At 34.4% G+C, this 55,854-nt stretch carries 54 protein-coding genes; 18 read left to right on the forward strand and 36 right to left on the reverse strand.

All coding sequences use genetic code 11. From position 1 onward, the window contains the following. The first annotated feature begins 77 nt into the window (after positions 1-77). Entirely contained in the window at positions 78-998 is a 921-nt protein-coding gene (locus ACODST_RS24600; RefSeq protein ID WP_488934794.1) for a M20/M25/M40 family metallo-hydrolase, read from the forward strand. Between the two features lie 221 nt (positions 999-1,219). On the opposite strand, the gene ACODST_RS24605 is transcribed toward ACODST_RS24600, so the two are convergent. From ACODST_RS24605 to ACODST_RS24755, 31 genes are all read right to left on the reverse strand, one after another. Beyond that, entirely contained in the window at positions 1,220-1,405 is a 186-nt protein-coding gene (locus tag ACODST_RS24605; protein ID WP_488934741.1) for a hypothetical protein, read from the reverse strand. A gap of 64 nt (positions 1,406-1,469) precedes the next feature. After that, positions 1,470-1,886, reverse strand: a complete 417-nt coding sequence (locus ACODST_RS24610; protein WP_488934742.1) for a hypothetical protein — start codon at positions 1,884-1,886, stop codon at positions 1,470-1,472. Between the two features lie 171 nt (positions 1,887-2,057). Then, positions 2,058-3,194 carry a type II secretion system F family protein gene (locus ACODST_RS24615; RefSeq protein WP_488934743.1) on the reverse strand — a complete coding sequence of 379 codons (1,137 nt, stop codon included), beginning with the start codon at positions 3,192-3,194 and terminating at the stop codon, positions 2,058-2,060. After that, positions 3,184-3,660 (reverse strand): PulJ/GspJ family protein, encoded by a 477-nt coding sequence (locus tag ACODST_RS24620; protein WP_488934744.1) that lies wholly within the window; start codon positions 3,658-3,660, stop codon positions 3,184-3,186. Before ACODST_RS24620 ends, ACODST_RS24615 begins: the two co-directional genes overlap by 11 nt. Next, positions 3,642-3,986, reverse strand: coding sequence for a hypothetical protein (locus tag ACODST_RS24625; RefSeq protein WP_488934745.1), 345 nt, complete (start codon positions 3,984-3,986; stop codon positions 3,642-3,644). The genes ACODST_RS24620 and ACODST_RS24625 overlap by 19 nt, the downstream gene beginning before the upstream one ends. Continuing rightward, positions 3,974-5,263 carry a hypothetical protein gene (locus ACODST_RS24630; protein WP_488934746.1) on the reverse strand — a complete coding sequence of 430 codons (1,290 nt, stop codon included), beginning with the start codon at positions 5,261-5,263 and terminating at the stop codon, positions 3,974-3,976. Before ACODST_RS24630 ends, ACODST_RS24625 begins: the two co-directional genes overlap by 13 nt. Further along, positions 5,260-5,745, reverse strand: a complete 486-nt coding sequence (locus tag ACODST_RS24635) for a hypothetical protein (RefSeq protein WP_488934747.1) — start codon at positions 5,743-5,745, stop codon at positions 5,260-5,262. The genes ACODST_RS24630 and ACODST_RS24635 overlap by 4 nt, the downstream gene beginning before the upstream one ends. Positions 5,746-5,752: 7 nt before the next feature. Continuing rightward, positions 5,753-6,691: a hypothetical protein gene (locus ACODST_RS24640; RefSeq protein ID WP_488934748.1), complete on the reverse strand. Its 939-nt coding sequence runs from the start codon at positions 6,689-6,691 to the stop codon at positions 5,753-5,755. Further along, entirely contained in the window at positions 6,688-7,635 is a 948-nt protein-coding gene (locus ACODST_RS24645; protein ID WP_488934749.1) for a hypothetical protein, read from the reverse strand. Before ACODST_RS24645 ends, ACODST_RS24640 begins: the two co-directional genes overlap by 4 nt. Before the next feature lie 2 nt (positions 7,636-7,637). After that, on the reverse strand, positions 7,638-8,570 hold the full coding sequence (locus ACODST_RS24650; RefSeq protein WP_488934750.1) for a hypothetical protein: 933 nt from the start codon (positions 8,568-8,570) through the stop codon (positions 7,638-7,640). Continuing rightward, positions 8,567-9,499, reverse strand: a complete 933-nt coding sequence (locus tag ACODST_RS24655; protein WP_488934751.1) for a hypothetical protein — start codon at positions 9,497-9,499, stop codon at positions 8,567-8,569. Before ACODST_RS24655 ends, ACODST_RS24650 begins: the two co-directional genes overlap by 4 nt. A gap of 32 nt (positions 9,500-9,531) precedes the next feature. Further along, positions 9,532-10,536 carry a hypothetical protein gene (locus ACODST_RS24660; RefSeq protein WP_488934752.1) on the reverse strand — a complete coding sequence of 335 codons (1,005 nt, stop codon included), beginning with the start codon at positions 10,534-10,536 and terminating at the stop codon, positions 9,532-9,534. 6 nt (positions 10,537-10,542) lie between these two features. Continuing rightward, complete coding sequence (locus tag ACODST_RS24665) at positions 10,543-11,568, reverse strand: hypothetical protein (protein WP_488934753.1); 1,026 nt, start codon at positions 11,566-11,568, stop codon at positions 10,543-10,545. Next, positions 11,565-12,497, reverse strand: coding sequence for a hypothetical protein (locus tag ACODST_RS24670; protein WP_488934754.1), 933 nt, complete (start codon positions 12,495-12,497; stop codon positions 11,565-11,567). The genes ACODST_RS24665 and ACODST_RS24670 overlap by 4 nt, the downstream gene beginning before the upstream one ends. Positions 12,498-12,499: 2 nt before the next feature. Then, the gene (locus tag ACODST_RS24675; RefSeq protein ID WP_488934755.1) at positions 12,500-13,375 is read right to left on the reverse strand and encodes a hypothetical protein; all 876 of its coding nucleotides are present in this window, start codon (positions 13,373-13,375) and stop codon (positions 12,500-12,502) included. Between the two features lie 2 nt (positions 13,376-13,377). After that, on the reverse strand, positions 13,378-14,391 hold the full coding sequence (locus ACODST_RS24680) for a hypothetical protein (RefSeq protein ID WP_488934756.1): 1,014 nt from the start codon (positions 14,389-14,391) through the stop codon (positions 13,378-13,380). A 3-nt stretch (positions 14,392-14,394) separates the two neighbouring features. Next, positions 14,395-15,243, reverse strand: a complete 849-nt coding sequence (locus ACODST_RS24685; protein ID WP_488934757.1) for a hypothetical protein — start codon at positions 15,241-15,243, stop codon at positions 14,395-14,397. After that, positions 15,240-16,265 (reverse strand): hypothetical protein, encoded by a 1,026-nt coding sequence (locus ACODST_RS24690; RefSeq protein ID WP_488934758.1) that lies wholly within the window; start codon positions 16,263-16,265, stop codon positions 15,240-15,242. The genes ACODST_RS24685 and ACODST_RS24690 overlap by 4 nt, the downstream gene beginning before the upstream one ends. A gap of 6 nt (positions 16,266-16,271) precedes the next feature. Continuing rightward, a complete protein-coding gene (locus ACODST_RS24695) occupies positions 16,272-17,162 on the reverse strand; it encodes a hypothetical protein (protein ID WP_488934759.1) in 891 nt (296 codons plus the stop codon). Positions 17,163-17,170: 8 nt separating this feature from the next. Then, positions 17,171-18,091 (reverse strand): hypothetical protein, encoded by a 921-nt coding sequence (locus ACODST_RS24700; RefSeq protein WP_488934760.1) that lies wholly within the window; start codon positions 18,089-18,091, stop codon positions 17,171-17,173. 2 nt (positions 18,092-18,093) lie between these two features. Then, entirely contained in the window at positions 18,094-19,062 is a 969-nt protein-coding gene (locus ACODST_RS24705; RefSeq protein WP_488934761.1) for a hypothetical protein, read from the reverse strand. Then, positions 19,062-20,000 carry a hypothetical protein gene (locus ACODST_RS24710; protein WP_488934762.1) on the reverse strand — a complete coding sequence of 313 codons (939 nt, stop codon included), beginning with the start codon at positions 19,998-20,000 and terminating at the stop codon, positions 19,062-19,064. Before ACODST_RS24710 ends, ACODST_RS24705 begins: the two co-directional genes overlap by 1 nt. Before the next feature lie 3 nt (positions 20,001-20,003). Continuing rightward, the gene (locus ACODST_RS24715) at positions 20,004-20,912 is read right to left on the reverse strand and encodes a hypothetical protein (protein ID WP_488934763.1); all 909 of its coding nucleotides are present in this window, start codon (positions 20,910-20,912) and stop codon (positions 20,004-20,006) included. Between the two features lie 3 nt (positions 20,913-20,915). After that, positions 20,916-21,896, reverse strand: coding sequence for a hypothetical protein (locus ACODST_RS24720; RefSeq protein ID WP_488934764.1), 981 nt, complete (start codon positions 21,894-21,896; stop codon positions 20,916-20,918). Positions 21,897-21,930: 34 nt separating this feature from the next. Continuing rightward, positions 21,931-22,869 (reverse strand): hypothetical protein, encoded by a 939-nt coding sequence (locus tag ACODST_RS24725; protein ID WP_488934765.1) that lies wholly within the window; start codon positions 22,867-22,869, stop codon positions 21,931-21,933. Then, positions 22,862-23,803: a hypothetical protein gene (locus ACODST_RS24730; protein ID WP_488934766.1), complete on the reverse strand. Its 942-nt coding sequence runs from the start codon at positions 23,801-23,803 to the stop codon at positions 22,862-22,864. The genes ACODST_RS24725 and ACODST_RS24730 overlap by 8 nt, the downstream gene beginning before the upstream one ends. Continuing rightward, positions 23,796-24,761: a hypothetical protein gene (locus tag ACODST_RS24735; RefSeq protein ID WP_488934767.1), complete on the reverse strand. Its 966-nt coding sequence runs from the start codon at positions 24,759-24,761 to the stop codon at positions 23,796-23,798. The genes ACODST_RS24730 and ACODST_RS24735 overlap by 8 nt, the downstream gene beginning before the upstream one ends. Next, positions 24,754-25,701 (reverse strand): DUF4200 domain-containing protein, encoded by a 948-nt coding sequence (locus tag ACODST_RS24740; RefSeq protein WP_488934768.1) that lies wholly within the window; start codon positions 25,699-25,701, stop codon positions 24,754-24,756. Before ACODST_RS24740 ends, ACODST_RS24735 begins: the two co-directional genes overlap by 8 nt. A 7-nt stretch (positions 25,702-25,708) precedes the next feature. Beyond that, positions 25,709-26,710, reverse strand: coding sequence for a hypothetical protein (locus ACODST_RS24745; protein ID WP_488934769.1), 1,002 nt, complete (start codon positions 26,708-26,710; stop codon positions 25,709-25,711). Positions 26,711-26,755: 45 nt separating this feature from the next. Beyond that, on the reverse strand, positions 26,756-27,688 hold the full coding sequence (locus ACODST_RS24750) for a hypothetical protein (RefSeq protein ID WP_488934770.1): 933 nt from the start codon (positions 27,686-27,688) through the stop codon (positions 26,756-26,758). Positions 27,689-27,738: 50 nt separating this feature from the next. Beyond that, the gene (locus ACODST_RS24755; RefSeq protein ID WP_488934771.1) at positions 27,739-28,467 is read right to left on the reverse strand and encodes a hypothetical protein; all 729 of its coding nucleotides are present in this window, start codon (positions 28,465-28,467) and stop codon (positions 27,739-27,741) included. A gap of 203 nt (positions 28,468-28,670) precedes the next feature. Between ACODST_RS24755 and ACODST_RS24760 the strand changes: the two genes are divergently transcribed. The 3 genes from ACODST_RS24760 to ACODST_RS24770 all read left to right on the forward strand — a co-directional run bounded on the left by ACODST_RS24760 (position 28,671) and on the right by ACODST_RS24770 (position 31,150). Next, complete coding sequence (locus tag ACODST_RS24760) at positions 28,671-29,696, forward strand: hypothetical protein (RefSeq protein WP_488934772.1); 1,026 nt, start codon at positions 28,671-28,673, stop codon at positions 29,694-29,696. Further along, on the forward strand, positions 29,674-30,585 hold the full coding sequence (locus ACODST_RS24765; protein WP_488934773.1) for a hypothetical protein: 912 nt from the start codon (positions 29,674-29,676) through the stop codon (positions 30,583-30,585). Before ACODST_RS24760 ends, ACODST_RS24765 begins: the two co-directional genes overlap by 23 nt. A 151-nt stretch (positions 30,586-30,736) precedes the next feature. Beyond that, a complete protein-coding gene (locus ACODST_RS24770; RefSeq protein ID WP_488934774.1) occupies positions 30,737-31,150 on the forward strand; it encodes a helix-turn-helix domain-containing protein in 414 nt (137 codons plus the stop codon). A gap of 130 nt (positions 31,151-31,280) precedes the next feature. Here the strand turns inward: ACODST_RS24770 and ACODST_RS24775 are convergent, their stop codons facing one another. From ACODST_RS24775 to ACODST_RS24795, 5 genes are all read right to left on the reverse strand, one after another. Beyond that, positions 31,281-32,057 carry a hypothetical protein gene (locus ACODST_RS24775; protein ID WP_488934775.1) on the reverse strand — a complete coding sequence of 259 codons (777 nt, stop codon included), beginning with the start codon at positions 32,055-32,057 and terminating at the stop codon, positions 31,281-31,283. Between the two features lie 155 nt (positions 32,058-32,212). Then, on the reverse strand, positions 32,213-33,361 hold the full coding sequence (locus ACODST_RS24780) for an IS4 family transposase (RefSeq protein ID WP_488934776.1): 1,149 nt from the start codon (positions 33,359-33,361) through the stop codon (positions 32,213-32,215). Positions 33,362-33,480: 119 nt separating this feature from the next. Beyond that, positions 33,481-33,960, reverse strand: a complete 480-nt coding sequence (locus tag ACODST_RS24785; protein ID WP_488934777.1) for a hypothetical protein — start codon at positions 33,958-33,960, stop codon at positions 33,481-33,483. Continuing rightward, a complete protein-coding gene (locus ACODST_RS24790) occupies positions 33,960-37,928 on the reverse strand; it encodes a DUF6443 domain-containing protein (RefSeq protein WP_488934778.1) in 3,969 nt (1,322 codons plus the stop codon). Before ACODST_RS24790 ends, ACODST_RS24785 begins: the two co-directional genes overlap by 1 nt. Before the next feature lie 7 nt (positions 37,929-37,935). Then, positions 37,936-40,959 carry an RHS repeat domain-containing protein gene (locus tag ACODST_RS24795; RefSeq protein ID WP_488934779.1) on the reverse strand — a complete coding sequence of 1,008 codons (3,024 nt, stop codon included), beginning with the start codon at positions 40,957-40,959 and terminating at the stop codon, positions 37,936-37,938. 188 nt (positions 40,960-41,147) lie between these two features. Between ACODST_RS24795 and ACODST_RS24800 the strand changes: the two genes are divergently transcribed. The 14 genes from ACODST_RS24800 to ACODST_RS24865 are packed head-to-tail and all read left to right on the forward strand — an operon-like array spanning position 41,148 to position 55,748. Continuing rightward, positions 41,148-41,558 carry a prepilin-type N-terminal cleavage/methylation domain-containing protein gene (locus ACODST_RS24800; protein ID WP_488934780.1) on the forward strand — a complete coding sequence of 137 codons (411 nt, stop codon included), beginning with the start codon at positions 41,148-41,150 and terminating at the stop codon, positions 41,556-41,558. Then, positions 41,558-42,034, forward strand: a complete 477-nt coding sequence (locus tag ACODST_RS24805; RefSeq protein WP_488934781.1) for a hypothetical protein — start codon at positions 41,558-41,560, stop codon at positions 42,032-42,034. The genes ACODST_RS24800 and ACODST_RS24805 overlap by 1 nt, the downstream gene beginning before the upstream one ends. Then, positions 42,035-43,435 carry a GspE/PulE family protein gene (locus ACODST_RS24810; RefSeq protein WP_488934782.1) on the forward strand — a complete coding sequence of 467 codons (1,401 nt, stop codon included), beginning with the start codon at positions 42,035-42,037 and terminating at the stop codon, positions 43,433-43,435. Between the two features lie 41 nt (positions 43,436-43,476). Further along, entirely contained in the window at positions 43,477-45,681 is a 2,205-nt protein-coding gene (locus ACODST_RS24815) for a type II secretion system protein GspD (protein ID WP_488934783.1), read from the forward strand. After that, positions 45,681-46,874 carry a hypothetical protein gene (locus ACODST_RS24820; protein WP_488934784.1) on the forward strand — a complete coding sequence of 398 codons (1,194 nt, stop codon included), beginning with the start codon at positions 45,681-45,683 and terminating at the stop codon, positions 46,872-46,874. The genes ACODST_RS24815 and ACODST_RS24820 overlap by 1 nt, the downstream gene beginning before the upstream one ends. 1 nt (position 46,875) lies before the next feature. Further along, positions 46,876-47,397 (forward strand): hypothetical protein, encoded by a 522-nt coding sequence (locus tag ACODST_RS24825; RefSeq protein WP_488934785.1) that lies wholly within the window; start codon positions 46,876-46,878, stop codon positions 47,395-47,397. Between the two features lie 37 nt (positions 47,398-47,434). Further along, the gene (locus tag ACODST_RS24830) at positions 47,435-48,655 is read left to right on the forward strand and encodes a hypothetical protein (RefSeq protein WP_488934786.1); all 1,221 of its coding nucleotides are present in this window, start codon (positions 47,435-47,437) and stop codon (positions 48,653-48,655) included. Continuing rightward, positions 48,642-49,799, forward strand: coding sequence for a hypothetical protein (locus tag ACODST_RS24835; protein WP_488934787.1), 1,158 nt, complete (start codon positions 48,642-48,644; stop codon positions 49,797-49,799). The genes ACODST_RS24830 and ACODST_RS24835 overlap by 14 nt, the downstream gene beginning before the upstream one ends. Before the next feature lie 13 nt (positions 49,800-49,812). Continuing rightward, complete coding sequence (locus ACODST_RS24840) at positions 49,813-51,057, forward strand: hypothetical protein (protein WP_488934788.1); 1,245 nt, start codon at positions 49,813-49,815, stop codon at positions 51,055-51,057. An 11-nt stretch (positions 51,058-51,068) separates the two neighbouring features. Next, positions 51,069-51,896: a hypothetical protein gene (locus tag ACODST_RS24845; protein WP_488934789.1), complete on the forward strand. Its 828-nt coding sequence runs from the start codon at positions 51,069-51,071 to the stop codon at positions 51,894-51,896. Position 51,897: 1 nt separating this feature from the next. Next, positions 51,898-52,932 (forward strand): hypothetical protein, encoded by a 1,035-nt coding sequence (locus tag ACODST_RS24850; RefSeq protein WP_488934790.1) that lies wholly within the window; start codon positions 51,898-51,900, stop codon positions 52,930-52,932. Between the two features lie 28 nt (positions 52,933-52,960). Continuing rightward, positions 52,961-53,893: a hypothetical protein gene (locus ACODST_RS24855; protein ID WP_488934791.1), complete on the forward strand. Its 933-nt coding sequence runs from the start codon at positions 52,961-52,963 to the stop codon at positions 53,891-53,893. Further along, the gene (locus ACODST_RS24860) at positions 53,893-55,002 is read left to right on the forward strand and encodes a hypothetical protein (RefSeq protein WP_488934792.1); all 1,110 of its coding nucleotides are present in this window, start codon (positions 53,893-53,895) and stop codon (positions 55,000-55,002) included. Before ACODST_RS24855 ends, ACODST_RS24860 begins: the two co-directional genes overlap by 1 nt. 11 nt (positions 55,003-55,013) lie before the next feature. After that, a complete protein-coding gene (locus tag ACODST_RS24865; RefSeq protein WP_488934793.1) occupies positions 55,014-55,748 on the forward strand; it encodes a hypothetical protein in 735 nt (244 codons plus the stop codon). The last annotated feature ends 106 nt before the right edge of the window (positions 55,749-55,854 follow it).

Consider the following 55,854-nt stretch of genomic DNA (forward strand, 5'->3'; position numbering starts at 1 on the left):
TTTTAGAATACAGGAATACGATTAATATGAAATTTTTACAGGACCTCAGCTTTGTTTGTTTTTTGTTTTTTTTGAGTATGGTTTCAAATGCCCAGGAAAACAATATAGCACAGACATTTTATAAACACGATAAATATCTTTCTTCAGACAAATTAGAAGGACGTTTGGTGGGAACGAAAGGCAATAACGTTGCGGCGGCTTATATTAAAAAGCATTTTAAAAAGTTTGGTTTACAGCAGTTTAACGGCAGTTATTACCAGCCTTTTAAAGTGTTTGTAAAGGAAGGCATCAACAAAATGAAATCCGATAGTGTTTCGACCCAAAATGTGCTGGGTTTTATAGAAGGTTCTGATGAAAAACTCAAAAACGAATTTATCGTAATTGGGGCACATTACGACCATTGGGGCTGGGGCGGAAAAGGTTCCGGAAGTAAAAAGAAAGATACCGTGGCAATTCATAACGGAGCCGATGATAATGCTTCGGGAGTTTCGGCTTTGTTGTGTATACTGGAACAGGTTTCTAAACTCAAAAACAAACCCAAAAGAAGTATTATTTTTATTTCATTCAGCGGAGAAGAAGAAGGTTTGCTGGGATCCAAGTATTTTGTAAACCATTTACCAGTTCAGAAAGAAGCTGTAAAAGTAATGCTCAACATGGATATGGTAGGACGATTAAATACCGAAAAACAGATTTATATGGGCGGTGCCGGAACGTTCTCGAATGGAGTTGATCTGATGAAAAAGCTAGGAGAAAACAGCGGACTAAACCCGGTAGTGTTTGCCGGCGATGTGGGCGGCTCTGATCATGTTACTTTTTATAAAGCCGGTATTTCGGCCATAGGTCTTCATACAGGCGGACACCCGCAGTACCACACACCCGAAGACGATATTGAACTCATTAATTTTGAAGGAGGAGCTTTGGTCTCAAAGTATATTTATAATGCTTTGGTAAGTATTGCGAATTATAATGAGGAGCTGATTTTTATAAAGCAGGATTAGGATACTGTTAAACAAGAAAGCTGCTTTTATAAAGTGGCTCTCTTGTTTTTATTATTTTTCTTTTTTATATTTTTTGAGATACTCATTAGCCATTTTTCTTGTTTCAGGATCTGCTTTTGGTGAATTTAAAATATAGTACACATCGTAATAAGCCTGATTATAGTGAAATTTATTAGCGATTATAAGGGAATAATACAATGCAGAGGTTTGTCCTTTGTTCGCTAATATTTGTATATCGACTGAATTTCAAAATAAGCTATGGAATCTCCATGTTCAATAACTCTTTTGCTTAAAGCGTCCATTAGTTCTATATTATTCAATTTTTTCTGAAAATAATTGGTCGAATTTTCTTGTTCAAGAATTTCAATTTCCATGTTTTCTTTTTTACAAGATGGAAATAGTATCATTAAAAAAGTAATTAGAAAAGCAATTGTAATTTGTTTCATAAGAAACAAAGAGATAAAGGTTTATTTACAAATCAGTTTCATCAATTTTCGAATTTTTAGCAGAATTGTTTCGAAACAGTAAAAGTGTATTCCACAAGGCTGTCATGGTATAGATATTATGAACCCAGATAGAGCAGTTTTCTTTAATTTCAATAAATTCATATTCGGCAGATTTTCCTTTCTGTATAGCCGTTTCCTGAAGAATCTTTAAAAAATCAACATTCAGAATTTGTCCTTCGTTTCCTGAATCGGTACAATAGTATATGTACTCGTTTCCGAGAGCGGTATAAACATCGTCGTTTCTTTTAATAGCCACAAGGGCGGAAATTCCTTTCTCCTGAAGTGCTTTAGTAAAAGCGGAATCATTGTCCTGATAAAATTCACCGGCATAAACATCAAGACGGTTTCGTTTTATTCTTGCCCGGATAATATTAAAGTTCATTGGTTAAACTATTAGGATTATTTTGTCATGTTCCGGATTAAGGAGATAATGAAATTATTTATTCTCTATTCGCCGTCTCTTGTTCTATTCAATAATTAAAATTTAATCTTCTTTTTCAGTTAGTTAAGTGGTTAATTATAAAAAAACCTAATTTGTAACACTACCTTAATATTACCCGATCGCACTACTCAACTGAAACATTGGTAAATACATAGCTACCAGTAAAACCGCCACTAAAACCCCAACAAAAAGAATGATAAAAGGTTCAAGAACAGTAGTCATTACTTTCGACTGCTGTACTACTTCCTGATTGTATTGTTCACTTAACTGTTTGAAGACATATTCGGTTTGGTTGGTTTCTTCGGCTACTTTAACAAGGGATATAATTCGGTTGTCGAAGAGGGGTGTGTTTTTTAAACTGGCGCTTAGGCTGTTTCCTTTGAGGATACTGTTTTCAACCTGTTCAAGAGCTTCCTGCAGTGGTACAAAACGAATCATTTTTTTGACCATCTGAATACTGTTGAGTAAAGGGACTTTTGCAGTTGTAAGTAAGGTCACTGCCTGAGTAAACTGTGCCAGATAGACTTTTGTCATAAATGCTCCCAAAACAGGAATTTTGACAAGGAAATAATGCAGGGCTTTTTTGTATTTATGATTGTCTTTAAAAAACTGGGTTGAAAAAATAAAAGCCAGTATTCCCAGAAAAAAATAGAGTCCGTAGGTTTTGGTCCAGACGGATAATTTTACAATTAACTGGGTCAGAAACGGGAGTTCCATATTGTTTTGTTTAAAAATATCCTGAAACATGGGTACCACATAACTCAGCATAAAAATAACCACGAGAACAGCTGTGCTCAATACAATAGAGGGATAGGTGAGTGCTGCGACAATAATGCGTTTCTGTTCGTTTTTGCGTTCAAAAAAATGCCCCAGTTCTTCACAAACCTGCGCTGTAGTTCCGGTTTCTTCTCCAATCTGGATAGAATAATATTCATATTCTGTAAATGATTTCGATTTTACTAAAGCTTCAGAGAAAGGTTTTCCGTTTACGACGTCGTTTAGAATAGTCTGAATTAAATCTTTATCGGCATTTTTCTTTAAGGATTCAATGATAAGGGAAAGTCCTTCTTTAAAACTAACTCCTGCTTTTAGTAAAACGGCGAGTTCGAGATAAAAGGCCTGTTTCTTTTTATTGTTAAAACTGTCACCAAAAAGTGTTATTTCCTTTTTTAAAAGGCTTTCAATGCTGTTCGGATTTTTAGACTGGACAGCTTTTTTATGGGTTGTATTTTCTATTTTAAAGGCCATCTTCCTGGTTCATAAAAAAGGTTATATCATTTTTTTTCGAAACAAAAATGTGGTAATCCGGTAATTCTGTTTCAGCAAATATCGACAAAGCGTCGATTGGTCCGTTACTTATTTCTTTTCCCCTGAAAAAGGCTTTTTGGGGTATAATTTTAAGTTTGATGGTATCAAGGTTTCTCAGACTGAAGTTTTCCTGAAAAGAATAAGTAACCGTATCCACTTCCGAAGTCATGATTAAGAACTGTTTGGCACTATCATATACAATTTGGTGGGGTTCATTGAAATCCTGCCAGAGCTTTTGTTCGAAAAGAGACAAGGTACTTGTTTTTTCAAAATTGTTCTGAATAGTATGAATTTGTTTTTGAACAATTCGTAAAACACTAAAGGCCATACCCACGACTATAGCAGTTATAATCATAACCACTATCATTTCTGATAAAGTAAATGATTTTAGTTTTGCTGCTGCCATCGTACTTGTTCTTTTATAATTTCTTTTTTGGAAACACTGTTTACTGCCGAAATGAAAAAGGTTTTATCTGAAGAACCTGCTCCCGGGTCGATGCTGATATTCCAGTTTTTATAATTTTCCTGATAAGGCAGTTTTATGATCTTGTTTTGTACTTCATATTCCAGTTCGTTTATTCGGGTCTCCACACCATGTGTATTTTTAGAGAACGTATTAAAAACCAGATTATTCAGTATCACACTTGAGACAATGAATATAATGACCACCAAAACAGTAGCTACAATGGCTTCTACCAACGTTGCCGATTTTATTTTTTTTAGTATAACCATTTTAAAACTGTTTTAGGTTCCTGTTCTAAAATGATACCGCCATAAAGGGCCGGAACCGTTTCGTTTTCTATAGTGGCATTGTAGACATGGTTCATAAAAATAGATCCGGCCTGATTGGCCACAAACTGTTTCGTATAAACTGATCCTGAAACAGTTCCCTTTATTTCAAGATTACCATTACAATATACCTGTCCCTTTATTTTCGAATCTTTTTCTAATACAATCTGTGTTTGAAAATCAGAAGTTTCCTTGGTCTGGATATAGGTTATACATCCTTTAAAAATACTTCCTTCATCTATAAAAATCTGGTTTTCATGTAAGGTACTGTAATTGGAATTTTCTGCAGCCGTATTTTTATTGTCCTGGAACAAAAGCAGGGCAGAGGGATAGCTTAAGCTGCATCTTTTTCCTATTATAATTTTTTTGGAAGCAACAGCCTGAAAACAGCCAATAGTTTCATCTTCAATTTCAATAACAGGGGCTATTAAGATCAGATCATTAAGTAAGGCTGTTTTTCTAACTTTAATAGCTGTTTCTGATTTGATTATAATGTTTCCGGAGATGATTCGGTTTTCAAGTGTGATTTCGTTTTGAGAATAAAAGCCTTTTGTTTTTTCGTTAAAGGAATTTGTAATTTTTACAGTCGAATTTAAATTGATATAATCTTCCTGACGCTCTGTTTTATATTCTTTTAAATAAAAGTTTATGGCCGCTGTAAAATCTTTTCCTGGTTTTGGAAGCTCAGAAGTACTTTTTTCAATACGTCCGTAAATTAATTGTGTTCCATAGTAACTGTTTCCGGCGATGTAACCTGAGTTTACGCCCTGTGTAGGCAGATAGGCAATGCCCTGAATTTTAGTGCTCCCCACAACAGTTAACGCATTGTGAGTTTCCTGCAAAAAAAGGGTAGGGGATTTATCTGCGATAATGAGGGAACCTATTATGGCTGTTTTAGCAAATTTCTTTTTTCGAAATTGTGTTATAGTGATTCCTTTTTGAAATACGCCCCATTGCGACAAATAGGTTTTAATAGTTTGGTTTTCTTTTTTTATAAAATTGATACTCGAAGTATCTGTATTTAATTCTTTTTGTTCCAGCAGCGACTGAATTCCGATATCAGCAATCTGGATATTTTCGACAGCCCCTTTTGACTGTTCTTTCATATAAATAAAAGTATAGGCATACAATACCAGACCAGCCAGAAGCAGGGCAATGAGTACAGCAATAAAAACTGTAAACTGCAGCGCACCGGATTTAATTTTAAGCTTTAATTTCAATCCTGCAGCATTATAAGGTTAAGATTGCCTTTGTATTTTACATAAACAGATTCTTTGTCACCGGACTTTAAAAAGACTTCGTTTTCGGTGTCACCAATTTTCATATAATAATTTTTATTGTCTATGATAAGCATAAAAATGGTGTTTTTACCTTTGGTATCAGCTATTACTCCCTTGTAAACAATAGAAGGCCAAACCAGTGGTTCCGGCTGTTTTTTTACCTTAACCGTTTTAGCAGAAGCTGTTTTGGCAGGAGAAGCAGTCTCAGGATTGTACATTTTTCCTAAAAACGGATCCCTGTAATTTACGTTAATGGCAAAAGACTGTCTTTTAGTAACTTTTAAAGGTTTGATACTGAATTCAGGATTGCTTTCAGGAACTATTTCATCAGTATTTGTAAAGGAAAATACCTGAAATAAAACAGCTCCCCAAACGAATAAAACCAATGGTAAAAGAATGTATATGTTTTTTTTGTTTTTCATTTGCAGTCTATTTTTGACTTAATTCTCTTTCAATTTTTTCTATTCGCAAAGCTAAAGCTTTTAATGTTTCAATTTCCTTTGACTGCTCTTCAATTTTTTTATTTTGCTGAATAGAATATAAAGTAAGCTCCTCAATCTTCTGAAGCAGCTTCGCATTCATTTCTCCTAAATTGATTCCGTTTTTTAAAACTTCCTCTTCCCCTGGGATATTTTCTAAATGCCCTTTTTCTTTAATATGTTTTTCTACTTCTTCAAGAGTGGGTAAAGTGTATTCTTTTTTGAAAACAAAGTCCGGCCAGCCAGTCATATCTACCCTTACTTCTCTGGAATGAATAGTTCCGTTAACATCCAGTTTATTGTTTGGTGCCATTATACCAATTCCAACATTTCCATTATCCATAATAGTGAACCTGTTGGTACACATTCCGCCGCCGCAGCCTAAATTATCGTATGCCCAAAATTGCAGACTGTTTCCATATACTCCTGTCATATTATAAATGGTCCACCTGCTTGCCGTTCCGTTGGAAGTTTTAGTAGGGTTTTCTACTTCTATTTTTCCGCCGCCGTCATCTGAAACAGAACTAATAACTGCTCCGGTAAATAATCCATTACCATTTACTTCTAATTTTTGAGATGGATTTGTTACACCTATACCAATTTTTTTATCACTGTTTATGGTCAAAGCTGAACCTGTTGTTCCGTAATCAAGATCTAAAAATGCCAGAGAGGCATTATCTCTTGTTTTAAAATTCCAGGGACCGCCTGTATGTCCGTATGGAATAAGTGATAAACGTATAATTTGGCCATTGGTGCCAGGCGAAGCTATCTGCTTGCCAACATTAAGATTGGTGTCAAAATTTACAGTTCCGGTATTGGGTACTGAATTTTGTGAACAAATTGCCTGTGTAAAAAGGAATAAAGTCAGTAATAGGTTGAAATTTTTCATTCAGCAGTTGATTTATTTTGTTTTAACATTACTATATCTTTTTTCATTTCAGCATTTTCTTTCATTATATTTTCGTTTTCTTTTTTCATTTCGATCATATAAAGCGTTAATTCTTCGATCTTCTGAAGCAGCTTGGCATTCATTTCACCCAGATTAATTCCATTTTTTAAAACCTCCTCTTCGCTTGGGATATTTTCCAGATGTCCTTTTTCGGCAATATGTTTTTCTACTTCTTCCAGAGTGGGTAAGGTATAGTCTTTTTTAAATACAAAATCAGACCAGCCTGTTAAATCTACTTTGACTTCTCTGGAATGTATGGTTCCGTTTACAGCTAATTTGGAATCGGGATTTATGGTACCTATACCAACATTTAAATCATCATTTATAGATAAAACGGGTGAAAAAAGAGCATTATTATCTTTCCAGCCCAGTCTCAAATATCTATTGGTAGATCCTCCATAACTCATATTGGTTTTAATTTGGATGGCGCCACTGTTTGCCGGACCTGAGATTGTAGTTACTTCAGCGTCTTTACCAATTACCAGATTACCGGTTAAAGTCTGGTTTCCTATTAAAGTTTGATTTCCGGTAAATGTATTACTCGCTCTGGTAGCTAATTCGACCCAATTTGTGTTTACCGAAGATAAATCTCCAGCGACAATTTTTCTAAAAAATAAACGGTCATTTATAGCAAAAGAAGAGCTTATCTGTAGTTGATAGTTATTGGTTGTATTTATATGCCTGGCAACAAACAGATGCTGCCAGACATTACTATTGTCAGGTGCCATACCAGCTGTAGTTGTATTTAAACCATTATAGATACCGGATTTTAGAGCAGCTGAAAAGTCAGAAATGGTGGTTGGTGCATGTCCGTCTCCAATTTGCTGTGCCGATGAGATGAATCCGGTAAAAACCAGAATGATTGCAACTATATTTACTTTCATGATTATTTGTTTTGGGAAGAGAGTATGTTTTTTAGATTTTTTATTTCTTCATTCTGTTTTTCATTCTGAAGGGCATTCTCTTTTTTGATCTCAATAATATATAGCGTTAACTCTTCGATCTTCTGAAGAAGCTTTGCGTTCATTTCTCCCAGATTAATTCCATTTTTCAATACTTCTTCTTCACTCGGAATATTTTCCAGATGCCCTTTTTCTGTAATATGTTTTTCAACTTGTTCAAGAGTTGGTAAGTTATAGTCTTTTTTGAATACAAAATCAGACCAGTCGAGCATATCGACTTTTACTTCCTGAGAATGAATGGTACCTTTTACATCTAATTTGTTTTTTGGGTTTGTCATACCAATTCCAACATTTCCTCCGTCTGCCTGAATAATTAAATCACTCCAGGCATTTAATTGAGAATTATGTGCCCCAAACCAGGCTTTACCATTATATTCTCCCATTACAATAGCATTTAAATCACCAGACGCGACGATCCTGCCTCTCCAGACTGCGACAGATGTTCCGCTTTCTTTAACATGCAGCCTGGTTTGAAAACCTGCATTTTCAATTCCTATTCCAACGTTCCCATTTTCGTTAGTCATTAATAACTGCCTCCAGGTTCCCCATTGATCAGCTGAGGGATAAGCATTTCTGTAAAAAATACCGCCATCATTTAAATTAAACTGATGGTTTTTACCTCCGCTATTGTCCGTATCTTCCCATGGAGAAACGGTTATATTAGTTGAATACATTCCATAACCGGGAGCACCAATGTAGCTTCTTTCTTTAAAATCAGCCCTTATTCCATGTTCGAAAAAATTAGGGACATCATTAACCCATCTGGTATCACTAATACTTAAGGATGCTGCACTTTGAGCATAAAAAACATTCGAAAAGCAAAATGTTAGTATTGAATATATTGTAATTTTTCTCATTTTGATACTTGATTATTAAATTGTTGTTCTATTTTAGAAAGTCTTTCAGATAAAGATTTTAATGCCGTTTTCTCGTTTTCTAATTCTTCGATTTTCTTTTCCTGAGCGGTTATTTTTTTATTTTGCTGAATAGAATAGAGGGTTAATTCTTCAATCTTTTGTAAAAGTTTAATATTCATTTCCGAAAGATTAATTCCGTCTTTCTGCATCTCTTTTGCCGAAGCAATTTCAGGAAGGTGTTTGTTTTCTTTAATGAATTGATCTACAGATTCTAAAGAAGGTAGGTTGTAATGGTTATCAAAAACGAAATCGGCTCCGGCATCCACAGTTACTTTTACTTCTCGTGAAGCTATATTACCTGCAACGGTCAGTTTTGAAGCGGGGTTCATAGTTCCAATTCCAACATTACCATTCCCCAGTTCTGTTTGTAAGCTTTCAGGATTTGCTGCGCTGGACCAGCTCCAGTTTTGTGTTGGAGGTGTTTCCGGAGTAATAAAAGTTTCTGTGGCATAACTTCTGAATAAAAAACTAAGACCTACATGATAACTTGGAGTTTTGATATAAACCTCATAGTACTTATTATCAGAAGACGGCAGTACATACCAGACAATATCCCGGGACGAATTACCCACAAATTTTAACAGAGGTTTTTGATCGCTGTTGATAGACTGCGGAAAAACAAAATCAATCCTGGAGGCCCCTTCTCCCTGATAATCTACAAAATATAAAGAGCCTGCAGCACCACCAAAATACCAGTCGGCATTTTTAATTTTAAATAGTTTTATCCATTCTGGAGCTCCATGATTGTAATATTCAAAAAAAGTTAAACTTGTTGCTGAATTCTGCCCCAGCTGAGTAGCTTGAGAAACTGCTTTATTGCTGGTTAATAGTAGCAAAAAAAGTGTAAATAGCAGTAGAATATTTTTCATTTATTGATGATTTAAGTAAAACTAAATTGGTCTTATTGATTCCTGCTTTCCAGTTTTTCAATTCTTTTATTCTGCTCAATTATATAGAGTGTCAACTCCTCAATTTTCTGTAGTAGTTTTGCATTCATTTCACCAAGGTTAATTCCATTTTTCAAAACTTCCTCTTCACTTGGGATATTTTCTAAATGCCCTTTTTCAGTGATATGTTTTTCAACTTCTTTAAGCGTTGGGAGATTATATTCTTTTTTAAAAACAAAATCGGACCAGTCCAGCATATCAACTTTTACTTCCTGAGAATGGACTGTTCCTTTTACATCTAATTTATTTTTTGGATTTACGGTGCCAATCCCAACATTTCCGCTTGATGAAATTCTCATTCTTTCCTGTAAGCCGGTAATGGCAGGATTATCAGTATCTCCGTCCCACCCGGAATAAAAAACCAACGCTTTTCTTCCGTAAGTAAGGTCATTAACGCCACGTAAAGCCACTCCGTTATTAGGCAGATATCCACCGGTTAAAAGCAAAAAAGGAGTATTGGTATTGTTATTGCCTTGTGCGGAATGAATACGAAGCCCTGCATCATTATTGGAAGCGTCTATCTGAAATTTTTTCTCCGGATTGTTAGTTCCAATACCACTGTAGCCAGTACCGCCAATTCGTAAATTGCCAGATGATTCTACATCACTTTTGGAGTCTAATAAATTTCGCCATTCTCCCCATGTATTTTGATTATAGAAAGCGCTTCGGTACATAATCTGCCCGCCGTTCCAATTATTGTTAAAATACAATTGCGATACTAAATGGCCGACTTTTCCGTATAATTCCAACAATGAACCATAAGGCGATGGGGCATTAGTTCCACCATAATTATCCCAAAGCTTTATTGACATAGGAGTTACACCAACTCTTGGCAGACTATTAAAATCTTTTTGTTCAGTTGACCATTTTAAACTGTTGGAGCCCAAATTACCGTCAAAGGTCTGGCTGTAAATAAACGAATTAAAGGTTATTAGAGTAAGAAACAGTAATTTTTTCATGGGGATTTATTTTATTTTTTGTTCAATTATCGATATTCGTTCCAGAAGCGATTTAAAGTTTTCATTTTCCTTTTTTAGTAATTCGATTTGCTTGTCTGACCGCTCTATTTTTTCTGACTGGATTTTGTCTTTCTTTTCCTGTTCAATTACATAAAGCGTTAATTCCTCGATCTTCTGAAGCAGCTTAATATTCATTTCAGATAAATTGATCCCGTCTTTCTGCATTTCTTTTGCCGAAGCAATTTCAGGAAGATGTTTATTTTCTTTAATGAATTTGTCTACAGACTCTAAAGAAGGTAAGTTATAATCGTTCTCAAAAACAAAATCGGCTCCGGCATCAACGGTTACTTTTACTTCGCGTGAGGCAATGTTTCCGGCTACTGTTAATTTTGAGGTTGGGTTTGTGGTACCTATACCAACATTCCCGCTGTTATTATAAACAAGATTAGAACTATTGTTTTCCCAATTGTTAGCTGCATATGATAATAAACCTGCATACGGATAAGTGGCTTCCGGATGAATAAAGAATAATTCAGAAACACCTACCTGACCATTAGTTTCAGAAACATAAAATGTAAATTTTAACTTAGTATATATTCCCGAAACAGGTATAGGTGTCGAAAAATCATAGTTATTATAGTCTACCGCAGAGTAATCTGCTATAACCCTCCAATTGTTAAAGGAGTTAAATTCATCATAGCCTTCTATTTTAAACCTTTTTGCATACCAGTAGCGAGTGGTCCAGCCCACCCAGGCACCAACCTGAGTATGAGCGTGAGAGGGAAGGTTTTCGATTAGAATTACAGTAGGGTTTTCAAAACTGATATTTCCGTTAGAATAAGAAGGGCTCATACCGCCATCAAACAAAGAAGGAACATAAAGTGAAGGACCTGTCTGCGTTACCTGATATCTTAATTGAGCATTAAATAAAATATTGTGTTCTAAACCTACAGGGTTTCTGTTTGTTGTAAATACCTGGCCTGATGCAGAATGGAATACTATAAAACTGATAAGAAATAGTAATTTTTTCATTTACTTTTTTGAAGTTGATTAATTTTTGATTCTAACTTTTCAAGTTTTGCATTTAAGATCTCATTATTCTGCTTTTCTTTTTTAAGCGCACTTATTTCTTTATTTTGTTCAATGACATATAAAGTCAGCTCTTCAATTTTTTGTAAAAGTTTGATATTCATTTCAGATAAATTGATTCCGTCTTTCTGCATTTCTTTTGCCGAAGCAATTTCAGGAAGGTGTTTGTTTTCCTTAATAAATTTATCCAGAGACTCTAAAGAAGGTAAGTTATAATCATTTTCAAAAACAAAATCGGCTCCGGCATCAACGGTTACTTTTATTTCACGTGAGGCAATATTTCCGGCTACGGTAAGTTTTGAGGTTGGGTTTGTGGTACCAATACCAACATTTCCGTTGATCCCGATTCTCATTTTTTCAATATTGTTATCTGTACAAAAAGTCATGTATCCTCCTGTAACGCCGCCGCCTCGATAGAAGTTAATAGAATTGTTCGTTGTTCCGTAAAAATTGTGCACTATAGAAAAACTCTTCACATTCTGCCAGTTTTCTCCCTGAGTTGCAAAACCCTGTACTCCTAAAAAGGTACCATTTCCTGTACTGTCTCCTTCGCCTAACCTTCCTAAAATAGTTCCTATCTGGCCATTACCAATATACCGCGCCATATCAAAATAAGCTCTGGGAGCTGTTGTTCCAATACCTACATTTCCATTTGCGATCTGCATTACATTGTTACCCGTTTTATCGCCAAAACGGATTCCTCCGTACCAGTGCAGATCCAGACCCGAAGAATCAGGAACGTCATAAGTAGCAATTCTGTAACTGGGAGCATCTCCAAATCCAATTATTGGCAGGCTTTGAGAGTAAAAAAAGGATGATTTGATTAAAAACAGAAATAAAATAAATTTTCCTTGTAAATTAAATGTGCTCATAATTATTTAGTTTGGTTTTTTTCGAGTTTTTTAATTCGTTTATTCTGTTCGATCATATATAGTGTCATTTCTTCAATTTTCTGCAGCAGTTTGATATTCATTTCAGAAAGATTAATTCCGTCTTTCTGCATTTCTTTTGCCGAAGCAATTTCAGGAAGATGTTTATTTTCTTTAATGAATTTGTCTACAGATTCTAAAGAAGGTAAATTATAATCGTTCTCAAAAACAAAATCGGCTCCGGCATCCACGGTTACTTTTACTTCGCGTGAGGCAATGTTTCCGGCTACAGTAAGTTTTGATGTTGGGTTTGTGGTACCAATACCAACATTTGCCATAAAAAAAGTATTTCTGTTTTGGTATATCCCGTTTGTTGTGGCATAATCTTCAACAGATGTTTTATAAGTTAGATTGGCTCCATTTGTTATCGTATAGGGTAATGGATTTTGAATTCCGTCGTATACTGCCGGATTTACTGCATAATTTGACTGGTAATAGTAGGTAGTGCTGCCGCCCCGTAACCAAATAATGATATATTGGTCATTACTGCTATGGCTGATATCCTGCCATCCCGATACAAAAATTACATTGGTAGATACGCTTGCCGGCTTAATATCGGCGTTAATAAAATTGGAACCGTTACCCCAGGAAGTTACATGATAGGTAAATGCGGCCATTAAAGACCCTCTCCATAAAGAATCGGTATGAATACTGCTTCGGCCTAATATTAAACTGGTAGGTGCATTGCTGCTCCAGCCTCCGTCAGAAAATCTTATGGGATAAAATTTATCGAAATCACCTTTAACTACAAAACTGCCTGAAACCTGTGCTTTGGAATTGATAAAGAGAGAAAGTAATAGAAATAAGAATAGTTTTTTCATCGTTATTTATGTATTTTTTTTAAATCAGAGATCTCTTTTTTCATTTCTTCGTTTTCTTTTTTCATTTCAATTACATAAAGGGTCAGCTCTTCAATTTTTTGTAAAAGTTTGATATTCATTTCAGACAAATTAATACCGTCTTTCTGCATTTCTTTTGCCGAAGCAATTTCAGGAAGGTGTTTGTTTTCTTTAATATATTTATCTACAGACTCTAAAGAAGGCAGGTTATAATCATTTTCAAAAACAAAATCAGCTCCGGCATCCACCGTTACTTTTACTTCTCGTGAGGCAATATTTCCGGCTACAGTAAGCATAGAAGTAGGTTTTGCTGTGCCAATACCCACTCTTGCTGCATCTAAAATTAAGGGTTGGTTTCCTCCTCCGGTTTTTAAGAATACCGGGTAATCATTATCGATGAAAGCAGGAAAGCCTGCTGTATTGCTTATTTCTAAAGACCGGGCATCTCCGCTGCCAATTCTGGCCGGAAAGAAATGAGATTTTCCATAAACGGTAAGCGGTGCACTGGGATTATTGGTTCCTATACCCACATAGCCATTCGTGTTAAGATGTAATTGACTTAGGTTTTCAACACCATTTATCTGAAAAGTATGTAAATCAATACTGGCATTCCAGCCTTTACTGATTATTTTACAAAGACCATTTGTATTTAAATCAAAAACCAGATTTGAATTTAGTTTTTGTAAATCTAATGTACCGGCTGGTGTTGAAGTACCAATTCCAAAATTTCCCGAATAAATAAAGGAATTTCCATTGTCTTTAAAATAAACATTGCTGCCAATCAAAGTTCCTCCTGTAAAATCTTCAGCATAATTTAATGCTAAAACATTATTTGGCGCATGTACAAAAGCACGTCCTCCTGAACCTCTTTCGGGATACTTAAAAATAACATCTGCTGAACCATTATAATAAAAAATATTGTTTCCGTTTGGTGAAATTATTTGTGAAAATGTTGTAAATGATGTTAGTACAAACAGGAGAGAGGCTAGTTTTTTCATAATTTAGTTTTGGGCTTTTTTCAATAATTCGATTTCTTTTTTCATTTCGATCATATACAAAGTCATTTCTTCAATTTTCTGAAGCAGTTTGATGTTCATTTCAGAAAGGTTAATGCCGTCTTTCTGCATTTCTTTGGCAGAAGCAATTTCAGGCAGATGTTTATTTTCTTTAATGAATTTGTCTACAGATTCTAAAGAAGGTAAGTTATAATCGTTTTCAAAAACAAAATCAGCTCCGGCATCAACGGTTACTTTTACTTCTCGTGAAGCTATGTTTCCGGATACAGTAAGCATAGAAGATGGATTTAAGGTACCAATACCAACATTTCCATTTGTCAGAATTGACATTCGTACTCTGTAACTGCTGATTAAATGTAACGGATGATCACTTTCTGTACCTACAAATCCGCCGCCGCCATACCATTCGGGATTGTGAGAAAAGATACCCACCCTATATGCCGAATTTACAGATGTGGCTAAAATTTTTGAGTGATGGGCTCCGGCAACATCCAGTACATTGCCCCATCCCTGAAGGTTGGATGGATATTCTGTTCCTATACCAACATTTCCATTATTACGAATGGTAAATTTAGGATTTGAATAATCCCCTTTGCTCACGATCCAGGACTGGTCGTGCAATGCCCCAAAATACCAGTTGTTTGTGCCATCGAGCATTCTGGCCTGGATTCCGGCCGTAAAACCTCCAATATCTTCGCTTCTTTGTAAAATTAAATTTGGAGAATAACTGCGAATCGTTACATCTCCAAAAGCCGGATAAATATTAGACTGCCCTGATATAAAATTTGAAAAAAAAAATAAAATGGCAGCTCTTAGAAGGTAGTTTTGTTTCATAGTTTATTTTCTAGATTTGCTAATCTCTTTTTAATATCGTTTAGATTTTCGTTATCCTTTTTTAATGTGGTAATTTCTTTTTGCTGATCGGTTATTTTTTTATTTTGTTCAATCATATATAAAGTCATCTCTTCAATTTTCTGAAGGAGTTTGATGTTCATCTCAGATAAATTGATTCCATCTTTCTGCATTTCTTTGGCAGAGGCGATTTCTGGCAGATGTTTATTTTCTTTAATGAATTTGTCTACAGATTCTAAAGAAGGCAGGTTGTAATCGTTTTCAAAAACAAAATCGGCTCCGGCATTAACAGTAACTCTTACTTCGCGTGAAGCGATATCTCCGGCTACAGTAAGTTTTGAAGTAATATTTGAGGTTCCAATACCCACATTACCATTTATTCCATTGACTACAAAAGCATCGTTTGTAACCATGGTTCCGTTTCCATTGTAAACCTGGATATGAAGGTGTTTGTCTGTTCCGCCATTGTTTATTTGGAATGCCTGACCATTGGGGTCAAAAATTTCCCCATTAAATGATTCCCTGTTAAAAGATAAAGTTCCAAAATAGGGAGCAGTACCCGGATGAATACTCACACCGGTTCCTCCTGATCTTATGGTTAATTTTGAGTTAGGGCTTGTGGTACCAATTCCTAAATTTCCGTCTATATTCTGATTTCCTGAAAAATTATTTGTTCCTCTTGTGGCTATTTCGAACCATTGTGGGTTTTGGGGCTGCAGATAACCGGATAATTTTCTGAAAAATAATCGGTCATTTGGCAGGAATGAGCTGGCTATTTGTAATTGATGGTTGTTTTCGGGATTTCCATGTCTTACTACAAGTAGATGCTGCCATTCGTAGAGATCATCAGGAGCTTTTCCAATGGCGTTTGGTGCGCCATAAACTCCGGAAAGCAGCGGTACTGTAAAGTCTGTTATGTAAGGGGCATATCCACCGCCTATTTGCTGAGAATAAGAGATTAGTGTGTTGAATAATACTATGACTGCGATTATTTTTAACTTCATTTTAGTTTATTTAAGAGATACCTGAGATTTTAAAAGTTTTATTTCTTCGTTTTGTTTACTATTTTCTTTTTTCATTTCGGCATTTTCCTTTTTCATCTCAATCATATACAGAGTCAGTTCTTCAATTTTTTGCAGCAGTTTAATATTCATTTCCGAAAGATTGATTCCGTTTTTCTGCATTTCTTCTGCCGAAGCGATTTCCGGTAAGTGTTTGTTTTCTTTAATGAATTTGTCTACTGATTCTAAAGAAGGAAGATCATAATGGTTATCAAAAACAAAATCGGCTCCGGCGTCAACGGTTACTTTTACCTCGCGTGAAGCAATATTTCCGGCTACAGTTAGAAGTGAGGTAGGTTTTGTGGTGCCAATTCCTACGTAGCCATTTCCTTTTATAATAAACGGAATCCAGTTTCCGGCACCAATATCACGTACTCTGAAAAAACTGCTTCTGGCTGCATTTTCATTGGTCCCAAATGAGCCTACATCAACGGTTAGGGCATCTATTTGGTCCTGAGTTCCGGGAACATTTAAATTAATTTTTGCAGCATTGACAGTTTTGGCGGTAAAATCGCTGGAGGTATTGTTTAGATTTCCCGAATGCCAGATTCTATTCCATCCTTTCCATCCGTTAGACCATCTTCCAAAATACAATTCATTTGTTGCAACACCATTTACTAAACTGGCGTAATTATTAATGTCAAAACCAAAGTTCATCCCCTGGTAATAATTGGCTCCAAGTGTATTGTTTGCAGGAGAAATGGCAATCCATTGTCCGTTTACTTTAGTAAAAGATTCCATATTGCTCTCAATGTTCAGCATCGGAAAATAGCTTTGAGAATGTGTTACTAAAGTGAATAACAATAATAAAGTAAAGAATAGGAATTTGAGGTTTTTCATTCGGGGGATTATTTTGATTTGGATTCTATTTTTTGTAGTCGGTCTTCAAGAGCCTCAAACTTTTTATTCTGTTCCTGAAGTTCATTTATCTTTTTATTCTGCTCAATCATGTAGAGAGTCATTTCCTCCATTTTTTTTAGTAAAGCCATATTCATTTCGGCGAGCATTAAACCATTTTTCTCAATTTCTTTTGCAGATGGGACTTCCGGTAAATGTTTATTTTCGTTGATATACTTTTCAACCTCATCTAAGGTTTTGAGTTTATAATCATTTTCGAAAACATAATCAGGTACTAACGGTCCGGCCATATCAACTCTGACTTCCTGCGTGTGTATTTTTCCTTTTACAGTTAATTTTTCATCCGGGATTATTGTTCCAATACCAACATTGGCGGCGAAATAGGCATTTCGGTTTTGATAGGTTCCGGTATTTGTAGCGTATTCTTCTATTGTCGTTTTATAACTGTGTGCCGGACCATTAAATTCGTTGTATGGTAAAACATTCTGAACGCCATCATGAACAGTAGGGTTTACGGCATAATTAGATTGATAATAATAGGTTGTTCCGCCTCCTTTTAACCATATAATGATACACCAGCAGGTGCCTTCTGCAGTAGCATCACGCCAGCCCGCTATAAAGGCGTTACTTGACCCTACATTCGCATCAATAAAATTTGCGCCATTACCATAGTTGCTTACATGAAATTTAAAGCTGGCCATTAAAGCACCCCGCCATGAAGAGTCTGTATGTGTGGAACTTCTTCCCAATATTAAATCTGTAGGCACATTATTATTCCATCCGCCATCATAAAAAAGTACGGGATAAAATTTATCAGGATCGCCGCCCACATTAAAACTACTGGAAATCTGAGCCTGTGAAATCGAAATAACGGACATGAAAAGAACAAAAGCAGGTAACAGTTTCTTCATACTTATTTAGTTAGTTGTTTCAGTTTTGTTATGTCTTTTTTCATTGCTTCATTTTCTTTCTTCATGTCAATCATATAGAGCGTCATTTCTTCCATTTTCTTTAATAAAGCGATATTCATTTCGGCCAGCATTAAACCATTTTTCTCGATTTCTTTTGCTGATGGAATTTCCGGTAAATGCTTATTTTCATTGATATACTTTTCAACCTCATCTAAAGTTCTGAGCTTATAATCGTTTTCAAAAACATAATCGGGAACTAACGGTCCGGCCATATCAACACGAACTTCCTGCGTATGGATTTTACCTTTTACGGTTAACTTTTCGTCTGGTGCTGTGGTTCCTATTCCTAAATTTCCATTCTGAATATAATGGTTTCCATTGCCGGTTACTCTTAAAAGACCATTTGTTATAAGGTTGTTGTTTAGTTCGGTTGAAGCTGTGAAATTGGATATATTGACAGCGGTTGGCGTTTCATTAATTTTAATCTGGTTGTGCAGCGTTACTGTATCGACTTTCTGATGTAAATACGTAATTTTAATAGTATACACAGCATAATTTTGTACTTCAAAATAGACAGGAAGCTGTCTGTTAACATAACCTCCAAAAGTTGAATTTAAATCAACAGGAGTTCCCAAGCTTATTTTTCCCAGGGACTGGTTGCCTTGTACGTCAACTAATTTTAGTACTGCAGATCCGGAGTTAATACCTTCACCATAACCATTCTGAAGAATGTATTTTTTATAATCTGTTGAAAAATAGGACTGAAAAATTTCAATCATTATGACACCGCCGTACTGCCAATGAAAAGAATTATAACCAATATTGGCTATTTCGAATCTTTTTGCCTGAACATTTTCAGCGGATAAATTACTTATTACAGTTGTTTGTAATCCGTTTTGGCTTGTGGTTGTTTGCGAAAATGAGGTACTAAAAAAAAATGAAATTAATAGGACAGTCAATAGTTTCTTCATTATTTGGTATTTAAAAGCTGATTGATTTTTTTATCGAGAGTTTCTATCTTTTGATTTTGTTCTTCGAGTTGTTTTTTCTGAAATGTATTTTCCTTTTTCAGTTCAATCATATAGAGCGTCATTTCCTCCATTTTTTTTAGTAAAGCCATATTCATCTCTGCCAGCATTAAACCATTTTTCTCGATTTCCTGAGCAGATGGGATTTCCGGTAAATGTTTATTTTCGTTGATATACTTTTCAACCTCATCTAAGGTTTTGAGTTTATAATCATTTTCGAAAACATAATCAGGTACTAACGGTCCAAGCATATCAATTTTGACTTCCTGTGCATGGATTTTGCCTTTTACAGTTAGTTTTTCATCTGGAATTGTGGTACCAATACCAACATTGGCAGTAAAGTAGGCATTTCGGTTTTGATAGGTTCCCGTAGTTGTGGCATATTCTTCTATTGCAGTTTTATAGCTGTGTGCAGGTCCATTGACTTCATTGTATGGTAAAGAATTCTGAACGCCATCATAAACAGTTGGGTTTACAGCATAATTGGATTGGTAGAAGTAGGTTGTTCCTCCGCCTCGAAGCCAGATTATAATACAAGTGCAGTTGCTTGCTGCTGTAGCATCTTTCCATCCGGCAATGAATGGATTTCCGGCAACAAAGAGTGGTTTTATATCGGCATCAATAAAGTAGGAACCATGTCCCCATGCAGTTACATGATAGGTGAAAGATGATATTAATGATCCTCTCCATGATGAGTCCTGATGAACGCTGCTTCTTGCAAGAATTAAAGAAGTAGGAGCATTATTACGCCATCCACCATCGTAAAAAGTTACCGGATAAAATTTATCAATGTCTCCGCCAACATTAAAACTTCCGGTTACCTGCGCAAACAAATGAAGGCTGCAAAAAAATAAGAAACCTGTTGATATAATTTTTTTCATATATTATTTATTTTCAATTTTCTGAATTCTGTTTTCCAGTATTTTTTGATTGTTTTTCAGGCTTTCATTTTCCTTTTTCATTTCAATCATATAAAGAGTTAGTTCTTCTATTTTCAGTAAAAGTTTAGCATTCATTTCTCCCAAGCTGATTCCATTTTTAACGACTTCTTCTTCGCTTGGAATATTTTCTAAATGTCCTTTTTCAGTAATATGTTTTTCAACCTCATCTAATGTTGACAAATTGTAATCTTTTTTGAACACATAGTCCGGCCATCCGGTTAAATCTACTTTAACTTCTTTAGAATGAATGGTTCCGTTTACATCGAGTTTGTTTTGAGGATTAATAGTTCCAATGCCCACATTGGCTGCGAAGTAAGCATTTCGGCTTTGGTAGATTCCGGTTGTTGTGGCATATTCTTCTATTGCAGTTTTATAACTGTGCGCAGGACCATTAACTTCATTGTACGGTAATGAGTTCTGTAAACCATCATAAACTGTTGGAGATACCGTATAATTAGATTGATAGTAATAAGTAGTTCCGCCGCCCCGAAGCCAAATTATGATACAAGCACAAGTCCCCTCTGCTGTAGCATCTCTCCATCCGGCAATAAAATTTGTAATTGATCCTCTTGACGGTTTAATGTCAGCGTCAATAAAGTTAGAACCATGTCCCCATCCTGTAATATGATAGGTAAAAGAAGACATCAAAGATCCACGCCAGGTTGAGTCCTGATGAATACTGCTACGGGATAATAGTAAGGTTGTAGGGGCATTATTATTCCAGCCGCCATCTAAAAACGTTACGGGATAATATTTATCAATGTCTCCGCCAACATTAAAACTTCCGGTTACTTGTGCAAAAGAATATAGTGTACAAATAAAAAATATACCTGTGAGTAGTATTTTTTTCATAATTTATTTGTTTTCAATTTTTTGAATTCTTTCTTCAAGTACTTTTTGATTGTTTTTCAGGCTTTCATTTTCTTTTTTCATTTCAATCATATAGAGCGTCATTTCTTCCATTTTTTTAAGAAGTGCCATGTTCATCTCTGCCAGCATTAAACCATTTTTTTCGATTTCTTTTGCTGATGGGATTTCCGGTAAATGTTTGTTTTCGTTGATATAATTTTCAACCTCATCTAAAGTTCTGAGTTTATAATCGTTTTCAAAAACATAATCGGGAACTAACGGTCCGGCCATATCAACACGGACTTCCTGAGTGTGAATTTTACCTTTCACGGTTAACTTTTCGTCTGGTGCTGTAGTTCCTAATCCTAAATTCCCATTCAGGATATAATGATTTACATTTCCATATCCGGTTAGATTTAAATTAAGGTCTAAGGCAGTTGAAACGGAGAAATCAGGAATATTAATGCCTGCCGGAGTCTGGTTTATTCTTATCTGGTTGTGACCGGTTACGGTGTCTACTTTTTCTTGTAAGTAGCTGATTTTAATTTTATAGTTGGCGTAATATTGTACATCGAAATAAATAGGCAGTTGTTTGTTTATTTTATCGCCTACACTTGTTTCCAGGTCAGTTGGTGTTCCAAGAGTAATTTTTCCGTAATGAAACATGCCATGAGATTCTGCGAGCTTAAGAGAAGGAGACCCGGAGCCGGTTCCTTGGCCGTAGCCATTTTCAAGAATGTATCTTTCATATCCTGTGCCGAATGATGACTGAAAAAGCTCAATAATAATTAATCCGCCTACCTGCCAATGAAACGAATTGTATCCAAGAGAGGCGATTTCGTATCTTTTAGCTTGAGTTTCTACAGCCGTTAAGTTTACTATAACTGTAGATTTCAGACCATTTTGATTGGTATCATTTTGAGAAAAACCAAATGAGGTTACGAATAAAAAAAATAATAATATTATAGTGTTCTTTTGTTTCAGCATGATAGTTTGGGAGTTATTTTGAGGTTAGCTGTAATTATTTTTTTTTCTTTTTAAGAAGCTTAATATCATTGTCCTGTTTTCTGACCTGCTCTTTTAATGATTTTAGTTCCTTATTTTGTTCAATCATATAAAGCGTCATTTCTTCCATTTTTTTAAGAAGTGCCATATTCATCTCGGCCAGCATTAAGCCATTTTTCTCAATTTCTTTTGCTGATGGAATTTCCGGTAAATGTTTGTTCTCATTAATATAATCTTCAACTTCCTCTAAAGTTTTAAGTTTATAATCGTCGGCAAACACATAATCCGGAACTAACGGCCCGGCCATATCAACACGGACTTCCTGTGTATGAATTTTTCCTTTTACGGTTAATTTTTCATCAGGTGACATTGTACCAATACCCACATTGTTTCCCATTATAAGAAAGTTATGTACATTATGAGTTTCATTCATATTTGGGGTGTAATCCTGAATGTCAGTGAGGATAGTAGTGTTTACAGGCTGACCTGCTACTTCATAATTAACGGTTTTCATGTTTTCTCCGGTTGATTTTGTCCAGCCGGCAAATTGATAGCCCCAATCGTGCATGGAATCAGCATAAGGTACATTTAGTGCCAGGTATTTTTTTCCATTATAGGTACAGGTTTTAAAAGTCCACTCGCCAAAACCATCGTAAGATCTTAAGGAAGCATGTGTGCCATTATAAGCAGATGAGGTACTTATTTCTACAATATTGGTTCTGTTATAAGACCCCGGAGAACCTCTAAAAGCTGTTATTGTTCCTACTGCATTATTAATAGAGATTAAGCTGCCGTTATAGATTTCATGGAGCAGAATTAAATTTTTGGTATAATCGCCTCCATTTGTACCCATCTCAATGATTTTGTAATTAAATGCCACTGTATTTGTCTGTGCATTTGCGAAGAAAGGAAGAGATGCTATCAGCAGAAAAATAATTTTTATATGTTTATTCATTGCTTTTATTTTTTAGTTTGTTTTCAAGTAACATTATTTTTTCATTCTGCTTTTCATTCTCTTTCTTCATTTCGATCATATAAAGTGTCATTTCTTCCATTTTTTTAAGCAGATTCATATTCATTTCAGCCAGCATTAAACCATTTTTCTCAATTTCCTGAGCAGATGGAATTTCCGGTAAATGTTTATTTTCTTTAATATACTGCTCTACTTCTTCTAAAGTTTTAAGCTTATAATCGTTTTCAAAAACATAATCTGGTACTAACGGTCCGGCCATATCAACCCGAACTTCCTGTGTATGGATTTTTCCTTTTACGGTTAGTTTTTCGTCAGGAGACATTGTGCCAATACCTACATTGTTACCCATTATAAGAAAGTTACTTACATTATGAATTTCAGTCATATTTGGAGTATAATCCTGAATGTCAGATAGAATAGTAGTGTTTACAGGCTGGCCGGCCACTTCATAATTAACGGATTTCATGTTTTCTCCGGTTGATTTTGTCCACCCGGCAAATTGATAACCCCAATCATGATAGGCTGCAGAATAGGGAACATCAACAGCGATATACTTTTTACCATTATAGATGCAGGTTTTTAATTTCCAGCTGCTTTCGTTGTCAAACGATTTGATAGAGGCAGAAGTACCATCGTAGGATGATGATGAATTTATTTCTACAACATTAATTCTATTATAGGATGCTGCACTACCTCTGTAAGCTGTTATTGTACCCACTGTATTGTTCATAGGTAATAAACTTCCATTGTATATCTCGTGAAGTAAAATTAAGTTTCGGACATAATCGCCAACTCCGTTATTACCAACAGTAATAATCTTGTAATCTCCTGCAAGGGGAGTTGCAGCTATCTGTGCATTTGTGAAAAACGGAATAGAAACAATCAGCAAAACAATCAGCGTATTTTTTTTACTCATTGTTTTTAGTTTTTAATTTGTTTTCAAGAGATAGTATTTTTTCATTCTGCTTTTCATTCTGCTTTTCATTCTGTCTTTCATTCTCTTTTTTCATTTCTATTATGTAGAGCGTCATTTCTTCTATTTTTTTAAGCAGGCTCATATTCATTTCAGCGAGCATTAATCCGTTTTTCTCAATTTCCTGGGCAGATGGAATTTCTGGCAAATGTTTATTTTCTTTAATATACTGCTCCACTTCTTCCAGGGTTTTAAGTTTATAATCGCCTGCAAACACATAATCCGGAACTAACGGCCCGGCCATATCAACTTTAACTTCCTGTGTGTGGATTTTTCCTTTTACGGTTAGTTTTTCGTCAGGAGACATTGTGCCAATACCTACATTGTTACCCATTATAAGAAAGTTACTTACATTATGAATTTCAGTCATATTTGGAGTATAATCCTGAATGTCAGATAGAATAGTAGTGTTTACAGGCTGGCCGGCCACTTCATAATTAACGGATTTCATGTTTTCTCCGGTTGATTTTGTCCACCCGGCAAATTGATAACCCCAATCATGATAGGCTGCAGAATAGGGAACATCAACAGCGATATACTTTTTACCATTATAGATGCAGGTTTTTAATTTCCAGCTGCTTTCGTTGTCAAACGATTTGATAGAGGCAGAAGTACCATCGTAGGATGATGATGAATTTATTTCTACAACATTAATTCTATTATAGGATGCTGCACTACCTCTGTAAGCTGTTATTGTACCCACTGTATTGTTCATAGGTAATAAACTTCCATTGTATATCTCGTGAAGTAAAATTAAGTTTCGGACATAATCGCCAACTCCGTTATTACCAACAGTAATAATTTTGTAATCTCCTGCAAGGGGTGTTGTAGCTATCTGTGCATTTGTGAAAAACGGAATAGAAACAATCAGCCAAACTATAAACATAATTTTTTTACTCATTGTTTTTATTTTTTAGCTTGTTTTCAAGTGACATTATTTTTTCATTCTGCTTTTCATTCTCTTTCTTCATTTCAATTACATACAAAGTCAGTTCTTCTATTTTTTGTAAAAGTTTAATATTCATTTCAGATAAATTGATGCCTTCTTTTTGCATTTCCTGAGCAGAAGCAATTTCGGGAAGGTGTTTGTTTTCTTTTATGAATTTATCGACAGACTCCAGAGAAGGAAGGGGATAAGCATCTTCAAAAACAAAATCGGCCCCGGCATCGACGGTTACTTTTACTTCACGGGCAGCAACGTTGCCCGCAACGGTAAGCTTTGAAGTTGGGTTTGCTGTACCAATCCCTACATTTCCGTTTTGAAGAGCTTTAATAGCAAGTGAGGCACCGTCTGCGGTAAAAACATTTCCAACATATAAATCCCAATCGGATGTCATAGGAAGAAATTTGGAAACAGAGGTATCATTTCCTGTTACATTTAAAGCTGTAAGTGCATCGTTTGAATTGAATGATGTCACTTTAATATAAACAGTAATTGGGGTATTGATTCCCAAAGTGTTTACTGCTCTGATTCTAAATCGTGGATTTCCGTATTGTGTATTACAGTCAATAGTAAAATTTGTTCCGGAACCTACATATGGATTATTGTTTATTCGTCCTGTTTCTCTCCATAAATTCGGGTTAGAATGTGATATGGAAGCAATATGAGTTGCAGCCGAAGCAACATTTCCACGGGTGTAGTTGATAGAAATCTGGTAATAACCACTTGCTCCTGCAGATATTGGATTTACTCTTAAAAACTCAACATAATCTCCAATTACATATCCGGCCGGGAAAGTAACAGCACCTTCATACTCTGCAGTATATAATAGATCACCTGAGTTAGCAGAAACCTTATTAAAGAAAAAAACAATAAATAGGAATAGTATATTTTTTTTCATAAATAAATTATTTGGTTAGAATGGTTTGAATTTTATTTTCAAGAGTTTCAATTTTTTTATTCTGTTGTAAAGTATATTTTGTAAGTTCTTCCATTTTTTTATTCTGCTCGATCATGTAAAGTGTCATTTCCTCAATCTTTTTCAGCAGGCTCATGTTCATTTCAGCGAGCATTAAACCATTTTTTTCGATCTCCTTTGCAGAAGGGATTTCCGGTAAGTGTTTATTCTCGTTTATATAGTCCTCTACTTCATTTAAAGTTTTAAGTTTATAATCGTTTTCAAATACATAATCGGGAACTAACGCCCCAAGCATATCAACTTTAACTTCCTGTGTGTGTATTTTTCCTTTTACGGTTAATTTTTCATCGGGAGCAGTTGTACCAATCCCTACATTTCCATTGATATTTACAGCCAGTTTTGTAGTGTAAGCCAGACTTGCTTCAGACGCCGCAGGATCTGCAGTCTGAATTAACAGACCATTCATTCCTGTATCAGTACCGGCATACAGCCTTACTCCAAAAGAATTAGAAGCGTTTGCATGGGTGATCATTTCCAGACCGGTTCTTCCGTTTCCGTACTGTCCAAGTTTAATTTCTTCAAAATTATAAGTACCGGGAATACTTATTTTATAGTTTTTGTTGTTTGCATAATTTCCAAGCTGTATAATATTTTGCGGATTATCTGTAGCAATACCCACATTACCATTAGGTAAAAACGTCATGTATCTGTTGTTATGATCAACACCTATATAACTATTAATAAGAGAAGCGACTCCATTGTTAGTAGATCCAAGAGAACCAAAACAAATATAATTTTGGGTATTGTTCTCGTTTGATATAGAATATCCTCTTGCCCAATTTGTGGTTTTTCCGGGAAAATTAGCCATGATTTTTACGCCATAAGCTGGGATATCAGTACCAATTGATACATTGTTAAAGGTAGTGTTTTGAGCAGCTGCCGTAAAATTTATAAAAAGGAGCGTAATAAGTATAAGGTTTAATCTTTGCATGATATAGTTATGTTTTCGTTTTATGAAAAATGATTTAGAAGTAGTTTAGTTTATAGTAAAATTAAAAACCGTACTTCTGGCACTCTGATTTCCGGCTTCATCAAATGATTTTATAAACCAGTAATACGTTCCGGTGGTAAGGGTTTTGTTATACGGACTGGTTCCCCTGTCTTTGAAATTTAAATTGGTTAAGGCACTTTCGGTATACACATAAATACTGTCTCTTTCAGTACTTCCCGGAACCGCCGTTCTGTTCCATTGAAAATTAATGCTGGTGGCAGTTGTAGTACTTGCATTTGCAGGACTGGATGGAACTGGAGTATTAGGAACTTTTGTGTCTACCAGAATAGATCTTGAAGTATAAAGAGTTTGTGCCGTTCCATTGTCGGCTCGTACTTTCCAGGTATATTTTCCGTCTTCAAAAGTAAAATTCAGGAACATGGCTTCAGAATTTTGCTCTTTTACCAGAGTGCTGTTTTCATCCAAAATTTGAAGCTGATAACTTGTCGCACCAATAATGGCATCCCAGGATAATTTTTGAAGCGCAGTTTTGGTGGTCAGATTATTCGCTGGAGTTAATAACACAACGGTATTATTTTGAAAATCATCATTGTTTAAAATTTCAAAACTTCTGGTAAAATAAGCGGTTTCATAAGCACTGTTAACCGCTCTTACTCTCCATTGGTATTTTCCAATGTTTAATTGCTGGGTATAGGAATTTTTAGTAACCAGAGTATCTGTAACAATCTGTTTGGGAGCTTCAAAACTGGGTGTTGCGATCTGCAGCTGATATTTATCGGCATTTTCAACTGTTTCCCATGAAAAGGTAACTCCGGATGCAGATAAAACAGCATTATCTCCGGGCGCCGTAAGTGTTACTTCCTTTTTTGAGATGTCATCGACCATTAAGATTTCTTCGCAGGAAATGAAAAGCAGGAAGGATAGGAATGAAAAATATTTTAATGAAGTTTTAAGCATAATAAGTGTAAATAGGCTTTGTGGATATATTTTTAGTAAGAGTCAAAAGACTACATGTCGAACAAATCTTTGTTGTTTTTTTTTTCGGTTATTTTACGTTTGGTAATTCCGGAACAGCTGTTGTTTTCATTTACAATATCAGCCACATTCCAGGTTCCTTTATTCGATTTTACCCAGCAGAATGAACTCACCTGATAAGCAACAATAGTTTCCGGGTTAATATCGATCTGGTCTGTTTTTTTTCCGGATTTAAATAAGGCAACCGTGTATTTTTTATATTGATTGTTAGTTAAATAAAAAGCATCTGATTGTCTGATTTTAGCAATTTCGTCTACAGGAAGACTTACAGCAAGACTGGAGATTATTTGTAAGTTTTGAGTATCTGTTAATAGTTTTAAAATGCTGGCGTTGTAATCATCATTAATTTCCTGAACCAGACCGGCAATATCTAAAATTTTAATAGTTACCAGTTCCGGTTTAACCGGCAGACTGTCTATAAAAGCAACTTTAGTCTGATTTTGGTTGTATTTGGCTTTAGACTTATAAATTTTGTTTAATTTTTTATTATACGGAACAACCCCAATTTCTACGCGAATATTGTTTTCCAGTTTAGGAAGTGCTTTTGGTTCAAAGGTGTTTAAATTGTATGATAATTTAGATGTTCCGATACTCCCTAATTCTACAACTGAAGACGAAAATTTATAATTGTCATTTTTGATTTTGGTAGTCTGGCAGGCACTGCAGGATATTAAGATCAGGACAATAATTTTTTTTAACATAATATATTTTTAAATAATTGGAAAAGGCTTTCAATAATAACTCAAATGATTTTTCACGTACTATTTTAAGTATTATTAATTTAACAAATCTAAGAAAATAGCTGTAATATATTGTTAAAATTGTTTCTTTTAATTTTTTATAAAAAGATATTAATTATTAAGTAATATCCTATATTTGTTTAAAGTTTTTAAAACCTCCCAATATGAAAAAAATATTCTTTCTGATCGTTTTTCTAGTACTTCAGAATGTACAAAGTCAGACTTTTTCTACCAATCTTACTCCTGTGGGCTGGGAGCATAATATGCTGTTTAATGCAGCTTCCCGTTACAGTGTTACTCAGCAGGGACCAGCAGTTAATCTGCCCATGTTGTTTGATGGCGGAATGTTTCCCAATTATTTTTCAGGAGTAACTCCTGCCAATCCGGCGATCATTTTAATTGAGGGGCTGACGGGCTATCATACTCAATCAGGAGCATGGGTAGGCTGGACGACACGTTATCTGCCTGCGACCCGGTTTAAGATAGAAGGATATGACATTTATGAGTCTGCAAATATCTGGAGAGTTATAGCAGATTATTCGGCCGTTGATTATCCGAATTTTAATTTTTCTGTCCAAATTCCGGTGGGAGGAATTTATACTAAATTAAGGTTTACCTTTTATAATGGTCAGGACTATAACGGAGCGAGTTCGACAGTAGGGCTTTCGGAATTATTTTTTATTCATCCGGAAGCTACCTCTCCTTATTCAGGATTATTATCCAGTGCAATAACAGGCTGGCAGAATAACGGCAGTAACTTGAGTTATAATCTGGGAAATGTGGGGATTGGAACTTCTGTGCCTGAAGCGAAATTAACCGTTGCCGGAAATATTGCCTCACGCGAAGTAAAAGTAAGTGTAGATGCTGGAGCCGATTTTGTTTTTGATAACAATTATGATCTTCCTTCTTTAGAGTTTGTAGATCAGTTTATTAAAGAAAAGAAGCATTTACCCCAAATTGCTTCTGCAGAAGAAATGCAGAAGAATGGGATTAATTTATCTGAAATGAATATTAAACTGCTGCAGAAAATTGAAGAACTGACTTTATATATCATAAATCAGAATAAAGAGATGGAAATTCTAAAAAAACAAAATGAAGTTAATATCTTGATCCCGGAAAAAATACAGGAATTACAAAATGAAATTTATAAATTAAAACTCAATAAAAATGCTAACGATCAAAAAAAGTAACTTTTTAAGTTCAATTATTATTACGCTGTTTTTCAGTTTCTTATCCTATGCACAAGATACTCATTTTGAGTTAACACTTAACCCTCCAAAATTTCCTGATGCAACTCCAAACCAGGCTGTAAATATTCAATTTCCAAGTATTCCTCTGTGGGGATGGTTTGAAGTAACTATTACCTCAGGTTTTAGTAATCAATTGGCAACAGGAAAAGTAACCAAACGATTTCAAATAGGCCATAATGTTGGCGGGTACTTTAGCCAGGCAACAGAAATCCCTACAGCGTTTGGACCTGTAGCGGATCAATGGCATATTGGCGATTTTAATCATGATACAAACAGTATTCCTATTTATCACTTAGTAAGTACGGGAAATCTTTTAATTATTAAAATAGAAGGTGTCATGGTAATAACTGCTGCAAATGTTGATTTGTTAAAATCAGGTACTACAGTAAGTTCTTTGCAGACTGTTCCATTCACAGCAACCCGTCATTATACCAGTATCATGCAAGACAGGGTAGGAATAGGTACCAAGAATCCTGACAGTGCACTGGCTGTAAATGGGGTAGTTCATTCTAAAGAAGTAAAGGTAGATATGACCGGATGGCCGGATTACGTATTTAAAAAAGAGTATGAACTGCCAAAGTTAGAAGAAGTAGAGAAACACATTGCAGAAAAAGGCCATTTAAAAAATATTCCAAGCGAAGAGGAAGTACTGAAAAACGGCATTAATCTGGGAGATATGAACGCAAAACTCCTGCAGAAAATAGAAGAACTGACGCTGTATATGATCGATGTAAATAAAAAAGTCGACGATCTTAAAGTGAGCAATGACAAATTTATTGAAGAGAATAAACGGTTAACCGAAAAGGTGAGGAGTCTGGAGAAAAAATAATATTCTTAAAATTTAAAATTGTAATTTTGTTTAAATGTGCCAATAAAAGTATCACATTTTTTATCTGGCTGTTTTGATCTGTATAGTATAAAAAATAATACGTATTTTACAGATAACTTTATTTAGTATTCTTAATTGTTACCTTTAAATTATGAGCGCACTAACAAAACCAAACCATATAGGGCGAAAAATAAGCCGTATTCGTGAATTAAGAGATATGAAACAGGAAGCTCTGGCACAGGCTTTAGGTACCAACCAGCAGGCTGTTTCGGCTATGGAAAACAGTGAAACTCTTGACGATGATAAACTGGCACACATAGCAAAGGCACTTGGTGTAACTGTAGAAGCCATTAAAAATTTTTCGGAAGAAGGTGTGATCAATTATTTTAATACTTTTGGAGATAACAGCTTTACAAATGGAGCATTTAATGCAAGTCACTGTAATTTTAATCCTCTTGACAAATTAGTTGAAGTTTACGAAGAAAACAAGAAACTTTACGAACGTTTGCTGGAAGCCGAAAAAGAAAAGAATGCTTATTTGGAGAAATTACTAAATATGAAATAAGCTTTTTAGATATTATAAACAAAAAGAGAGATCATTGGTCTCTCTTTTTGTTTATTAATAGAATTGCAATCTACATGAGAGTTTGTGGTAAAGCTTACAGTTTAAATAAGAGCAGACATATATATTCTAACTAGTTTCTACTAATATTAAATTCTATAGTTGTTTTTATTTTGTATACTGGTACATTATTATTCAAATCATAAAAAATCAAACTATTTTCATTTTCAGAATAATAAGGAGATGCAGTCATGTATTCAGGTTTAATATTTAAGATGCTGTATTTTTCTTTTTCTACGGAAAATAAAGCAGGTACAAATTTTCCTTTATACAAAATTTGATCATATATATACTTTCCATTTTCTAATACAACAATAGATTCACCTGAAATGTTTGACATAATTTTGCTGACCTGTTTTTTATCTTTTAAATTAACACTATATAAATCCGCATTTGCATAATCTAAATTATCATCATGTTGTAGGGAATAGAATAAAAAACCATTTAATATTGAATTAACATATCCTTTTATACCAAAATCAATAATCTGTCCTTCACTTAAAATTTTTATGAATTGATTTTTATCCGTAACATATACGAGTCCATTGCTGTCAATTGATACATATGATGTTGAGATCGCATATACAAATTCTTTACCTTTAGCAGAAACAATCGTTTTTTCTTTTGTTGAATATATAATATGATCGTTATTAACTAATAGTACATTGTAATTATTAGGGTAATTCGTTAGAAATTCAAAGTTGTCTTTGCGGATGTATAATTTCTTTTCTTTGAAAGAATCAAAGACAGGTTTGTTATTAATATAGCCAACAAAAACTTTTGGATTTACTGTTAATGAAAAGGCGTTAAATGAAATAAATACAAATAGTATTAAAAATTTTGTTTTCATAATTTAATTTTTTACAGCCCGATAGCTCGGATTTGCAATCCGTGCCCATTCCAAATTATCAAATCTTATTTTTTCTCACAGTTTTTATTTTTTTTTCTCTCACTTTGTAGATATACTTTACGGGCACGGATTGCAAATCATAAGTGTTCGAAACCTTATTTAGGTTTGAGAATGTCGTCGACTTGATTTGGATTACCTCCACATTTTTCTACGATATCTTTGATTATTAAAACTTCTAATTCATTCGCAAATTTTAATTTTGGAATTTTATATCCTTCAAGATTATTCAGTTTTTTATAAACAGTTAGAAGAATTGACATAATTAGAGTCATATACATGACGACCTTTATTCCGTTGACATCTCTGGTTAGTAAATGACTAAAATTCAAGTTTTGTTTGATAAATTTAAAGAAGACCTCAATTTCCCATCTTTGTTTATAAATATCAACTATTTCTTTAGATGTCAATTCTTTACTGTTGCTCAAAAAATAAAATACTTCTTTAGTTTCTTTTTCTTTAGCAATAATCAAACGTAAAAACTTTTGGGTTCTTTTATTTCTTTTGTCAAATAATACTACCTGTAAATCCTGTTCTATGATTAGTCGTTCTGTTTCATTTTCAATAATGTTTAATTCATTTATTGTTTCGAAACGAGTATAATTATTAAGGCGTGTTACAAAAATTAAATCCTCGCTACTAAGTTCTTCAAATGTGGATCTAGCTTGTAGACCTCTATCGAAAACTAAAATATTATCAGCACTTGATGGACATTCTTTGATTAATTCCTTTAATGCAAATTCTTCTGAAAGAAACTGTTGCTGTGTGAATATTTTAGAATGAATTGGCACATTTGAAAATGCCATACTGAATTTTACATATTTCTTATCTCCCTTCTTATTAAGCTTCATTCCATCCTTCAATAATTTTGATGAAATTGCAATCATCGTGGAGTCAAAAGAAATGATATTATGTTTTTTCTTTAAATATTTAGTTTGAAATTGAGCAAGACAACTATTAAAAATTGCTTCGAAATAATCAGGATTAATAGCGACAATCCTGTCTCTTATTGAATTATACTTTACTCCCTCGAAGCTATTATTTGCAATATTTTTGAAAGCTAAAGAATGATAAAACTCCTCCATTACCCGAAGGCTGTTTTCTCTGACATTTAACATTGAAAACAATAACAATTGAAATATTGTTTGTCCGTCAAGCTTCTTAACCTGATGATCAACTTTATATTCCAATGATAATTTCTCTAATTCAGCCTTGGGAATGTAGTTTAGAACATCAGAAACTTTCATTTTTTTTAGCTCAAAAATAACTATTTTTAAGGTTTCGAACACTTATGATTGCAAATCCGCGCTATCGGGTCTCTTTGCAGAGTGGAAGACTAGTTTTAAAAGTCCCAAAAAGACATAATCTACAAAGAATGAAAGATTTTATAATAAGTGATATTTAACTTCCCATTTGTATAATCAAATGTTTTTGTTTTGAAAACTTTGTTCTGAATTATAACTTCATTTGGAATAGGGCTATTATAATTATATTCTAATTTATTGTTTGATAAGTCTAAAAAAACTAAAGCCTTATAAAAACCATATTCATCAGGATTTGTATCATTGCTTTTTCTTAAATCCTGCCAAATTTGAGTATAATTGTTTCCTCTAATGATTACGCCATTTTTAATGGAAATATTAATTTTTTTAGCAAAATTAGCATCTGGACGATTGGCTTTTATCATGGGATAAAATTCCATATATCGTACAGAACCATGAATCGATTTGGAATACAATAGTACTCCATATCCACAAAAATTATTTACAGGTAATTTTTGCGATATATTATCATTGTTGCAACTATATAATAGTATAGTGAATATAATAAAATAAATTTTTTTCATTATTTTTGAGAATTTATTTGTTTTCTCCTTGTTCCATCAGGCATATTAATAAAATCGCCAATTCTATCTACAGCAAGCTTGCCTACAATTTTATCTGGATTGCCATGAGCTTTTGCTCGTGATTTAGCATGTTCAAACCATTGTTGGTATTGAAATTTATGTAAAGAAGGATTAGAGCTGTTTTCTGCCATAATATTATTTTCAAAACCTTCAAACGGTTTACTCCCAATATGATTGTGATCATTTATATTTCCTCTATAGTCATCATACCTGTCAGCTAAACCAAATAAATGCAAGGTTTCATGAATTACGGTATGATTACTTTTGCCAGAATCAAAGATAATAGCAGTGTTTCCTGTTAACCATCTGTTTTTTAGTTCTTTGTTTGAGTATCTAGTCCAATTACCATGTGAAGTATTCTCATCTCCCTCAGGCTTTGAGTCAAAAGTTAATAAATTTTCTCCAGTTTTTAAGTTTTTCGAATTTTTAGAAGGGTCATACTGATAATTAATATCAACAGAGACGCCTTCACCACCTTTTATATTGTCTTTGGAATATTTATTTAATTCTCCAGCTCTTTTATTATTAGCACCATCTCCCTGAATGTAAACAGTACCACTTATTTTTACACCTAGAAATTTTCCGTTCTTATCATATTGAATAGTCATGATGTAATCTTTGCCATCAAAATCAGCATATCCTACCGGATCGTTATTTACGTATGCGTAAGAAGATTCACTAGTAAATTTTTCAGCCAGAGGGTCCATATTCATCCAGCGACCTAAAGCAGAGTCATAGTTTCTTGCTCCATAATCGTAAAAGTTGAGCCCCAGCTCATCTTGCAATTCTTTCCCGTTATACTTATACTTATTATCAATCCCATTTACAGCAGAATTGTAACCTTTATGCAGTAAACCAAAAGCATAATAGTTACTTTCCTGTACAATTTCGCTATTGTTTACAACGCCATCGTTGTTTTTATCCTGATAGCTTAAACGAATATTGCCCAGATGATCTTTGTATTGGTAAATATAATTATAAATTCCGGCATTATAAGTGACATATCCTTCCGGCTGTGAAAATTGTTTTAAAACATTATTTTCATAAACAAAACTGCCTGCATACTCCGTATTTTCTCCGGTGCTGATTGTTTTACGTTGTTTTATACCCAAAGCATCATAAAAGTAATTTATGGTACCGCCGTTTATTGAAACAGAGGTTGGGAGGTTTAAATGATTGTAACTTATAGCTGTAATTTTTTTGTTGGCGTCGGTTTTCATATTACCATTAGCGTCATAAGTGTATTCAATTGCCTGGCTGCTTCCATTATTAAAACCTTCGGTACTGCCCGAACTGTCTTCTACTTTATCAAGTCTGTTTCCGGTGTAGAAATAACTAAGATTGTCCATTGTTCCAAATACCGTAGCAGTCGGATTAGTGTTTCCAAGCCTCAATAAACTCATAATATTGCCATTCTTGTCGTAACTTAAGCCTTCATTGTATCTTCCGGGATTTACAGCTGAGTTATCTGTTGCCTGTGTTAATCGATTTAATGCATCATACGTATAAGTATAACCTTTTAAACTGGTATCGGCATTAGCGGTTTTCCAGAATGTCTGGCTGATGTTGCCATTGTATAATGAAGTGCCCGATGTCGCATTGTTATAATTTATTTGAAAAGCAAAAAGGTCATTTCCTAAAGCATTTACGTTGTTGATATTTTTTATCCATCCTCGAATATTATAGCCGTAATCTACATTTTGCAGACGGGCCTGGTCTGTTTTTCCTCCAACACCTTTAGATAGCAATTGTCCTAAATTGTCGTATTTATTGTTTACAATTATTTCCTGAGCCTGATTGTTAATTGTTTGATTTTGTGTTACTAAACGTCCTGCATGATCGTAAGAATAAAAATCTTTTATAGTTATCAAAGGATCGCTGCCTTTTTTATGTGTACTGGTTGTTTCTAAAATCTTACTGCCAAAATCAAGTTGTGTTTTTACTGTGCTGGTTACATTTAAATAGTTGTTTTTATTATAATTATATATTATTCTTCCTTTACTATCGTAATAGTTTACAGTAGTTATCCAATTGGCTGTTCCTAAAACACGTACTTGAGAGCAAGTCGGTAATCCTTTAACATTTGCAGCTGGAGTGATACCATAGGCAGAAACTGATGTCCCGCCATCCAGATCAATACCAGAATAATTATCATAGTAATTTATGGTAAAAAGATCGGTGTTTGAACTTGGAAAAGCATTGTTAGAATAATTCACGTTTGTTCCGTTTATGTTTAAAACAGCGGTCTGCTTGTTTTCAAAACTGCTAGTGCTGTTGTCTGCTAAAGTTTGAACTGCGGATCTTGTTATATCTGTAGTATTAGTGTATGCTCCTGTATAAACGGGTCTGTTAAAAGCGTCATACTTGGTAAAAAGCCATTTTTTATCAGCTCTTAAATTTGCGTCCTGTGTTAATACAGGTCTGTCTAACTTGTCATATACAATATATTCCCAGTCTTTACCAGGTAGTTTTTTTTCAACAAGCCTGTTTTTTACATCATACTTGTATTGATAACACAGATTGTTTAAAATAACGGAATCAGGTTCAGTACTGGTGGCTACACAATTTACAGGTAAATTAACAGTAAAAGTAGAAGAAAAACTTGTCGATGGAGCACCAGTAATACTGGTTAGTTTTAATTTTCCATCAATTATACTGGCATTATAATCCCCATTTGATATTAATCCCAGATTGATATCGGGAAGAAGGCAAGGAGTTGTTGGTAAATCTTGTGGAACATTACTTAAAAAAGAGGTATTATATCCACCGCTAAAAACAACTTTTAAAACATTATTTGTAATAGTAACATAAACTGAACCTGCGCCACTAGTAGTTCCTGAAAATACAGACTGATTAAAAGTCTTACTAAAATCATCATAACCAGAAGTAGAAGGGTTTGTTACCAGTAAAGCATCTAAGTCTGTTAAAGGAGGGATTACAGCAATTAAATTACCATATTCATCATAAACATAATAGGTGTCATGGGCTGTATTTGTTAAAATGCCATTTACCTTAGAGGAACCAAAGGTCCTTTTTAAAACAGTGTGCCCCTCTTTATCTATAAACTCATGAGTTGTCTTGTTATTGCCGTCAGAGGGAATCCAGTTTTCATCTTTAGTAATTTTTTTTGCTAATAGTCCACTGGAGTAATAAGGAGAAGCGTAAATTTTGGAATTAATAGTTGTTGTTCCTATTTGTGAAGTAACCAGATATTTTTTTACTTCATTTTCCTGATTGGTTTGATAATCGAGTTTAATTTCATGACCATTTCCTAATCTCCAGTCTGCTCCTGGGGCTGCTTGTTTTATTACTCGGTTAAGAGGAGATTTTTCAAATTCTTTTTCTGAAAATGGGTTAGGTTTTATACTATTTATATCCAGAGAATAATTTGTGATATAATAACTATTTGTATTTGTTATGGCATTATTTCTATAGGATGCCAAATTAACATCAGTATCCATGTAAGGAAGAAACTCTTTTTTCTGTCTTCCTATGGAATCATATGTTACGGCTGTAACTATGTCCTGAATAGAAGGTGATGCCTTTATGCCAATATTTTGCATAGGACGCCCAAGTCCGTCAAAATAAGTTATATTTTCTATAACATCACTGTTTTTGCTTATTTCTAATGCATTATTTAAAGGAGTTTGATATACTCTTGTAAAAATATAATTTTCATTACTAAACGAATTATTACGATAAGCATCTGGATTGATTTTGGCTGTAAAATTGCTTCCGGCTTTAATCCAGGTATTAGCTTTTAAGCTTATACTTTCCGAGGCAATAAGTGTTTCTGTTCCTGTAACGGTATAGTTGTTTTCTTTTACAATGGTTATTGGGGTTTGCGCATGGCTTTTAAGTCCAATTAATAATATGATAAATAAGCTGTATATTGATAGATTTCTCATTGGAATATTAGTTTTTGTAGTGATACTGATTTTCAGATATTAATTTGCCCTGGGCATCTTTTACTGATATTAATTTTCCGAAACTATCATAATTATAATTAGTTACCTCTCCTTTCGGATCTGTAATTGTACTTGCGCCAATTAATGGAATGTGGGTGTAAGTAGTAATCATACAATTTGACAATGAAGCATTATTTCTCAGATTGTTTATGGCATTTAAATTAGCTTCATTGTAATCATTTAGGGCAGCGGTTGTAATTCCTAAAGCAGCCGCTACTTGTGCATATGTTGCATTTTCTATTTTTGCGATAGGCAGAGTTTTATTGTAGCCCCAGATAAAGACGGTATACATCCCGTCTTTAGAGTGGAATTCTACAATATTTCCCGCCGTATCATAAATGTCATATAACACTGACTTTTCATTTGCCGGGTTCCCTAAAGGGAAAATGTCTATTTTTTTTGGAACTGTTATACCTGATGCCTCTTGATAACTATAGCTTATTGTTTCTTTAACTTTTCCATTAGTTCTAACAGTTGTTGAAGCGGGAAGATTAAAAATATTTTTAGCACCATCTAATGCATAAGAATTTTGTTCATTATAAAATTCTCCAGTCTTGTTAGACTTAATGGTTTTTGAAACAAAACGATATGCATTGTATTCATAATCGGTTGTGGTTTGTATACTATCTGTTGTAAAGTAGTTACTTTCGATTTGTTTTTTTAGTAAAGTCTGCTTGCCAAATAAAGGATAAAAGCTTATTTGATAACGTTCTAAAGAATTAACGTAACCGGCTGCATTATAATCGACATACATACCATAAAAACTCGTTTTAGCTCCATAATCTATACTGCTTCTAAATTTATAATATTCATTTTTAATGTCTCTGATTTTTTTGTTTTGTGCATCAAAAGTTTTTTCAAATAAAACAGATCCATTTTCAATATCATCGTTAGAATAACTGTAATTATTATTTGATTTTACATTATCTAAGTACACTACATTTTCCGCTCTGTTTTGAAATGTTTTTTCAATATAACCATTATTCAAATTGCTTATATCTCTTATTTTAACCTTGCCATAACCAACATAATTTGAAATTCCATTTGGAGATACATTAAAGTAGTTGTTTGAAGATAATCTGTCAACTTTTACGTAGTACAAGTAACCAGTGTTTACTCCAACTCCATTTGAAGATGGAAAACTTCTTGTATTGTTATAACTTGCAGTTTTTGTAGTTAATAGAGGAAGCATTGTCTTTCCTTCGGAATATACATATTCTTTTGCGCTTGCAAAAGAACCATCATAATTGTAATTAGCAATTTTTTTTATTCTTAAACCATTTCCTCTAGTAACAGCCTGATTATCCTCTTGTATAGAATAAAACAAATTAGAGGCTTCATTTAATTCGTAATCAAAAGTCGTATAGCCTTTGGTAGGGTATATTATTTTTTCTAATATAGATGCTTTTGTATAATTTTCAACAGCATTTAAATTATTTCCATTATTTCCAATATAGCTGTAATATTTGAATTGAATAGGGTTTGGAATTATCGAGGTATTTTGCGTACTGCCGTTAAAATATCCCCAAAAATCTAAAGCATATGAGTCTTTTCTGGGTAAGCTTTGATTGTTATAGATAAAAGTAAATTCTTGATCGTTCATACTTACCGAATTCAATTTTAATCTATAAGGATTTATATTGGTATTAGCAGGGTTAAAAACGTTAGATGGGATTGATGTAAAATAATTATAATTGAATTTTATATTTTTTATCCTTAAGTTCTTTTTATTAGTTAAAACTATCGAATCCAGCTTTTTTAATAGAAGATCATCATTCCTATTTGAATAGTAAAAGTTTATTTTGCCTTCATCTGAAGTTATTGAGTTTATTAGTTTCAAATTCTGTTTTGAAATATTATAAAAAGTTTTGGTGTATTCTCCGCTATCACTTGCATCAGGTGTGAAAACATAATCTGGGAATGTTGTTAATGATTGTCCATAATAATCTAATGTTATTTTAGCAAATACTCCGGCTTTGTTAGCATCTGTTTTTGACAATGTTTTAGATTTTGTAAATTCTTGACTGTATGCAGGATTAGAGTCAATATTTTCTATATTGATGTAATCTATTAAAGTTTCCCTTTTGTTAGGTTCTATGATTTTTGTCAATTTCCAGACTCTGGAGTCAACAAAAGTCGTTACACTTGGAACTGAACTTTCATTTTTAATATTTTCTAAAGCATTGAATTCGTAAATGGTTCCTGTTGGTGCTGTTATAGTAAATTTAATTTCATATTTATTGACATAATTTAAAGAAATTTTATATCCAGTTTTATTGAGAACTTTAAAAGACATTTGGTTTGAACTACTTGAAAAGTCATTAATAAAGGTCAATGAATGACCTAAGAAATTTGCTGTAAAAATATCTGGTTCAGAATCAAAATTACCATTTGTTAAAACATCATTACTCCTTGAAAAAACACCATTATTTATTGTATATATTCCAAATGTGATTTTATTACCAACAAGAATTGGAATTTCAGTAGCTTTTGGATATTGTGTACCATCACTTATGCATGGTTCATTTGTTTTGATAATATATGAACACGAAAAAGGATAATCAGAAGGATATACATAACCTTGAAAATCTGGTCTCTCTTTGTAATATTGAAAATAAAAAGGCTGTAGGTCATCAATATCATTTATGTTTTGTACAATACTGCCTAAATTCATATCCCAGCCTAAACCAACAATGCCAGGTTGATCATTAACCCTGTTTCCACTTGTAGCTGTATAAGTCAGATTTAAAGGTATTTGAGATAGCTGAACAAGTGGAATGCTAATATTTGCGGAACCATTGTACTCATTTAATCCTATTTCCTGAAATTTAAATAATGATGCTGCGCTTGGTGTTAAGGGAGCATTTGGCATGTATTTTTTTTGAATTTCTGTACCAGTCACAGTTTGTGCCTGAATATTTATACTGATAAAAAGTATGACAGCATAAATGAGTTTGGTTTTTAATGACATAATAATTTTGGTAATTTGCTGATTATCCAGCTTATTGCTTGAGTTTATTTTTGATTATTTCCGGCTGTAATAATAATAAAAAAAATCCTATAAAATTAAATATTTATTAACCAATTATTTCCCATAGCTGTCTTCTTTGTTTTCTCAATAAAAAAGATATATTTGTAAAAATTAATTTATATTTTGTTTTGAAGAAAAATCTATTTAAAAAACTGCCTTCTTTTAATCTTCAGGAGATGTTGATTGTTCTTGCCATAATTGGAATCCTGCTTTTAATAGCCCTGCCTAACCTTATGCCGCTTATTACAAAAGCCAAAAGTGTTGAAGCTCAGGTACAGCTTAAAGCGATTTATAATGCCGAAAAACAGTACTATTTTATGTACTCAAAATACAGTCCTAACTTTAGTGAAATAGATTTTGAAGCACCCAAAACAACCAAAGAAAACGGAAGTGCTAACTACGTTTACGAAATTGTACATTCGAGCAATAATGAGTTTAAAGTAAAAGCTACAGCGATTACGGATTTTAACGGGAATGGGGTTTTTAATGTTTGGGAAATTGATCAGAATGGTGTTCCAAAACAAATTGTAAGTGATTAATGTGGTTTTTGAAATTCATATTAATACTTGTATTTGCATTTGTACTTTATCAGGATTTTAAAAGTCGTTTGGTTTACTGGTTCTTATATCCTTTGATTGGAGTTTTGGCATTTACAATTCAATTATATAAACTGCCTGTGTCCACTGCATTTATTAATCTGGGGATTAATTTGCTCTTTGTTGGTTTAATTCTGGGAGTTAGCATCTTTTACATCAAATTAAGAAAATTAGAATTTAAAAATACTATCGGGATGGGCGATATCCTGTTTTTTCTTTTTATAACCTGTACTTTTTCAACCGTTTCATTTTTGGTTTTATTTGTGTTTTCGTTAGTATTTTCACTTATTATACATTTGGTTTTAAGTAACCGAAACGAAGATGTGAGTGTGCCTTTGGCTGGTTATATGTCACTTTTTTTTGGGGTTGTTTATTTAGTTTCATTTTATTGGGACAATACATTTTTATACGTTTATTAAATGGAAAGTTTTGATATCCCAATAGAGTTTCAGCAGCTTGTAAAATCAGAACAGGCCTATTATTACCGGATTATCCCTTTTGGTAAAAATCAGCAGACGGTACTATTAAAAACAGATGCTTCTGATATAGCCGGACTGCAGAATGAACTAAGTATCCTGCTTAGTTTTCAGGTACAGTTAGAAACAGATTCTACAGAAAACATAAACCGTTATTTAAGTACCAATTACAGAAAAACATCGAATAACGTTTCTGAGATTCACTATACATCCGATTTCTTAGAAAAGATTGTATTAAATGCTAAAGAAATAGGAAGCAGTGATATTCATTTTGAACCTTATGAAAAAAATGCCAGGGTTCGTTTTCGTTTGGACGGTAAGCTGAAAGAGCAATTTCATATTTCGGTAGAGGAATATCCGGTTATTGTAAATAAAATAAAAATCAGAGCCCAGCTGGACATCTCCGAAAAAAGGCTTCCGCAGGACGGTCGTATTACAATGGTGACGGATTATCAGGATTTTGATGTTCGTGTTTCTGTTCTGCCTACTTTACATGGAGAGAAAGTGGTACTTCGTATTTTAAGCAAAGACACCAGTCATATCGATATTCATTCTTTGGGTTTTACCGAAAAAGAATTATCTGTTTATCAGGAAAATATCAAACGTCCTAATGGAATTGTACTTATTTCAGGACCAACAGGTTCCGGAAAAACAACGACTTTGTATGCTACATTAAAAAGACTGAATGTTCCCAATACGAATATTTTAACAGTCGAAGACCCTATCGAATATACACTGGAAGGAATCAATCAGGTTCAGTTAAAAGAAAATATAGGGCTTGACTTTGCGGCCACTTTAAGAACCTTTCTAAGACAGGACCCGGATATTATTATGGTGGGGGAGATTCGGGATGTAAACACGGCCAATATGGCAATTCGTGCCGCTTTGACGGGACACCTTGTTTTATCAACCATACATACCAATTCGGCCTGGGCTACGGTATCAAGACTAATAGATATGGGCGTTCCTTCATTCCTGATTGCAAGTACCCTAAATATGAGCGTGGCACAGCGTTTAGTGCGTAAATTGTGTAATTCCTGTAAAACAGAGCAGTCTGTTACAACAGAAGTTTTTCCGAGCGGTTTTGAAATCCCGGCCGATTTGAAGTCCCATAATATAGCAGTAGGATGTGAACATTGTTACCATACGGGGTATTCCGGAAGAAAAGCGATTTACGAAATCCTGCCAATTGGTTCGGAATTGTCAAATTTAATTAAGAATAATCAGCTGGATATCAATGAATATCTCGAAGAAAAAGACATTTTTACACTAAAACGAAATGCATTGTTATTAATTAAAGAAGGAATTACTTCTGTTGATGAAGTTTTTTCCTTACTCTTGTAAAATTAAATTATATATAAAAGTCCTACAATTGATATAAATTCATGAAAAAAATAATTACCCTGTTTTTATTGCTGGTATTTCAGATTTCGTTTTCACAGGAAAACCGGATTCAGCAGCTTAAAAATAATATAGAATCCATTTCTGCAGATGCTCCGGGACTTAATGAAAAGGTTAATGTAAATATTAAAGAAGCTTCTTTATCGAGTTTTTTGCTGGCTGTTTCCCAAATTCATAAATTAAATTTCAGTGTAGCAACAAACTTAAACCAGATCAACATTGTAAACAACTTTTCGGATGTAACAGTTGGTGATCTTCTTATCTTTTTGTGCAAAGAATATAACCTTACCATTGATTTCACAGGAAATATCCTGGCTATAAAAACCTATGAAAAACCTGTTGAAGTTCAAAAGATAAAAGAGATAGATGTAACGTATGATTATGCGAATGTTTTACTTTCGTTAAACCTGAAAGACGATAAGTTATATGATGTTTTCAGAAAAATAATGGATGTTAGCGGTAAAAATCTGGTTTTTGCGCCGGGATTGGAAAATCAGTTATTGACAGCTTACATAAAAAGCATGCCTTTTGATGCGGCTCTAAATAAAATGGCTTATGCCAATAATTTAAGCGTTACTAAATCCAGGGATAATTTTTACATTTTTGATAAGCTCGATGGAAATTATGTAGTTGAAGGAACCGGAAATCCAAATGGAGGAGGAGAGATCAGACAAAACAGACCTCAGCGTCCGAGAAAATCTAACTTTTTCTTTACGGTTGTGGATGCCGATAAAAAACTACTGAATGTTGATTTCGAAAACACTCCCATTTCAAGTATCGTTTATGATATTGGCCACGAACTTGACATAGATATGTTTATATCCAGTCCGCTGGAGAATGCAGGAAGCGGCACAGTTAAAGCAAAGAATATCACTTTTGATGAGCTTCTGGTAAAATTGTTTGAAGTAAAAACAGACAATAGTGCTGTACAAAACAATTCCGGTCAGCAGCAATATAATAATTCCGGAACAGCTGCACCAGCTGCGGGCGGTGGAGCGTATACTTTTAAAAGGAGCGGTTCTGTGTATTATTTTGGAACAAAAGAGCAGTTAGTGGTACGCAATATTAAATCAATTCCGTTGATGCACCGCTCTATCGAATTGTTAAGCGATCCTTCTAAAGAAGGCAGAAGTGCCGGAAGACTTAATAATACAAACAGCTATTCAAATTATAATTCGTATGATAGTAATACGAACAGGTCTGTTTCCAATTCTAATTCTAATTTTTCTAACTCAAACAGCAATTATAACGGCAGCAGCAATTATTCATCATCAGGTTCAGGCAGCAGCAGTACGCCGTCAGAATCTATTTTGACTATTATTCCGGATGAGATCAAAAAAGATTTAGATATTAAAATTGACAAAGAGCTGAATAGCTTTTTAGTAAATGGACCCGCAGCCAATATTGAAAGGTTTGAATCTTTTATAACTTATATAGACAAAGCTGTTCCGGTTATTTTAATTGAAGTGATGCTGCTGGAAGTCAATCGAAGTGCCACAGTAGAAACAGGTATTCAGGCCGGAATAGGAGATAAACCGGTAACTACAAAAGGAACTGTTTTTCCTAGTGCGGATATTAGCTTAGGAGCCTCTACTATTAATAAAATTATCGATGGTTTCAGCGGTTTTGGCTCTTTAAACATTGGGCAGGTCGTGCCTAATTTCTATTTAAGCCTGAAAGCTATGGAAACCAACGGAAATTTAAAAGTTCGTTCGTCTCCTAGATTATCTACCTTAAACGGACATAAAGCTTATTTGTCTATTGGTGAAACAACATATTATGTGGTAACCAATCAAAATTACTATGGATCGCAGATTCCGCAGGCATCAGAAGTGAAAAACTATCAGCCTATTGATGCTGAATTATCAGTTACTATCATGCCATTAGTTTCAGGAAATGGACAGATTACAATGGATATCAAAGTAATCCAGTCCAGTTTTAACGGACAAAAAGTAGACAAAGATGCACCTCCGGGAATTAACTCTCGCGAGTTTACTTCGATTATCAGGGTAAAAGATCAGGATTTAATTGTTTTGGGAGGATTAGAAGAGTCAGTAAAAAATGACTCAGGAACCGGAGTTCCTTTAATTTCAAGAATCCCGATTTTGAAATGGTTTTTCAGTTCAAGAAAAAGAGAAGATTCGAAGAAAAAATTAAGCGTTTTGATCAAACCAACAGTTATTTATTAATGGCCCTTTTATCCTTAAATACTTTTTTACTAGGCAGACAATACATTGGTATTGAGCATTTCACTTTACAGAATGAAGATAAAGTTTCTTTGCTTTTAGTGGAGAAAAAAAAGGAAGGATTAGTAATTAGTAAAAAAGACAGGGTAAGTTACAACGGGAAAATAGCCGAAAAATGGGATACCAGACTACCGTTTTTTGTGATTGTAAATTCCAGTCAGGTGATCCAGAAAGAAGTTTCAGGAGCGGAGCCTTCTGACGAAAAATTACTGCACAAAGCTTTTCCAAATACCAACTGGGAGGAGTTTTATTATGAAATATGGAGATTAAAGACAAAATCGGTTATAGCAATTTCCAGAAAGTCATATATCTCGGCCTTATTAGAAGAGTATGCAAATCAAAAAATAAATGTTGCAGGGATCAGTCTGGGTGTTTGTTCGTTAGCGGATATTATTTCATATACAGATGAGAATGAGCTTTATACCAATCATCAGAGTATAGCAAAAGATGAAAGTCAGATTATTTCGGCAAGTACGTCAGAGTCTGCAGTGACCTACACGATTAATGATCTTCAGATTGAGAACAGGCAGTTACTGGCTTTTTCGGGAATTTTACGATTAATAATAAATAGTACTGCCAACACCGGATCTGTTATATCCTACAGTGATGAACTGTATGATCATTATAACCAAAAGACTTTTTTTAATAAAGCAGTCAAAATAATGGTCGGAACAGTTTTAGGTGTACTGCTTCTTAATTTTATCTTCTTTTCCCACTACTATAAACTGGCTCAGGAATCATCAGAAATTCTATTGGTAAACAAATCCTCAATAGAGGATGTTGGTAAAATAAAACAGAGAATTATTGTAAAAGAAACTAAAGTAAAAGATATTGAAGGCAGAATGACTTCGCAGAGTTCTTTAATTATTAATGAAATTACGAATAAAGTTCCGTCATCTATTTTACTGACAGAGTTAACATTCAATCCTTTAGAGAAAAAAATTAAAGCAGAAGAACCTATACTAACAAAAGACAAGGTAATTGCTGTTTCGGGAACTACCATTACCAACCAGTCTTTTACAAAGTGGGTGGAGGATATTGAAAAACTGCGTTTTGTCGATAAAGTTTTAATTACTCATTTTGGTAAAAATGAAGATAATGAAACTACATTTTCTATTAACGTAACCCTAAAGTAAGATGAAGCTGAACAAAAAAAATAAACTTTTGATTATTGGTTTTTTGGCAGTATTGTATATCTGTTACTCTTTTGCGATTTCCAATACACTGAATTATTATAGCGAATATAAGAACAAACAGAAAGAGATAGCTGAAGACAGTGATATGCCCAAACTGGTGGCACAGCTGGCTCAGAAGGAAAAACAGCTGGATCAGATTTTATCTGATTATGATGTTACTATTTCAGAATCTTTTCAGAACGATTTATTAAAACAGCTGACCTCTTACAGTGACAGTTATCATTTAAAAATTGTTGATTTTAAAGAACCCCATACCATTTCTCAGAAAGGTTTTACCACAACCAGTTATGCTTTTTCCCTCGAAGGTTCCTTTAATGGCTGTCTTGCTGTGCTTAATCAGGTAGAAAACAATCCGATGCTGGGAAATATTAAGCATTTAAATTTTATTAAAAAGAAGAATTATAAAACCAATACAGACCAATTGTTTGTAGAGGTTATAATGCAGAAAAATAAAGGAGTTTAACTGAAACCCGTTACCAAAAACAAAATTTAAATACATAATGAAAAAGTTTTTTTTACTATTTGTGGTAGTGACCGCACAGGTAAGCTATGCCCAAAATACATTTCCTTTTCCTGAAAATGCTAGTGTAGGTATTGGTACAACCGAGCCCAAAAGCGGTTTACATGTTTTTAAACTTAATGATTTTAATGGTGGTTCAGTACGGTTTGGACATAGCGGCGCGTATGATGGAATCCTCAGCTTTGGCTGGAATCCTGAAATTTTAAGCGATGCCTTCAGAATTTCGTACAGTCCGCATAATTCAGTAGTAAGTACTACAGATTTAGTAACCATTGGATTAAACGGAAATTTTGGTATTGGAACAAGTAATCCGCAGGCAATTTTAGATGTTTATCTGCCTATTCCCAGTCAAAGCAGATATAATATCCAAAAATGGTCGACCAATAATCCATTATACAATCTGACCTTGCAGACCGTTTGGAATCATAATGGTATAAATCAGGAATTTGTTCAGCTTTTTAATGGCGTAGAATATAAGTCTCTGGCTTTTTTTGGAGGGAATGTAGGAGTTGGAACAAGTTCACCTGTAAGTAAATTGTCGGTAGATGGTTCTTTGACAGTAAATGGAGGCCTTTTCAATAGTTCGCAGCGCCCCTTAATTTCGACCGGGACTTTATCAAATGGTGAAATTAGAGGTTACAGCGGTTCCGGCAATGGTGCCGATGATGGTTTTTTGAGATTTTCGGCAGGAGGAGGCACAAATGCTAATGTTAAATCTTTTATCGATTTGACAGGTTATTCAACAGTACCGGATTTAGATAGAAATATTGTGTTGGGAACTTCAGGAATAGAACGTTTACGAATTACGAATAGTGGTAATATAGGTATTGGAACATTAAACCCAACAAGTAAATTAGATGTAAACGGCACCATTCACTCTAAAGAAGTAAAAGTAGATCTGGATTTTCCCGCTCCGGATTATGTGTTTGCAGCTGATTACAAATTAAGAACACTGGATGAAGTGGAAAGTTATGTAAAAGAAAATAATCACTTACCGGAAATACCATCTGCCAAAGAGTTTGAGAAAAACGGAATCCATGTTTCTGAAATGAATATGGCACTTTTAAAGAAAATTGAAGAACTGACTTTGTATATGATCGACATGAAAAAGGAAAATGAAAGAGTGAAGGATGAAAATGTCAGGATGAAAAAGAATCAAACGGAATTAGAAAAAAGAATAATGAAACTTGAAAAAAAATAGTAATATGAGGAAGATTTTTTTATTTTTTATCGGATTTGGTATACAGATAAATTTTGCTCAAAATACATTTCCTTTTCCACAAACGGGTAATGTAGGAATTGGAACTACTGCGCCAGTTGTTTTATTTCAGGTACAAAGTTCTAATGACACTTTTGCAGCCCACTTTAGCGGTAATAATCAGACAAATGGAGTTGCTATTGGAACGTCTGCTAGTAATACCGGTACAATTCAAGGATATTCAAAGTCATTCAGCACTACAAATAATATCGCTTTACAGCCATACGACGGTAATGTTGGAATAGGGATTTTAAATCCTGTACAAAAATTAGAGGTAAATGGCAACGGATTATTTCAGGGAAGAATGATCACCTCAATTTCAGGAGATATTGGAGGGGAAGTGCAGCTAAATAATCCTTCAAAGACTTTAAATGGTACCGCAAGAAGCTGGAGCATCTTTAATATGACTGGTGGTTACGGTAATAGCCTGCAATTTTGGGCTTATGATTATTTAGGGTGTGCCGATGGAGGATTATGTGCTAACCGATTTACGATTATGGATAATGGAAATGTAGGTATTGGTTCATATAATCCTGCAGCAAGACTTGAAGCGATCAACACAACAGCGGGTTTAACGACATTTAAAACTGTTGGTACAAATGGTTATATGATTATCGATAATGTTGGGTCTGGTGAAAATTATTTTAGTGCCAATAGATTTCATGAATTTCAGATTAACGGTTCTCCAAAAATGAAGATAGATCTAAATGGAAATGTTGGGATAGGAGAAATAAATCCTCAGAATAAGCTGGATGTAAACGGTACTGTTCATTCCAAAGAAGTAAAAGTAGATATGTTGAACTGGTCAGATTTTGTATTTAAAAAAGAATACAAATTGCCAACACTTGAAGAAGTGGAAAAACACATAGCAGAAAAAGGCCATTTAGAAAATATCCCAAACGAAGAAGAAGTTTTAAAAAATGGAATAAACCTGGGAGAAATGAATGCAAAACTTTTACAAAAAATAGAAGAACTGACCCTGTATATGATTGAGATGAAAAAAGAAAATGAAGCAGTAAAAAAGGAGAATCAAAAATTTCAGGAAATATTTGAACGACTGGATAAAATTGAAAATCAATTAAAATAAAACTTCTAATATTATGATGAATAAGTTGATTTATATGAGCGTTATTATGTTTTCTTTAACGGCTGAAGCGCAAATATATACACCAAACGGAACCGTTCAGGGCAGCTCTGTTAATAACAATGTTGGTATAGGAACTCAAACCCCATCAGCGAAACTAAGTGTTCAGGCAGGACCGGACGGATATCCTACACCACTAAAAGCGATAAGTATCTGGGGACCCAATTCTCCGGCAAACGCAAACTCTGCTCAGGATTTAAGCTGGGATTTTGCGGCAGCAGGCTCATCCGTTATCAGAAGTTACAGAGGAGCTAATTTCGATACTTATATGCAGTTTCTCACCAATAGTGATTCTGGAGGTAATGCACCGCAGATCCGTATGCATATTAGTCAAAATGGAAATGTTGGAATTGGTAATACAAATCCACAAACTAAACTGGACGTTCTTGGACAAGGACGTTTTAAAACTGCAGATGACCAATCAGGTTCAGGCGGTCTTACTATTGAGACAGATGGAGGGACAAATCTTAGAATGGGAGGAAACTTTAATTACAGCTGGATACAATCTCATATGTCACTGCCTTTATATATCAATGAACTGGGTAACAATACAATTATTAATAAAAATTATGGGAATGTTGGTATTGGAATGGCAAATCCATTAGCAAAATTGTCTGTTTATGGTGGAAATGTTCTGGTAAAAAACATAAATAACGTTAATAATCTTTCATCATTAATGATCGCTCATTCTGTCACAGATGGAAATTTTACAGATGTTGGAACCTCAATTTCTACAATAGTACAAAATGCGGGAGGAAATAATTATGGAATGCAATTTTTTACTATGGAATCTCATCTAACCGGACAAACTGAAAAAGTAAGGATTTTAGGAAATGGGAATGTAGGGATAGGAGAAATAAATCCTCAAAATAAACTGGATGTAAATGGTACCATCCATTCCAAAGAAGTAAAAGTAGATTTGACAGGCTGGTCGGATTTTGTATTTAAAAAAGACTATACTTTACCAACGCTTGAAGAAGTTGAAAAACATATTGCTGAAAAAGGCCATCTGCAAAATATACCAAGTGAAGAAGAGGTTTTAAAAAACGGAATTAAGCTGGGGGAAATGAATGCGAAGCTTTTACAAAAAATAGAAGAACTGACTTTATATACAATTGAACAGCAAAAAGAATTAAATGCCCTTAAATCTAAATTAACAAGAATCGAAAATTTATTAAACAACAATTTAGATAACAATTAAAATTAACAGCCATGAAAAAGAATTTTTTAATTATTGCGATTTTATTAATTACACAAAGTATTTTTTCGCAGACCGGAGGAAGAAGGTTTTTTACAAACAGTTTTTCTGTAAACAATGCAACCCTTTTAGAACTTAAAGACGATTTAGGACAGTCTTTAAATACCAAAAACATGTACAAAGTGCAGTTGATAACTACGGCTACAGCGACTAAAAACGGTACTGAATATTTAGTATGGCATGATATATCAACTGCTCAATGGCAGATTAGGGCGGTTACTCTTTCGGGTACCGGTTCTAATCATCCATTGTTAATTGTTGAAGATAATATCGTAAAGGTATATACGAAGCATACCACTAAATATAATGTTTTTGCTTATGTAGAAGAGATCATAACAAACAGAGACTATGTGCTGCCTTCTATTTTTGGTGCTTCATTCCATTGGCAGCGACAAGGGACTTTTTTGTCTTATGATGGAAATGTTGGTATAGGAACAACGGCAGCGACAGCAAACAAATTAGATGTTAATGGTATAATCCATTCTCAGGAGGTAAAAGTTGATATGACCGGCTGGCCTGATTATGTATTTAAAAAAGAATACACTTTACCAACACTTGAAGAAGTTGAAAAACATATTAAAGAAAAAGGACATTTAGAAAATATTCCGAGTGAAGAAGAAGTTTTGAAAAATGGAATTGCCGTAGGAGAAATGAATGCTAAACTGCTGCAAAAAATAGAAGAACTGACACTTTATGTAATTGAGCAAAACAAGCGTTTGGATAAAGTGGAAAAAGAGAATACGGACCTAAAAAATGAGATAGATTCAATAAAAAAGAAGTAAAATGAAATGGAATATTTTATTAGCGGGATTTGTTTTGTGTGTCCAGATAAGTTTTGCACAAAATCTTTTAGAAGCTACGGGCAATGTGGGTATTGGAACACTTGAACCACAGGTAAAACTGCACGTAAAGAACACCGATAACAGTTATGCGACAATTCTAGCCAATGGCACAGAAAGTGCTTTTGCATTGTACACGAGGACTCTAACTACGCAGCCTGTTAATGCAGAAACTTTTAGAATTGGTTTAAAATATCACACCAATATAGAGAATGGTTTTATCTCTTTTTACAGAGGACCGTCTGCCACTGGTGGTTTTTTAGGTTTTTCGACCAACGGGCTCGAAAGAATGCTTATTGCATCAAACGGAAATGTAGGTGTTGGTACTAATTTACCAGTAAGTAAATTATCCATTGGCGGTTCTTTAACCCTAAACGGAGGGCTTAACAACACTTTAGAAAGACCTTTAATTTCAGCAGGTACTTTGGCAAATGGTGAAATTAGAAGTTATAGTAATGCGGGAAATGCCTATGATGACGGATTCCTAAGACTGTCAGCAGGAGGCGGAACCAATTCAGTTACAAAATCTTATATCGATTTGACAGGACATTCTACCATTCCGGATATGAACAGAAATATTGTATTGGGAACCAACGGAGCTGAACGTATGCGGATTAATAGCAGCGGGAATATTGGAATTGGAACTAAATCGCCTGATTCAAAACTTACGGTTAATGGTATAATTCATTCTACGGAAGTAAAAGTTGACTTAAATGTTCCCGCACCGGATTACGTTTTTGCCAGCGATTATAATTTGAAAAGCCTGCCGGAAGTAGAAAAGTATATCAAGGAAAACAGCCATTTACCTGAAATCCCATCAGCAAAAGAATTTGAAAAAAACGGAATCAACGTTTCGGAAATGAATATGGCACTTTTAAAGAAAGTAGAAGAGCTGACTTTATACATGATTGAAATGCAAAAAGATATTACTGCCCTGAAACAAGAAAATAAAGAATTGAAATCTCAGATTAAAAACTAATTTATTAACCTCATCTAACCCCAAGATTATGACTGCTAAAAAGTATTACCTGATTTTGATATTGTTTTGTGCAATTGCTGTCAGTGCGCAGAATTACAACAATATAGTGAACTATTCCATTAACGGCACTCCGGTAAACGGAGTAAAAATTAAAACCAATTTACCGTTTTATCCGGCCAGTCAAATGCCCACTATTACCATTACAGGCTTTAATTACCAGACAGCAGAAACCATAAACTTAACCATTGTGTATTATACGTATTCAGGCGGCAGTAATTTTGAAGATCCGGCCAATTTTTATTTTCATGGTCCAAAGATGTCTTCGTCCGGAAGTTATACCCCGGTTGTGTATTTATCTTCAGAAAATGGCAAGGTAGTTATTTATATTAATGACAAAGTCTATTTTCAAAGATTTACAGTAAGTGCGTATGCCAAAGGAATGTCAGAAACAAGCAGCTGGTTTGAAGGCTGGACAGCTGTCGATGAACCTTTAACAGGAACTAAAACAGTCGAAATTCCGTATCAGAACAGATTTAAAGGAAATGTGTATCTGTCGGGAGGCAGTATCTGGAACTCAGCTGGTAATGTAGGAATTGGTACTGAAAATCCCGATGCCAGATTAGCCGTTAACGGTTCGATACATTCCAGAGAAGTAAAAGTCGATTTGACAGTTCCGGCACCCGATTATGTTTTTGCCAATGATTATAATTTAAAAAGCTTAGAACAAGTTGAAAATTATATTAAACAAAACAGCCATTTGCCTGAAATTCCGTCTGCCAAAGAGTTCGAGAAAAATGGCATTAACGTTTCTGAAATGAACATGGCGCTTTTAAAGAAAGTAGAAGAGCTGACCTTGTATGTTATTGAGCAGAATAAAAAGATAGCTGATTTAGAACAGGAAAATAAAAAGGTATCAGAGTTGGAAAAAAGAGTAGGAAAACTTGAAAAAACTGTAAAATAATGAACAGAAAAAGCAGCTTTACAGTTATACTTTTCGGGATATTTGTTTTTGGGGTAAAAGCGCAGAGTTTAAACCCTGTTTCGCATATAGCAGCCCCGGGTACGGCAGATACTTTTAATGCCGGTTATACTTTTGCTTATGCCACTTCTGGAACTCCCTGGAACGGATCTTTAATTAGTTACGGCGGATTTCCAATAAACAATTACGACACTCAGATAAGTTCTGATTATGGACCGGCAGGAGGAAAACATATTAGTTTCAGAACTAAAAACGGAGACCAGAATATATGGAATCCGTGGATTGAACTGGCTACTAAAGGCGAAAATGATTTTATGGGAAAACAAACCATGTCCGGCTACTTAGGGCTTGGAATAAGTACTCCTCTTGATAAACTGCATGTTCATGGAAATCATGGAGACACCAGAATCCGACTGCATTCTGAAGGAGGCGGAGACGAAGCCCGCCAGGCCGATTTAATGCTTTGGGCCAGTGAACCGGGACTAACTTATACCGGAGTGGGAATAGGAAATAATATTCATAACTTTAATAATGCAAACGGCGGGATGAAACTCCTTAATACAGCCAGAGGCGGATCTTATATTAGATTACTCGATTGTGCCATGCAGTTTAATATTGTAGGAGTAAGCGGGGGCGACGCACAGGCGATGGTCATCAATACCTCAGCCAATGTTGGAATTGGCGTTGCCAGTCCTTTATACAAATTGGATGTTAACGGAACAACACATTCCCGCGAAGTAAAGGTTGACTTAAACTTTTCTGCTCCCGATTATGTTTTTGCCAGCGACTATAAACTAAAAAGTCTTCCGGAAGTTGAAAATTATATAAAACAAAACAGCCATTTACCTGAAATTCCGTCTGCCAAAGAATTGGAGCAAAACGGTATCAACGTTTCTGAAATGAATATGGCGCTTTTAAAGAAAGTAGAAGAACTGACTTTGTATGCTATCGAACAGCAGAAAAATACGGAGAAACTCAAATCCTATATTCAGGAACAGAGAGAATTGTTTGATGAACTGGTTTTGTATTCAAAAAAGCAAAACGAGCGTTTGGAAAAACTTGAAAAAGAGGATAAAACATTAAAAAAGTAAATTGAAACGGAATGAAAAATATAGTTAAAGTTAATATCATTTTCTTGTTGTTATGTTTTCAAAAAAGTATTTCACAGGGGATTCTCACTGCGGCAGATAATAGTGTAAATGCTATTAATGCATCTTCTCCGGTTATCCCTAAAACAGAATCAGGTACAGCGATGTGGACGTCTACCAATGCCTATTGGGCAGTGCCACTTATTTACAGAACAATGAGATTTCCTGAGAATGGAACAGGGGCTTTTCCTTTTAATAATTATGGAGAATTGATGATTCAGGGAACTTCTCATGGAAGTATGTACAATAAAGGAATTAGTTTTGTAACCTGGGATGGGACAAGTGCTGCGCCTCAAATTAGAATGAGGGTTTCTCCCGAAGGAAATATAGGTATTGGAACGCTTTCGCCAAATGCGAAATTAACAGTGGGAGGTACCATTTATTCAAAAGAAATAAAAGTAGATCTAAATGTTCCGGCACCCGATTATGTTTTTGCCAGCGACTATAAACTAAAAAGTCTTCCGGAAGTTGAAAATTATATCATAGAGAACAGCCATTTGCCTGAAATTCCGTCTGCCAAAGAATTGGAGAAAAACGGTATCAACGTTTCTGAAATGAATATGGCGCTTTTAAAGAAAGTAGAAGAACTTACTTTGTATGCTATCGAACAGCAGAAAAATACCGATAAACTTATGAAGATTATTGAAGCACAAAACAGGAGATTGGAAACACTGGAAAGTGTAAAATAAATAAAAAAGAATATATATTAGAAAACCGCTTTTGTTACTAGACTGCACCCAAAAGGTAGTGTCTCACTAACTGTGTAAGTAAAAAATAATGGGGTTTTAATACCTC

This window comes from Flavobacterium sp. FG19, from assembly GCF_057809475.1.

Bases quoted from the DNA above. Each gene is read 5' to 3' on its own strand.
- ACODST_RS24600 (WP_488934794.1), top strand. From the start codon at position 78: ATGGTTTCAAATGCCCAGGAAAACAATATAGCACAGACATTTTATAAA.
- ACODST_RS24605 (WP_488934741.1), bottom strand. From the start codon at position 1,405: ATGATACTATTTCCATCTTGTAAAAAAGAAAACATGGAAATTGAAATT.
- ACODST_RS24610 (WP_488934742.1), bottom strand. From the start codon at position 1,886: ATGAACTTTAATATTATCCGGGCAAGAATAAAACGAAACCGTCTTGAT.
- ACODST_RS24615 (WP_488934743.1), bottom strand. From the start codon at position 3,194: ATGGCCTTTAAAATAGAAAATACAACCCATAAAAAAGCTGTCCAGTCT.
- ACODST_RS24620 (WP_488934744.1), bottom strand. From the start codon at position 3,660: ATGGCAGCAGCAAAACTAAAATCATTTACTTTATCAGAAATGATAGTG.
- ACODST_RS24625 (WP_488934745.1), bottom strand. From the start codon at position 3,986: ATGGTTATACTAAAAAAAATAAAATCGGCAACGTTGGTAGAAGCCATT.
- ACODST_RS24635 (WP_488934747.1), bottom strand. From the start codon at position 5,745: ATGAAAAACAAAAAAAACATATACATTCTTTTACCATTGGTTTTATTC.
- ACODST_RS24640 (WP_488934748.1), bottom strand. From the start codon at position 6,691: ATGAAAAATTTCAACCTATTACTGACTTTATTCCTTTTTACACAGGCA.
- ACODST_RS24645 (WP_488934749.1), bottom strand. From the start codon at position 7,635: ATGAAAGTAAATATAGTTGCAATCATTCTGGTTTTTACCGGATTCATC.
- ACODST_RS24650 (WP_488934750.1), bottom strand. From the start codon at position 8,570: ATGAGAAAAATTACAATATATTCAATACTAACATTTTGCTTTTCGAAT.
- ACODST_RS24655 (WP_488934751.1), bottom strand. From the start codon at position 9,499: ATGAAAAATATTCTACTGCTATTTACACTTTTTTTGCTACTATTAACC.
- ACODST_RS24660 (WP_488934752.1), bottom strand. From the start codon at position 10,536: ATGAAAAAATTACTGTTTCTTACTCTAATAACCTTTAATTCGTTTATT.
- ACODST_RS24665 (WP_488934753.1), bottom strand. From the start codon at position 11,568: ATGAAAAAATTACTATTTCTTATCAGTTTTATAGTATTCCATTCTGCA.
- ACODST_RS24670 (WP_488934754.1), bottom strand. From the start codon at position 12,497: ATGAGCACATTTAATTTACAAGGAAAATTTATTTTATTTCTGTTTTTA.
- ACODST_RS24675 (WP_488934755.1), bottom strand. From the start codon at position 13,375: ATGAAAAAACTATTCTTATTTCTATTACTTTCTCTCTTTATCAATTCC.
- ACODST_RS24680 (WP_488934756.1), bottom strand. From the start codon at position 14,391: ATGAAAAAACTAGCCTCTCTCCTGTTTGTACTAACATCATTTACAACA.
- ACODST_RS24685 (WP_488934757.1), bottom strand. From the start codon at position 15,243: ATGAAACAAAACTACCTTCTAAGAGCTGCCATTTTATTTTTTTTTTCA.
- ACODST_RS24690 (WP_488934758.1), bottom strand. From the start codon at position 16,265: ATGAAGTTAAAAATAATCGCAGTCATAGTATTATTCAACACACTAATC.
- ACODST_RS24695 (WP_488934759.1), bottom strand. From the start codon at position 17,162: ATGAAAAACCTCAAATTCCTATTCTTTACTTTATTATTGTTATTCACT.
- ACODST_RS24700 (WP_488934760.1), bottom strand. From the start codon at position 18,091: ATGAAGAAACTGTTACCTGCTTTTGTTCTTTTCATGTCCGTTATTTCG.
- ACODST_RS24705 (WP_488934761.1), bottom strand. From the start codon at position 19,062: ATGAAGAAACTATTGACTGTCCTATTAATTTCATTTTTTTTTAGTACC.
- ACODST_RS24710 (WP_488934762.1), bottom strand. From the start codon at position 20,000: ATGAAAAAAATTATATCAACAGGTTTCTTATTTTTTTGCAGCCTTCAT.
- ACODST_RS24715 (WP_488934763.1), bottom strand. From the start codon at position 20,912: ATGAAAAAAATACTACTCACAGGTATATTTTTTATTTGTACACTATAT.
- ACODST_RS24720 (WP_488934764.1), bottom strand. From the start codon at position 21,896: ATGCTGAAACAAAAGAACACTATAATATTATTATTTTTTTTATTCGTA.
- ACODST_RS24725 (WP_488934765.1), bottom strand. From the start codon at position 22,869: ATGAATAAACATATAAAAATTATTTTTCTGCTGATAGCATCTCTTCCT.
- ACODST_RS24730 (WP_488934766.1), bottom strand. From the start codon at position 23,803: ATGAGTAAAAAAAATACGCTGATTGTTTTGCTGATTGTTTCTATTCCG.
- ACODST_RS24735 (WP_488934767.1), bottom strand. From the start codon at position 24,761: ATGAGTAAAAAAATTATGTTTATAGTTTGGCTGATTGTTTCTATTCCG.
- ACODST_RS24740 (WP_488934768.1), bottom strand. From the start codon at position 25,701: ATGAAAAAAAATATACTATTCCTATTTATTGTTTTTTTCTTTAATAAG.
- ACODST_RS24745 (WP_488934769.1), bottom strand. From the start codon at position 26,710: ATGCAAAGATTAAACCTTATACTTATTACGCTCCTTTTTATAAATTTT.
- ACODST_RS24750 (WP_488934770.1), bottom strand. From the start codon at position 27,688: ATGCTTAAAACTTCATTAAAATATTTTTCATTCCTATCCTTCCTGCTT.
- ACODST_RS24755 (WP_488934771.1), bottom strand. From the start codon at position 28,467: ATGTTAAAAAAAATTATTGTCCTGATCTTAATATCCTGCAGTGCCTGC.
- ACODST_RS24760 (WP_488934772.1), top strand. From the start codon at position 28,671: ATGAAAAAAATATTCTTTCTGATCGTTTTTCTAGTACTTCAGAATGTA.
- ACODST_RS24765 (WP_488934773.1), top strand. From the start codon at position 29,674: ATGCTAACGATCAAAAAAAGTAACTTTTTAAGTTCAATTATTATTACG.
- ACODST_RS24770 (WP_488934774.1), top strand. From the start codon at position 30,737: ATGAGCGCACTAACAAAACCAAACCATATAGGGCGAAAAATAAGCCGT.
- ACODST_RS24775 (WP_488934775.1), bottom strand. From the start codon at position 32,057: ATGAAAACAAAATTTTTAATACTATTTGTATTTATTTCATTTAACGCC.
- ACODST_RS24780 (WP_488934776.1), bottom strand. From the start codon at position 33,361: ATGAAAGTTTCTGATGTTCTAAACTACATTCCCAAGGCTGAATTAGAG.
- ACODST_RS24785 (WP_488934777.1), bottom strand. From the start codon at position 33,960: ATGAAAAAAATTTATTTTATTATATTCACTATACTATTATATAGTTGC.
- ACODST_RS24790 (WP_488934778.1), bottom strand. From the start codon at position 37,928: ATGAGAAATCTATCAATATACAGCTTATTTATCATATTATTAATTGGA.
- ACODST_RS24795 (WP_488934779.1), bottom strand. From the start codon at position 40,959: ATGTCATTAAAAACCAAACTCATTTATGCTGTCATACTTTTTATCAGT.
- ACODST_RS24805 (WP_488934781.1), top strand. From the start codon at position 41,558: ATGTGGTTTTTGAAATTCATATTAATACTTGTATTTGCATTTGTACTT.
- ACODST_RS24810 (WP_488934782.1), top strand. From the start codon at position 42,035: ATGGAAAGTTTTGATATCCCAATAGAGTTTCAGCAGCTTGTAAAATCA.
- ACODST_RS24815 (WP_488934783.1), top strand. From the start codon at position 43,477: ATGAAAAAAATAATTACCCTGTTTTTATTGCTGGTATTTCAGATTTCG.
- ACODST_RS24820 (WP_488934784.1), top strand. From the start codon at position 45,681: ATGGCCCTTTTATCCTTAAATACTTTTTTACTAGGCAGACAATACATT.
- ACODST_RS24825 (WP_488934785.1), top strand. From the start codon at position 46,876: ATGAAGCTGAACAAAAAAAATAAACTTTTGATTATTGGTTTTTTGGCA.
- ACODST_RS24830 (WP_488934786.1), top strand. From the start codon at position 47,435: ATGAAAAAGTTTTTTTTACTATTTGTGGTAGTGACCGCACAGGTAAGC.
- ACODST_RS24840 (WP_488934788.1), top strand. From the start codon at position 49,813: ATGATGAATAAGTTGATTTATATGAGCGTTATTATGTTTTCTTTAACG.
- ACODST_RS24845 (WP_488934789.1), top strand. From the start codon at position 51,069: ATGAAAAAGAATTTTTTAATTATTGCGATTTTATTAATTACACAAAGT.
- ACODST_RS24850 (WP_488934790.1), top strand. From the start codon at position 51,898: ATGAAATGGAATATTTTATTAGCGGGATTTGTTTTGTGTGTCCAGATA.
- ACODST_RS24855 (WP_488934791.1), top strand. From the start codon at position 52,961: ATGACTGCTAAAAAGTATTACCTGATTTTGATATTGTTTTGTGCAATT.
- ACODST_RS24860 (WP_488934792.1), top strand. From the start codon at position 53,893: ATGAACAGAAAAAGCAGCTTTACAGTTATACTTTTCGGGATATTTGTT.
- ACODST_RS24865 (WP_488934793.1), top strand. From the start codon at position 55,014: ATGAAAAATATAGTTAAAGTTAATATCATTTTCTTGTTGTTATGTTTT.